This is a genomic window from Microcoleus sp. CAWBG27 (assembly GCF_020883145.1).
In the GTDB taxonomy this organism is placed as follows: Bacteria; Cyanobacteriota; Cyanobacteriia; order Cyanobacteriales; family Microcoleaceae; genus Microcoleus.
Window position 1 is genome coordinate 1 of sequence record NZ_JAHREU010000031.1, and the last position, 57,671, is coordinate 57,671.

The following is a 57,671-nucleotide window of genomic DNA, read 5'->3' on the forward strand; positions in this document are numbered from 1 at the left end:
TGATTTAAGATTGAAATATGACTGTAAAACAACCAATACAAAAAAAATATTGAAGGCGGTTGAAACCGCTACCGACTTCCTCCTCATGTCTAAAAGCCAGAGGCTTCCGTCTCGTTTCTCGGTGAAGGTACAACTTTCACGATTTTACTCCCGATCGCAGTTTAAAAAATAAGTATTAATACTTAAAAACGAGCGCCGTCAAACACACTTTCATTCCCCGACCGCTATTATATAATCAGAATTTGTGCGATCGAGGTGTGATAAATATGACTGTAGTGTTGTCGGGCTATAAAATCGGGCCGGCTATTTACACAGGGACGAGAACCCTAGTCTATCGAGGAGTCCGAGCATCTGACAACCAGCCCGTGGCGATCAAATTCCTGGCTAACCCCTACCCGACTTTCAGCGAATTGTTACAATTTCGGAATCAGTACGCGATCGCCAAAAATCTGAATCTGAGCGGCATTATTCGCCCCTACAGCTTAGAATCCTCAGGCAACACTTATGCCTTGATAATGGAAGACTGTGGCAGCGTTTCGCTGCGAGACTATACTCGCGATCGTCGGCTGGCGATCGTACAAGTATTAGAAATCGCAGTGCAAGTAGCCCAAATCCTCCACGAATTACACCAAAATCGGGTTATTCATAAAGACATCAAACCTGCCAACATTCTCATCCATCCAAAGACACAACAAGTTAAATTAATCGACTTTTCTATTGCTTCGCTCTTATCAAAAGAAACCCAAGAAATTAAAAATCCCAACGTCCTTGAAGGTACTTTAGCGTATTTAGCTCCAGAACAAACCGGACGGATGAACAGGGGAATTGACTACCGCAGCGATTTCTATGCTTTGGGAGTGACGCTATTTGAATTATTAACCGGCAAATTGCCCTTCGAGCCATCTGATGCCATGGAATTGGTACATTGCCACATCGCGAAAATGCCGCCTGCATTAGGTAACAGCGAAGAAATGCCTTCAGTTGTAGCAGATATCGTGATGAAACTGATGGCGAAGAATGCCGAAGACCGCTATCAGAGTGCATTGGGTTTAAAATATGACTTAGAGATTTGCCTGAACCAATTCCAAGAAACGGGCAAAATAGAAACATTTGAAATCGGACAAAGAGATTTGTGCGATCGCTTCATGATTCCCGAAAAACTTTACGGCAGAGAAGCCGAAGTTCAAATATTACTAGATGCCTTCGTTCGCGTAGCGTCTCCGAAGGAGAATCGCGCCGCCACTCCCCCCCGAACTTCGGGAGGGCTAGGGGGGGTCGAAATGATGCTAGTAGCGGGATTGTCTGGCATCGGTAAAACAGCAGTTGTCAGCGAAGTCTACAAGCCGATTACCAGGCAAAACGGCTATTTCATCAAAGGCAAATTCGACCAATTCAATCGCAATATTCCCTTCTCGGCATTTGTCCAAGCCTTTCGGGATTTCATGGGACAATTACTCGGCGAAAGCGATACTCAATTGGCGAGTTGGAAGGCAAAAATTCTCCAAGCATTAGGAGAGAATGCCCGAGTCCTTATCGAAGTCATTCCCGAACTCGAACGGATTATCGGGCAGCAGCCTCCCGTTCCAGAACTGTCTGGGAGTGCCGCCCAAAATCGCTTCAATTTACTCTTTCAGAAATTCATCCAAATTTTCACCACGAAAGATCATCCGTTAGTGATATTTCTCGACGATTTACAATGGGCAGATTTGGCATCGCTAAACTTGTTGAAATTGTTGATGAGTGAAGCCAATGCCGGATATTTACTCCTGCTCGGTGCTTATAGAGATCGCGAAGTGTTTCCAGCACATCCATTGATGTTGATGCTGGATGAAATTCAGAAGAGCAACTCAATTATTAATACGATTACGCTGGGATCTCTTTCAGAAGCAACCGTCAATAATTTAGTGGCAGATACCCTTAGTTGTCCCCCACAATTAGCGAAACATCTGACGCAATTGGTATATCAGAAAACCCAAGGAAATCCCTTTTTTACCGCCCAGTTTCTCAAAGCACTGTATGAGGACGGTTGGATTGAGTTTGAGCCAAATTTGGGTCACTGGCAATGCGACCTGACTTCAGTCCGACAATTATCATTAACGGATGATGTCGTGGAGTTCATGGCATTGCAGTTGCAGAAACTGCCAGTTCAGACGCAGGAAGTATTGAAATTAGCGGCTTGTATTGGCAACTCTTTTGATTTGAATACGTTGGCGATCGTTTCGGAAAAATCTCAAAGCCATACAGCGACTGATTTATGGAAAGCATTGCAAGAAGGGTCGATCGTTCCGATTAACGACACTTACAAGTTTTTTCAGTCGAATGATTCTGATGAGATCGATCGCTGTGATGAGATTGTCGTTGCTTATAAATTCTTGCACGATCGCGTTCAGCAGGCAGCTTATTCTCTAATCCCTGAAGATCGCAAGCAATTAAAGCACTGGCGAATCGGTCATTTGTTAAAGCAGAAATTATCTCAACGAGAACAGGCAGATCGTATCTTCAATATTGTCAATCAATTGAATTTAGGTAGAGCTACGATCTCTAAGTTAGAAGAAAGGCAACAATTAGCGCAATTAAACCTACAGGCTGGACAAAAAGCAAAACTATCAGCCGCCTATCAAGCTGCTCAAAACTATTGTGAAATTGGTATTGAAATATTACCAACCGAAGCTTGGCAAAGCGACTATGTATCGATCTATGGTTTGTACCGAGAAGGCTCAGAAGCAGCGTATCTCTGCGGTAATTTCGAGCGAGCAGAAGCCCTCTACGCGATCGCTCTCGCCCAAGCTCAAACCCCAGTGGACAAAGCCGTAATTTATCGAGTCCAGATGACTCAATATCAGCTTCAGGGACGCAATGCTGAAGCAATAGAGATTCAACGCCAAAGCCTGCAACTGTTGGACTGGATAGTGCCAAACAATCAAGAGAGCATCCAGACTAGCCTCGATGCACAAATTGCGATCGTGACTCGATTTCTGGAATACAAAACAATAGAATCGATTCTTGAATTGAGTACAATGACGGATGAAAAAATCGCAGAAATGTTGCGTATCTTGCAAATTCTTTTTTATGCAGCATGGCTAGATGGTCAACCCACATTAGCATTACTGGCACTCGCCAAAATGACTACCTTGTCCTTGGAATATGGCAATAGCGATATGTCTCCCTTCGGCTATGTCGGTTATGGCTTAATTGCTAATACTTTACTCAAAAATGCAGCACAGGCTTACCAATTTGGTGCTATGGCTGTACAACTTTGCCAACAATTTGACAATGCTGATGTTCGAGGAATGACCAATTTCCTGTTTGCTGCTGATGTCCATAGCTGGAGTCGTCCCCTGCGAGAAGCCGATCCTTACTATGACAATGCCTTTAAATATGGCATGGATGCTGGGAATTGGCTGACTGTTAGTTTTATGATGATGCAAAGCGGCTCCGATCGCCTCACCTATGGTAAAAACTTAAACGATCTCTATGCAATTGTCCAGATCCATGTTGATTTTCTCGGTCAAATTAAAAGCTTAGAAAATCTGGATGCTTTAATTGTGGGAGTCCGACAACCCATTCGCCAGCTTTTGGGTCTTACCAACACGCCGTTTACCTTTGATGACGATAGTTTTAGTGAATCGGAATATTTACAGAAGTACAGAAATGTTGCTTATCATCTAGCTTGGTTCTATTCTGTTAAAATTCGCCATGCTTACTTATTCGATCGACAATCTGAATATGCAGATCTAATTCCTAAACTAAGCATTATTGAAGAGACAATTCCCAGTCACGCCAAACTTCCATCTAGCGTGTTTTATGTTGCCTTAATGCTTTTAAGTCTGTTTGAAAATGCGAGTAAAAAAACTGAAGCAAAGGATTATTGGCAAGCCTTTGTTATTTTAGAAGAGAAGTTGAAACATTGGGGTGAGTATTGTCCACAAAATATTCTTCACAAAAATCTACTGCTCCAAGCAGAAACAGCCAGAATTAAAGGGGAAATCTCTGAAGCGATCGATTTTTACGAACAATCTATTGCTAGCTCTCAAGCTCAAGACTATGGCTACGAACAAGCCCTCGCCAACGAACTGGCTGCTAAATTCTACCTCAATTGGGGTAAGGAAAAAGTCGCCGCAGCTTATATGCAAGAGGCTTACTACTGCTACGCTAAATGGGGTGCTCAAGCCAAAACCAACGATCTCGAACAACGCTATCCCCAACTCCTTCAACCTATCCTGCAACAAGCCACCAAACCTCTGACGGTTTTAGAAAGCCTAGCCAGCATTTCCACTTCCACTTACTCCATTCACTCCTCTCACAGCAAAAGTTCTTCCAGTACCAGTCTCAATAACACTCTAGATTTTGCTGCACTCCTGAAAGTTTCTCAATCCCTATCTAGCACGATTCAACTCGACGATTTAATCCAAACTCTAACTCAAACCATGCTGGAAAATTCTGGTGCAGATAAATGTGCATTGATGCTGTGTCAGAATCAGCAATGGTTTGTGCGGGCAATTTCCGATTTACAACAAACGACACTGCAAACTGTACCTCTAGAAGACAATCGGGCGCTTCCCATTCAACTGATTTACTACGTCAAAAATACATTAGAACCGATCGCTCTAGACAACCTCAAAACCGATCTTCCGATCGCGATCGATCCTTATCTAGAACAATATCAGCCTAAAAGCGTCCTGTGTTTGCCGATTATAGATCGGGGGAATTTGACCGGGATTTTATATTTAGAAAATAGATATACGAGGGGTGTCTTTACGAGCGATCGCCTCATCCTCCTCAATTTCTTAGCAAGTCAAGCCGCAATTGCTTTAGAAAATGCTCGTCTCTATCGCCAAGTTCAGCAAACTTTAGAAGAACTTCAACAAGCTCAACTCCAAATGGTTCAAAGCGAAAAAATGTCAGCGTTGGGGAACTTAGTAGCTGGAGTCGCTCACGAAATTAATAATCCAATTGGTTGTATTGTCGGCAATGTCGGTGCAGCCCAAGATTACATCAATGACTTGTTAGGTGTCATCGATCTCTATGGCGAAAAATTCCCTCAACCCGGTGCGGACATTGAAGACGAATTGGAAGCGATCGATCTAGACTATGTTCGAGAAGATTTGCCGAAGTTAATTCGGGCGATGAAAGATGGAGGCGATCGCATTACATCCATCAGCAAAAGTCTCCGTACTTTCTCCCGTGCCGATAGCGATACTAAGCAAAAATTCAACCTGCACGACGGCATCGATAGCACCGTGCTGATTCTGCGCCACCGTCTCAAAGCTAACCACAATCGTCCCGCTATTGAAGTCGTTACAGATTACGGTAATATTCCAGAAATCACCTGTTTTCCCGGACAGTTAAATCAGGTGTTTATGAATATTTTGGCAAATGCGATCGATGCGCTTGATGAATCTAATTTAGGACGGAGTTTTGCCGAAATTCAAGCTAATCCGAATCAAATTACCATTCAGACAAGGGTAGAAAACGAGGGAGTAAAAATTGCGATCGCCGATAACGGCCCTGGTATGCCTGAAGAAGTAAAAACTCGGATTTTCGACCATTTATTTACTACAAAAGGTGTCGGAAAAGGAACGGGATTGGGATTGGCGATCGCCCGTCAGATTATTGTCGAAAAACATGGAGGGGCGATCGAGGTAAATTCTCAACTGGGAACAGGAACAGAGTTTGTATTGACTTTGCCGATCGACGATCGAAAATAACCTATTCATAAAATCGGCTTTTTTAGTGTTAAATTTTATCAATAAAAATTGATTTTAACCAAAAACAAACGCAGATAGATTTAAAAAATATCTGCGTTCCCAAGCGTTTATCTGCCCAATCTGCGGTTAAAAATCAACCACCAGCAACGGCTGGGACAATACTCACTTCATCACCATCTTTAAGAGCAGTTTCCGTACCTTCCAAAAACCGGATGTCTTCGCTGTTGACGTAGAAATTCAAAAATCTGCGAGGTGCTCCTTGTTCGTCGCACAGGCTTTTTTTGATGCCGGGACAATTTGTTTCTAGCGCTTCAATCAGTTCGGAAATGTTTGCACCACCGCATTCTATTGTGGCTTGATTGTTGGTGAATTTTTGCAGGGGAGTGGGAATTAAAACTTTGACAGTCATGATTAGTTGTTAGTTGTTAGTTGTTAGTTATTTGTTGTTAGTTGTTAGTTGTTAGTTATTTGTTGTTAGTTATTTGTTGGCGATAATAACCAATAACCAATAACCAATAACCAATAACCAATAACCAACAACCAATAACTATTAAACAGAAGCTTGCTGCCATTCTAAGCGTTCGAGTGTCCGGGCGCGTTCGAGGGCGCGCTCGAAGGCTTCGAGTTTTGGTTCGAGGGTGATGGGTTCGCCGATGTAACCTTGAACTGCTTCTTGGGTTTTCAAGCCGTTGCCGGTGATGTAGGCGACAGTGGTTTCGTCGGGGTCGATCTTACCTGCTTCTACGAGTTTTTTCAAGACTGCGATCGTCGTGCCACCTGCGGTTTCGGTGAAGATGCCTTCGGTTTCTGCTAGCAGTTTCATGCCTTCGATGATTTCGGTGTCGCTGACGGATTCGATGTTGCCGCCTGTTTTGCGGGCGATGTCGAGGGCGTACATTCCGTCTGCTGGATTGCCGATCGCGATCGATTTAGCAATTGTATTCGGTTTGACTGGTGTTACGAAATCGCGACCTTCGCGGTATGCTTGGGCGATCGGGGAACAGCCGTCAGCTTGAGCGCCGCTGAACCGGACTTTCTTGCCTTCAACCAAGCCGACTTCGGTGAATTCGTTGAAGCCTTTATAAATTTTGGTGAACAAAGAACCGGAAGCGAGGGGAGCAACTACGTGATCGGGCAATTTCCAGCCTAGTTGTTCGGCGACTTCGTAGCCGAGAGTTTTCGAGCCTTCGGAATAATAGGGACGCAAGTTGATGTTGACAAATCCCCAGCCGTGTGTATTGGCTACTTCGCAACAGAGACGGTTTACTTGGTCGTAGTTGCCGTGAACTGACATGACAGTTGGATTGTAAATCAGGGTGCCCAGGACTTTGCCTGCTTCCAAGTCGGAGGGGATGAAGACTACGCAATCTAGTCCGGCGTGGGCGGCGATCGCAGCGGTGGAGTTAGCTAAGTTACCGGTGCTGGCACAGGATACTGTGGTGAAACCCAATTCTCTCGCTCGGCTGAGGGCAACTGACACCACTCTGTCTTTAAAGCTCAGAGTGGGCATATTCACCGCATCGTTTTTGATGTAAAGATTTTTGAGACCGAGGCGGCGCGCTAAGCGGTGGGACTTGACCAGAGGAGTCATGCCGGTACCGACATCAATGACGTTTTCTGTAGCGACTGGTAAAAATTCGCGGTAGCGCCAGATTGAGTTGGGGCCTGCTTGGATGGTTTGGCGGGTGACGCGGCGGCGGATAGCTTCGTAGTCGTACTTGACTTCTAGCGGGCCAAAACAGCAATCGCAGACGTGCTTGGCTTGGAGTTCGTACTCTTCGCCGCATTCTTTACATTTGAGGGCTGTGAAGGTTGCTGCTGTGGATTGGGTTCTGGTCGCCTGGGTCATAGCTCAACTCTCTAGTTTTGCGATGTTTTCTTAAGTCTTAGGAAAGATTAGCACGCTCGATCTACCCCGTCAACCATACCCGATGTTTTTAGTCGGGATTGATTTTTGGCAGTTTTTTTTCCCAAATTGGAGGTTGATTGATAGTCCTCAATCTCATTCTCACAAAGGGTTTCAAGCTCTGCTGGGGAATGCTGGCCCAGAGGAAAATTATCTCAATTAACCGAACTCAAGAACGACTGGGCTGCAAAACTAATTTCAAAACTTTACAAAGTTTTTTTTGCTGGGTAAGTCATGGACGCAACTCTCATAATTTAAAGAAAAGGTACGTAGTTGCGCTTTAGCGCTCTTTCTTTATATCTATGAAAGAGCGCCCAAGCGCAACAACGTACCTTGAGGAAATCCAAAATCTTATTACCCACCGCTGACGGGGGGGATGAGTACAACTTCGTCGCCGTCTTGGAGGATGGTGTCGGGGGAGACGAATTCTAGGTTGACGCCGAAGCGGGTACGCGAGCGCCACTGTTCTAATTGAGGGTATTGGGCGATCGAGCTTTCGAGCACTTCAGATACCGGGGTTTCGGGAGGAAGTTCTAGTGTAAGTTCCGAAACGCCGTAGGCTTCACTGAAGGCGGCGAATAGTTTAACGGTGATGGTAATTGAAGAGTTAGACACGGCTGTTTTGTGCGATCGACAGTTTGGCAATAATCAACTACACCATACAATTAATTGAGAATTACGCGCACCCAGGCTTAGAATTGAAAGCGGCAATCTTTAGTTAAGTTTTATCCTATTTGGTAAAAATGAGAGTTGATTGCAGCATAAAATCCGAACAGCCTTGTATGCCGAGCGGTCTCACCAACCAGGCGTTAGAAGCAGTTGGCATTCACTTAAATGTAGCTAGCGAAGATGGAGTTGGCTGGTGTTGAGCTGACGACAAGACTAATTTTTAAGGATGCGATATCCATACTTCCCCGTAATTGTGGGAGAGTAGCAAAATATCGAACTAACTTTAGCGAGTAACAAAGCAGACTATGCTCTCCTAACTAGCTGATTCCCGACGAAAAATCTGGTTGTCCAGTCCAGCTTATAATTTCCAAAGCTTTGCTCTGCTTAGGAAGCGTGCCCTTCGATCTCAGAATAATAGTCAAGTTAACGCGATCGAGATATTTATGCCAAATAACGATTTTAAAGTGCTTCAAATTATTGAAGCTAAAGGCTGGTATGCCTTTGGAAGTACGAAGCAAAGCCAGCACGTTGAGAGGTGGGTAAGGCCTGTGGTGTGTTGGGTTTTAATAGAAGATAAAAAAAAGCGGCGGATTGTGACTGCTACCGCTAGCTATCAGATCCAGATTGATGACAAAGAAGTCGAGTTTTTTGCCCATGAAAGCGAAATTCAAGATATCGAGAGCCTCCCCAAGTCTGTCTCGGTATCGGAATTTCTCAAAACAGAAGATTGAGATAGGGTGCACAAGGAGATTGTTTAACAAGTTATTAATCATTCCTTAGTAATTCCTTAAACTTGCTGCCGGATGCTTTTTCAATTGGAGGCAAAATCACTCTAATTGAGGAGAGGGGGAGAATTTATACTTTTGCCTTGCCTTCGGTATCTCTAGCCAAAGGTCTTCGGTACCCCAAAAAATAAAGAGGCCGAAAGATTGCTGGCATTGCCAACACGCTTCCGACCTTTGCTGAATAACAGGGTATGCATATGTTTCTAAAGTATGGCAGGCAAGCCTTATAAATATCAAGAGGACTATTGCAATCACCCACAATAATTCCTTAAACTTGCTGCCGGATGCTTTTTCAATTGGAGGCAAAACCACTCTAATTGAGGAAATGGGAGATGAGAAGATAACGAGAATTTATACTTTTGACTTGCCTTCGGTATCTCTAGCCGAAGGTTTTGGGTACCACAAAAAATAAAGAGGCCGGAAGATTGCTGGCATTGCCAACACGCTTCCGACCTTTGCTGAATAACAGGGTATGCATATGTTTTTAAAGTATGGCAGGCAAGTCTTATAAATATCAAGAGGACTATTGCAATCACCCACTTTTACTTTTTGGGTATGTTTGCAAGGCTTCTACTATTTTAGACGGGAATTTTGAAATTTGAGGGCGGGTGATGGTTACAGGTTAAGGATTCTAGCTATTTTTGTGTAGCCTGTGCTACCAAAAATGGGCGGGTCGATCGCCCGATCGGCCTAAATTGTTTGCATTCAAAGAGCAAAAGTGCGATGGCTGCGCCCCGGCTTGGGTGCTGCGAGTTCAAACCCCAGTAGCAACAGGTTCAGGCATCTGCTGCCACATCCGCCGCCCCAGCAAGGCCATCCGCACACCGCCCGCCGGCCCTAAAGTCACCCCTCGGCGTTTGGCTTGTACGGGCTTTTTCTCGGCCAAGGTTAAGTCGAAATCGCGCAAAATGGTTGCGATCGCCAGTTTCATTTCCAACTGCGCCAGCGCTAAGCCGATACAACGGCGACTACCGCCCCCAAAGGGCAAATATTCGTAAGGCGAGAATTGCCTCTGGAAAAACCGTTCAGGCTTGAATTGCAGCGGTTCTGGATACAAATCTTCCCGGCGGTGGGTTAAATAAATTGAGCCGAAAACCACCGTACCCGGTTCGAGTTGATGGCCCATTAGTTCCATGGGTTCCCGCACTACTCGCGGAAATGTCAGCATTCCCACTGGGTAAATTCGCAGTGTCTCTTGACAAACTGCACTCAGGTAAGGCAAGCGGGAAATCTCCATTGGGTCGGGGTTTTCGCCCAAACTGTCCAATTCTTGCAGCAGTTTCTGGCGTACCGAGGGCAAACTGTGAATCCAGTAAAAGGCCCAAGCTAGGGCTGTTGCTGTGGTTTCGTGGCCAGCAAACAACAGCGTCATTAATTCGTCGCGCAATTCGACCTTCGTCATTGGTTCGCCGTTTTCGTCGCGGGCGGCCATCATTAAGCTGAGAATGTCGGTGCGATCGGCATTTGGTTGCTGTTTGCGCTCTTCTATTTCGCCGTCCATCAGTTCGTGAATTTTTTGGCGCTGCTGTTTCATGCGTCCCCAAGGACTCCAAGGGCCCCAATCTTGCTGCAACCAGGGCAGAAATAGGATACTCGATCGCACCGGAGAGCCGGTCATATCGATAATTGAAGCCAGCAGCGGGGAAAGTTGCTGCAACCGCGGCCCTTCATTCAGTCCGAAGACTACTTGCAAAATTACCCGCATGGTGATTTCCTGCATGGCTGTGCGGGCGACAAAAGGTCGATCGACCTTCCACTTGCTAGCAACATCTTGGGTAATATCGCAAATTTGCTGGCCGTAGTTTCGCATCCGTTCCCCGTGAAAGGGTGGCATCAATAATTGACGTTGCCGTTTGTGCTTTTCTCCGGAGATTACAATCATCGATTGTTCCCCCAGGACTGGTTTGAGAATACCGTTGATATCGCCTGGAGCATCAAGCGCCTTGCTGTTGAGCATTTCCTGGATCGCTTGCGGGTTGTGGATCATCACGAAGGGTTCAAGGTTGCCCCATCGAGTCGTGAAAATCTCCCCGTACTTTTTGGCGTTGCCGTCCATGTATGTCAGCGGATCGCCAATCCATTGAATTAGCTGCAAGAAGCGGGGGGTTTTGGGGCCGTCAGGTAGGGTCATAAAAATTACGTTGGTGTTACAAGACGTGGGCAACATCCATAGGAATTACCTAGAAACTGGTTCTACGCTCTCCATAATTTTAAGACTATTATTCTCGGACGGTACTCACAATGTCCTGTCCGAGCTCTGTAAAGCGGACTGTTTTAATTTGCCAAGGAGCATAACTGGTTAAGGTTTGGCGCACGCCTCCGAACAAACCTAACATCTGACAGCTTGACAGATTTTGCAATTTCTGGCGCGAATTCCCCGAGGCCCGTAAATCTACGGTAGCGATGCCGAGGTCGCGATCGATTTTAAGCCGATAACCAACTAAACCCAGACTAGCGAAAATCTCTTGCTTTAGTACTTCATTAACGGCCGATGACATTAACTGGTTCTCTGGGCCTGTAACTGTTGCTGGCTTCAGACTTTGACAAAGATTGTCTACCTCATAAACCGTAACTGTAGCTGTGGTTTCTGGTACTTTGGTACTCGGTAAAACCGAGCTAACAGAGTTAGAGGGCTCCGGTGCAGTCGATCGACTATCAAGTTTATTGCCCGTTAGCTGTAGGTGTGGGAACTGATGGCTGCTTGCTGAGGGTTGGCTCTGGTTTTCGGCTGATTTAGCTGCTGCATCGTAGCTAGAACAACTGCTACCCCCGATCAAAATTAATCCAGTCGCTAAATACCCGAAGTGTTTGCAGATAAGGTTCATAACTTTTTAATACTCAACTAAACGTCTGTGTAGGTCGGGCAGAATTTTGGTGGTAGCAAGCACTTAATCCCTGATTACACTCACTTAGAAGTATTTCCGCAGTACGAAGATAAAAACAAGTTCAGAGTTCTTGTTTAATAGTCCGGACAGTTTTTAGAGCACAGTCTGAAATCCTTGATTTACCCGAAAGCATATCGTGTGCCTCGTTAGCGTAGCCCTCGCAGAGGATCGCCATGAAACCCTTATTCTACGGTCGGCAATCAAAAATGTCCGAAATATTGCTTGCTAATACCTTTATTTTAGTGTTAGATTACACAAGAGGGGTGTCTACCCTCATTGGTGCAACCCTGCCGTCTCCGTATCTCCGCAGATCGACCTCGCGATTTAAATCACAAGTTAGATCAAATACCTTGTCAGTGGTGTGATGTACCCCATGCAAATTTAGCTATTCCAAGGTCTGAGGTAACAGCCTCTTTCTGGTTGGCGAAAGCTTGAGTTTGCTAGTAGTAATGACGACAGAATTTAGACTCTTGCCACGTATTGTGGCATGGTTCAACAACCGTGCCGAAAGCACCGCGATAAGGACTGTGCAAGTAGCGAACAACATACAGAAGATTTCAGCAAACTGAAGTACAAAAAAACTGGTTTCCCTAGAGCTGCACCTGTGAGAGTCGGCCATGATTCCGAGTTTCTGATGTGCAGTAGTTCGAGCTGAAATTTGGTGTGATCCGGATCTCTAATTAACTTGCGTATCAAGATTATTATCGCAGAATAAGGTGCTTTTTGTAACAAATCTACTAAAAATCGAGCGAAAACATGATCGAACAGCAATTAACAAAAGTTTTGGCGACAGCAGCGATCGCCCTGTGCGCTCTGACAGCGGCTTCTGCGCCAAGTTATGCCCGGCCGACAGTGGGGGAAAGCGGATTTTGGTGCAGCACCTCGACAGGTGCGCCGGTGACGCTGTACCAAAACCCTCAAGGTGCAGTAGAGCCTTGGATTGAGTGGACTTCTGATTATTTTTCCGGTTCGGGCTACGATCCGGCAACTCGGTGTCAATTGGTCAGCCAACGCCTCGAAAGCTATCGCCGCAACCGAATGCTGAGGTACATTACCGTTGGTCAGATGAACGGCCAAAATGTCATCTGCACGGCGAATCAAGTCAATGGTGTGTGCCAAAATTTGATTTATACCCTGCGGCCCGGCCAAGACCCGATCGGCTCTTTGTATAATTTGTTAGCTTGGCGTCAAGGACAGGTGGGGATGCCCTCTACGGAGGAAAGCAGCCAAATTCCTTACATTGATGTGAGAGAAAAGCTAGGGGAAAAACTAGGGGAAAATATGGGCGATAGGGCGCAACTGCCCCCTTTTTCTCGGCCCTCGGAACTGCGGTAAAGAGTGGAAAATTGCCAATCTCATTGCCAATTCCCGGGGGTGAAGTGGAAAATTTGGCGCGGCAGGCGACGATACGCATCAAGACCTCGAAATCCTCGGGTTCTGGGGCGATCGTCCAACGCCAGGGACAAACCTATACTGTGTTGACGAGCTGGCACGTTGTGGCTTTCGACAAGGGCGATCGTACAATTATCACGAGCGACGGCCAGATCCACCAACTGTTGGGAGTTCCGCAGCGACTGGGCGATACCGATCTGGCGATCGCTAAATTTCGCAGCGCGATCGAATATAAATTAGCGCCGATTGGGGCGCAGCCGCCAGCGGTGGGAGAGCCGCTGCTGGCGGCCGGATTTCCTGCGGAGACTGGGGCGTTGGCCGTAGCCCAGGGGTTCGTAGAACTGCTGCTGCCAAAATCTTTACCTGAAGGCTATAGCTTGGGCTATACAAATGAGGTTAAAATTGGCATGAGCGGTGGCCCGATTTTTAATGCCAAAGGTTTCTTGGTTGGGATTAACGGTCGAGGTAAGTATCGAGATCCCGGTTTTGGCGTCTATGCTTTTGAAGATGGAAGTGAACCGACGCCGGAATTATTGGAAAAGATGGTTAAATCTAGTTGGGGAATTCCTATCAGTACATATTTGCAGTTCGTCTCGTCTCATGTGGAGAGTTAGCGATGAATTCGTGGGGTTTGCGGTTTGATGCCCTAACGGTCATGTTGACCGGTGCAGTAGCGGCGGCAGCAATTGTCGGCCCACAATATGCTGCTTGTGCTAAAACAGCCCAAGAAGTTGCGGAGCTAGCGATGTTCACAACTGTAGAAGTGAACAACACGCTGGGTTTTGCGGCTGGTGGCTCTGGAGTAATTATTGCTAAACAGGGGAATATTTACACTGTTCTGACGGCGAATCACGTAGTGGCAAGTCTCGCCCAAGAATACAGCATTCGCACTCATTCGGAAAAAAGCTATACAGCAATCAGAATACAGCGACTGCCGAAAAACGATCGCGATATAGACTTAGCTTTGATCCAGTTTCAGAGTCGCGATCGGTATCCAGTAGCGCCCATCGGCGAATCGGAACGTGCTGTTGTCGGTTCAACTATTTACGTTGCTGGCTATCCGCTCCCCATCGCCTCTGGATCTGAAAGAAAACTCGAATTTACTGCTGGTATTATCTCTTCTCGCGTCGGTCGCGCATCGTCGGGGTACGGACTGCGCTATCAAGCTGTCACAAGACGTGGCATGAGCGGGGGGCCTGTATTTGATGCTGATGGCAGAGTTGTAGGAATTCACGGCCAGGGAGATACTGTCGGTACGGTGAAGAGCCAGTGGAACGGTCAGATTGAGGAGATTAAAACCGGGTTGAATGCCGCCATCCCGATCGATGCTTTTACGGCGTTGCGATCGCAAATCTTACCTAACGGGTTTGATATTCTCAGCAATATTGCGATCGACCGCAGCTCTCCCCAAACTCAACCGAATCTCCAGCGGGGGGGATTTGTGTGCGATACCTCAACGGGAGAACCAGTGACTGTATATCAAAATCCCCAAGGGTTTAGAGAGCCTTGGATTCGCTGGAATTCTAATTTCTTTTCTAGTGCTGGCTACGATCCTCTGACTCGCTGTCAACAAGTGACTCAACGCCTGGATAATTATAACCGCAACAAACAGCTTAATTATGTCACTGTCGGTATGGTAAACAATCAAAAAGCGATTTGCACGAGCAGCCGGATTAACGGGCCGTGCGAAGGTTTGATCTACACGTTGCGCCGAGATCAAGATCCGGCTCCTGCACTTAGCACTTTCTTTGTTTGGCTGGCGAATCAAAAGGCTAGACCGTCTCTTTTTGAAAGTGGCGCTCCGATTTATATTAATCTTGGGGAACGACTAGATGTAGATATTGACGAACCTTAAAGAAACAGTTTGTAGTGCGGACTTCAGTCCGCAGCAGAAAGCGGACTGAAGTCCGCACTACGAACCTTACAGTTTGTAGTGCGGACTTCAGTCCGCAGCAGAAAGCGGACTGAAGTCCGCACTACGAACCTTACTTATTGGGGTCAATCGATCGCAAATGATATAAAAGGTTACGCTCAGGGGAAAAAAGCAGAGGGCCTTTCGGCCTCGCTCAAGGTAAAAAGAAGGAAGAGCAAATAAAATTAATAATTTCAGGAATCAACAAAGTTATCACCGTTTTGGGGATTCGTATAAAAATTTGAGATATTTGACAGATTTATGATTCGACATAGCAGAAGTGATGATATTTTGCAACACAAAAGCTATAAAATTACTGTTACTTAATTCAAGTCAAATTTTTTAGGTATAAATAAGCATGACTGCAACTACGCCGAAGGCAACGTCAGCAATTCCCAGTTTTTGCGAAGGAATCCAGTATTTTTCGGAGAATGTGCCGGGTTTTGAGACTTACGGGAAAACACCTGCGATCGCCCAAGGAAGCAATTCGATCGCCGATCCAGCCGATCCCGTCGCCGTATTTCAAACGATGCTCGGAGCAGATGCCCTGCGCTACTTAACGCTGCAAATCACAGCCAGCAAGGCATCGGGACATCCGGGGGGTTTTGCCAGCCAAGCTGAGGCCTACGCTGCGTTGGTGATGCTGGGACACAAGAACATTGTCACCGAAGTCGGGCACCACGCGCCAGGATTTTACAGTGCCATGTTTCTCGATCGATCTTTAGAAGACATGGGAATTGTCAAAGTGCAGGAAGCGCGCGATAAATTCCGCGAAAAAGACGGTTTATTAGGACATCTTTCCGGCTTCATTCCCGGCCTTTTAGCACCAGCAGGCCCCCTCGGACAAGGACAGCATTTCGCAATGGCGGGCGCACTTTTGCACCCCGACAAACTGTTTCCTTTCACCATGGGCGACGGTGGGATGGGCGAACCCTATCCGATGAGCAGCATGGCGCATTTCCACACAGCTTATCCGAAAGCTACTAACTTTTTGCCAGTGTTAGTTTGGAACGGATATTCCCAAGAACATCACAGTATGGTTTCGACTAAAACCAATGCTGAAATGGTTGCTTATTGGCAAGGAAACGGTTTTAAAGAAGTCATCTTAGTTGACGCTAAGGAATTTGACGACAAAAATCAACCGGAAGCTTATGTTGACAGCACGGCTTTTTCCCTCGAACAGCGGATGGCATTTACCAAAGCTGTTTTACAAGGAGTTGACAAAGCAGCCAAATCTGCTCTCGGCGGCAAATTAACTGTGTTTATTATCAAACAGTTAAAAGGTGCAGGCGTACACGCATTGGGTGCAAAATCTCACAACCTTTATCCGAAAGATACGCTGGATGCTCCGCACATTGTCAGCGCCTTAAAACAGCGGGCTTTGACTGCTGAGGCGTGGCAGTTGGTGCGGACAAATTGCGAACGTGCTGGTGGCGGGCCTGCTGCGAAAACCGTTGTTACTGAGTTTACATTGCCGCTAGCAGATTTGGGAGAATTGCCTTTAGAAGAATTTGCGGTTGGTGGAGAAGCGAAGATTTCGACAACTGCAATGGGACGTTTGGTGGGAACTGTCGGCGAGCGCGATCGCACTTTTCTTGTCACCAACGCAGACGGCAACGAAGCATCAGCAATTGCCAACATCAACCAAGCTCTCAAAATCATTCACCCGACGACGGATGATTTGTACAATCAATCGCCCAACGGTCAAGTTTACGAGCCTTTGAGCGAAGATGCTTGCGCCGGTTTGGCAGTAGGTTTATCGCTATTCGGAGCGCGGAGTTTGTGGTGTTCCTACGAATCTTTTGCCATCAACGGTTTACCAATTTGGCAAACAGTAACGCAAGCAATGGCAGAATTGCGCCGTGCAACTCCGGCAACTGTCACCTTATTTACAGCGGGTGCTTTAGAGCAAGGCCGCAACGGTTGGACGCACCAACGCCCGGAAATTGAGGCTTATTTTGCGGCGATGATGCGTAACGGAAATGTGTTTCCTTTGTTTCCGCCGGATGCTAACAGCATTCAAGCTTGTTACGATTGGGCTTTGAGTGCCAGAAATAAGGGAGTTGTGATTACTGCGAGCAAGTCGCCGCTGCCAATTCGTACTACTTTTGCACAGACTCGCCAAGGTTTAGAAGATGGTGGAATTGTGTTGCACGAAACAACTGGAAATAAGCAAGTTGTGTTTGCTGTTGTTGGCGATATGACTTTAATGCCGGTGTTTGAAGCGGCGGCATCATTGGAAAAAGAAGGCTTGGGAGTGCGGATTGTTTCTGTTGTGAATCCCCGCCGTTTGTACCGTTCCAGCGATGTTGCTTGGAATACTTGTTCGGAAGCTGACGGTGGCTTTTTGAGCGATGAGAAATTTGCCGAAATGTTTGGTGGAGATGCCTTGATTGGCGTGACAGGCGGTGCTTCTGGGATGTTGGAGCCGGTGATGCTTCGCAGCAATTGCCCGCGCGATACTTTCGCTTGGAAGCGGGGGGAAACGACTGCTAGCGCTGGTGAGTTGATGGCGTTTAATGGGTTGACGGCTGATGCTTTGACGAAAAGGGCGATCGGGCTAGTTGGTTAGGTTATAATTTGCAAGTCTCCCGGTTTGTTACCGGGAGATTCTTAAGGATTGAAAAGGTATGTTGTTGCGATGCAAGCGCTCTTCGATTATTTAAGAAAGAGCGCTAAAGCCAAGAAAGGTACGTAGTTGCGATGCAAGCGCTCTTCGATTATTTAAGAAAGAGCGCTGAAGCCAAGAAAGGTACGTAGTTGCGATGCAAGCGCTCTTCGATTATTTAAGAAAAAGCGACCAAGCGCAACAACGTACCAAGAAATGTAGTTGCGATTGAGCGCTTTTTAATAAGATAAGAAAGAGCGCTAAAGCGCAACAACGTACCAAGAAAGTAGTTGCTATTTAGCGCTTTTTAATAAGACAATAAAGAGCGCTGAAGCGCAACAACGTACCAAGAAAGGTAGTTGCGATTGAGCGCTTTTTAATAAGATAAGAAAGAGCGCTGAAGCGCAACAACGTACCAAGAAAGTAGTTATGTTTGAGCGCTCTTCTATTATTTAAGCAAAGAGCGCTTGCATCGCAACTACGTACCAAGAAATATGATAATTAAATCCTGCGATTATTGTGGCAAAGACTGCCCGGACGACAATCGTTTAATGCCTTCCATCGCCGTAGTCTCTCCAGCTTTATCGCCGCCCTCGCGGGCAATTTTCAAAGCTCGCTCGTAGGAGTTGAGAGCTTTAGGATATTGACGGAGACTTTCATAAATCGCGCCCATATTGTTAAACAAGCGTCCCATACTTGTCTTGTCACCGATAGCTTCAAACATTGGTATTGCTTGCTGAAAATAGATCAACGCTTGAGTATCTTTGCCTTGTTTGCGACAGGTAAGTGCCATGTTGTTGAGGAGGCGGGCGACGCCAGCCCTGTCTCCGATTTCCCGGCGAATTGCTAAGGCTTGATGGTAAAATTCCATCGCTCTGTTAAAGTCGCCGATGTTGTAATAGACGCCGCCCATGTTATTGAGGGTACGGCCTAAATCGCGCCGATCGCCCTCTGTGGTGCGAATCGTCCGCGCTTGCTGGTAAAATTCGATCGCCTTTGCGTAATTTACCTGCTCTGCGTACACTGCCGCGATGTTGTGAAAAGATTCTGCTATTTGAATTTGGTCGTTGGCAGTTTTGGCAAGTTCCAAAGCTTCTTGGTGCAGTTTCATCGCTGCGTCAAAATTGTCCGCAAGTCGGTTGACGAAACCGATGAGATTGAGAGTGTGGGCAATGCGGGGCCCTTCGCCGATTTCTCGGTGAATGGCTAAAGCTTGTCGCAAAACTTCCAAAGCTTTGGACTGCGAACCCATTTCGGTGTAAACTTCCCCGATATTGTTGAGGGTTTCTCCGATTCCCGGTTTGTCGCCTAGTTGCTTGCGAATTGCCAAAACTTGCTCAAAAGTCTGGATTGCTTCTCGAAACAAACCCTCGCGGTGCTGTTTGACTCCTGTTTCAAAGAGTTTGTCTGCTTCCGTTTTGGGATCTGTTGCTTGGGCACGCGGGGCGAAGCTATCCCGTAGGGAATCGCCCGATCGAGCTGGCCTGGCATTTATAATAGGGGCAAATGCCCGAGCGTCTGAAATTTCCAGCAAGCTGAGTGCGGGCGATACCACAATACTTATAGCTGCGAGATAGCTGAAGCGGTAAGAGTGGCAATACACCGATCGAGTCCTCCAAAAGCCCATTTATAAATAAGATAGACCTCTTTGGGGTGTTTCTGCCAAGTTTTTTTCTCAGTCGCTAGCCTCTGATACCAGTTTCAACAAAGAATGCAGCTTTAAGCAAGTTGCAAACTCATGCACAAGCAGTCAATTCCTGTTCTTCAATCCAAAATCGAAAATGGCTTGGCTTGGCTTGGCTTATGTCTTACCATAAAGAATTGGTTGAAAGCCCGCCCGCATCAGCGGGAGAAATTAAAATCAGACTATTCATTACTCCAATACTCGGACTTAAGGGTAGAGGTCGCTCTCCCATGGTCAACTGTCAACTGTCAACTGTCAACTGTCAACTGTTGAACAGACTGCCACAATCAGCGGCATATTCCTGAGAGGGGAGATGACAGCAAAGTTTTTGCTCGGTGGAAGCGATATTTTTTCTGGGCCGTGCAAGATGATGTCGTGTTTGTCAACTGTAATCCAAGCAATTCCTGACAAGACTTGAACTTCTCGATGATTTTGAGGCAACCTATACACCTCGTTTTTCATGAGGATTATGCGATCTGGCGCTGCACATTGGGAATATCTTTGAAGCATAGCATCTCCTTTGGAATTAATTATCCAAAATCAACAATTTCCCCGAATTTTCTGGCGGGCTGGTTTATCAAAATCTTGGCTGCTCGCAAACAATCGATCGAAACTCCCCCACACAAGCAATAATCTACTATTGGCAATAACGCCGATCGATCCAAGCGCGTATTTCGTCATCCGTCGCCGCGCAGGTATAGCGACCAGTCGCGCGATCGCAACCGTGCCAGCAAGTGTTACCATTGCGATCGCACGTTTGCCAAATTCTGACCTCGTTTTCGCCAGCAGCGGCGGCGAGCAAACCTTGCCAAAGTTGATTGATAGCTGAAAAGATCGATCGCCTTTTTGGCTTTTTGGCATATTTAGCTCGCTCGTCAATCGAAATAACGCTTATTTTTTCGGGATACCGCCGTTTTTCGTAAGTAGACATAACAAACACCTTCAACTTTTTAATTAAACAAAAATTGCACAATCAAAAATCGCAGCTAAAAGGAAGCAATAACTTGCTAACTTTCTCGCAATTACAGCACTTTTGATAGCTCTGCAACTCCAGTAAAACTAAATTTTTTACCTGATAAATCCACCCTAGCTCTGGGCGAAACAACAATCAAATCATTACTTGCATAGGTTGTATGAATAAAATTGATAGCTAAATATACCAACCGCACCCGACAGTTAGAAAGTTGTTAATTACTGGAACACTTGCGATCGCTTTTTTTTCGTTTCTACTTTTTCGTTTCTACTTTTTCATTTTCCGTCTTCCGTTTTCCGTTTTCCGTTTGTCAACTCTCAACTGTCAACTATAGCCTTTGTCAAAAAGATGAGGTATGACTGACAGCTTATATAACAGAGGGCTAAAGCCCAACAACGTACCTCATATGAGAGCTCGATCCGCTATATAAACTGTCAACTGTCAACTGTCAACTGTCAACTGTCAACTCTTCCTTCAAGGAAACGCTATGAATGAAATCAAAACGCGGCGGATGAAACTCTCGCAGATTCAGGCTTTGATAGGAGTAGCCGACTGTGGAAACTTTAGTGAAGCGGCTTTACAAATGGAACTTTCACAATCCGCAGTCAGCCACGCCATCGCCTCTTTGGAAACAGAATTGGGTGTGCAATTGTTCCATCGGGGGCGACACGGTGCTCAACTGACACCGGTGGGGGAAAGAGTGGTGCTTCACGGGCGTCAAATTGTGCGATCGTTAGAAATGATGGTTAAAGAAGCCGATTTAGAAAAAGGTTTGCAGGGAGGCCAGGTGCGGATAGTGACGTTTCGCAGCGTCGCAACTCACATTCTACCGGGTATTATTGCTCAATTTCGCGATCGCTTTCCCAAGATTGCTGTCAGCATTGCCGAAGTGTATTATACCCAGGCTGTGGAGGAAGCTTTGCGATCGGGCAAAGCAGACATCGGCTTTGTCTCTCTTCCCATCTCAGATGAATTTGAAACAAGGGAAATTTTGCGGGATAAATACGTTGTGTTGTTGCCACCAACTGCTAAATTATCAAGTGGAAAGATTACCTGGGAAGAATTAGCAAATCATCCGCTGATTTTGCAGCCGCCGGAAACAGCTTGTTCTATACCGCTACGCAAATATTTAGCAACTTCGGGGTTTCCCTTAAATATTGCTTACGAACTCAGCGAAGATTCAACTATTGTCGGTATGGTGATGCGCGGTTTGGGTGCTGCAATTATGCCACGTTTGGCGGCGGAACCGATTCCTGCTGAGGTGAAAATTTGCGGTTTACCAGCGGCTTTTGAAAGGGTAATTGGGGTGGCTGTTTTGAGGGATGCGCTGTTGATTCCGGCGGTGTTTGCGTTTTTGGATTTAGTCAAAAGTGCGACAGAGATTGAACATGATACTGATTTTCCACTCAATCCTTCCTGAGTAGTTATGAACCCAAGGGTGTTCAACAGTTGATAGTTGATAGTAAAAATATTTGTAGGGTGCGTCGCTATCAACCATCCCTGAAAAAGATTCAAAATAGAAGAGCGACGCACCAAGCGATAATATTTGAGTTCGTTTTCGGTTGAATCGAAATAATTTAACCGCAGAGAGCGCAGAGGACACAGAGAAAGAGAATAGAGAGATTAATAATTCCAATACTATTGGATTTGATACGATCGAACCACCCTGACTAACATTTGTAGGGTGCGTCGCTATCAACCATCCCTAAAAAAAACGAAATAGAAGAGCGACGCACCAAGCGATAATATTTGATCGAACTACCCTCAGTAATAGATGTAATTTCGTACTGAGTGCGATCGCATATTAACTACTCCATGCGTTCAGCAACAAGACCAGAACTGTCACCTTGGTGAATTTTGATTCGACCTTCTATCGAGTCTTTGTCATTTAATTTCAGCCAACCACTACCAAATGTAGTATCAGATTCATCATTCCCTTCCCAAGTAAACTCTAATCGCTCATCGCCTCGATTTTTCACGACTTCGCCGTCAATTTGACCGAATACTAAACCAAATTGAAATTCTCCTGAACCTTTGGAATCAATCTCGATATACGCTTCAACTTCCATGTCCAGGTAGTCACTATCCCACTCGTCCATTTCGGTGATGCGCCATTTACCCTGATATTGCATTGTTTTCGTCCTCCACTATGAATTAGGTACGTTGTTGGGCTTTAGCCCTCTTAGTTTATGTGGTTGTAGAAGCTTTCAGTAATACCTCATCTTTTTGATAAGCGCTATATCGTTGATAAATTACTAGAAAGAATTGGTTGAAATCCTGAACTCTTTTAGGCACAGATTAAAAGAAGACTATTGATTGCTCCAATCCTCTTTTTCGATGTCAAGTGCTGTCCCAGGTCAATCGTCAATTATCAACTAAGAGGGCGGGCCCGCACCATCCACCGCCCCTACCTATTAACTGTCAACTGTCAACTATCAACTGTCAACTATTTCCCGTATCTCTGGCGCAAAATGAATTCAGCGACACTCAAATCAACGGGCGTTGTAACTTTTAAATTTGTCTCTTCACCCTCCACAATTTGCACTGGTAAACCGCATTTTTCAAACAAAGCTGCATCGTCTGTAACTTCCCAACCTTTCTCCCGCCCTTGTTGGTGACACTGCTTTAACAATTTCACTTCAAATCCTTGGGGAGTCTGGGCAGCCCACAAATGGCTTCTGTCCGGTGTGTCTCGCACGATTCTAGACTCGTCCACCACCTTAATCGTATCCTTGACCGGGACGGCGACAATCAAGCCCGGACAGCTTAAGAGAGCTGCTGAAGATCGATCGAACAATTCAGGAGTTGCTAAACACCGGGCACCGTCGTGAATCAACACGCGATCGGCATTTGGGGGCAAAGCCTGCAAACCGTTGTAAACTGACTCTTGCCTGGTAGCCCCTCCTTGAATCAGTTCCACGGGCTTCACCAAACCTAAATCGCCCAGAATTGCCTTGAAATCAGGAAAATCTTCAGGCTGGCCCATAATGCCGATCCAGCTAATCTGCTGCGAAGCTTCAGCGGCGGCCAAAGTCCAACTCAGCAAAGGTTTTTCCAGCAAAGTCAGCAGCAGTTTGTTCCGCTGACTGCCCATCCGTCGTCCCGAACCCGCCGCAGGAATTAATAAGTGCATTCACTAACCCTTCTTCACCCAACAAGGTATATATTAAGAGCGTCCTGTAATTTTCAGTCAGTTGTTTTGCTGTCAGCCAGTAGCTTTTAATGTCTTAAAATACTATAAGCTGATAGCTGAAAGCCGATCGCTGAGAGCTACCTCGATAGATAATAGCCCGAGCGTTTATGATGCGAATACTAGCACTTGTCCCAGGCGGGATTGGCGACCAAATTTTATTTTTCCCTACCCTTGATGACCTCAAACAGTCTTATCCAGAGGCTCAGATTGATGTGATCGTGGAACCGAGGGCGAAGGGCGCTTACCGAGTCTGCAAGTCTGTCAAAGAAGTCTTGACGTACAATTTCAAAGATCGCAATGCGATGGCTGATTTGGGAAATTTACTGGGCGTAATTCGCGATCGCGAATACGAAGCAGTTGTTTCCCTCGGCCAACGTTGGACTGTAGGACTTCTGCTGTGGCTGACAGGCATTCCCCAGAGAATTGGGTATTCTGGAACCAACGGCGCTCGATTTCTCACCGATTCGGTACCTCTGAAAACAGACCAGTACGCGGCTTCAATGTACCACGATTTGCTCCAAGGATTCAACATTAACAATCCTTGTGGGCCGATCGCAATTAGTGTACCAAAACAGGATATTCAGTGGGCGGAAGCCGAACAGCAGCGGTTGGGAATCAAAGAAAGCGGTTACATTCTAATTCACGGCGGTTCGAGTCAGCTAGCTTTGTCTAAAGGTATTGACAAAATTTACCCTATAGACAACTGGCAGCAAATCATCAAAGACTGCCAGCAGCGGCAGCCAAATTTACCCGTTGTGGTGGTGAAAGGCCCCGAAGATGGAGCCTTCGTGAAAAAGTTAGTCGAACTTTGTCCGAGTGTAAAAGTTATCTCGCCGGATGATGTCGGCAAGTTGGCGGCCACCATTGCTGCTGCTAATTTGATGATGTGTACTGACAGTGCGCCGATGCACTTAGCTGTGGCGGTTCAAACTTATACAATAGCTTTGTTCGGCCCGACTGAACCTGCAAAATTGCTTCCAAAGAGCGATCGCTTTTTGGGAATTAAATCTCCTACTGGCAAAATGGCTGACATTTCTCCGCAAGAGGTTTTGAAGAAAGTTTGGGGAGGCTAATTTAAGAGGGCGGGTTTTGTACGGGAATTATCTGTTGTCTGGAAGTTGGCTTGCTTAACCCGCCCCTTGTACAGTCTTTCTCAAAAACATGAGGCACAAGTTGAGATTTTAGATTGAGAGATTGAGGGATTGAGGGATTTTATAGCCTTTCTCAAAAAGATGAGGTACTCATGGGGATAGGGTATAGGGCATAGGGCATAGGGCATAGGGCATAGGGCATAGGGCATAGGGCATAGGGCATAGGGCATAGAGCTCTGTAGCATACCTCGCCACGTTTGAGAACCGCTATAGATTTGAGATTTGAGATTTGAGATTGAGGGATTGAGGGATTGATTGGTCAATACTTCATCTTTCGCTCGCTCAGCTATTATATATTGAAAAATTGCGATCGTTCTCCACTGCGAAGGATCTTGATTGATGGCTGAAGATACTTTTAAAAAGTCGAAATAGCCGAAAATCAAGAAATTACATCAATAAATTTTGGATTCGGAACAAGCAGAAATTGAGCAAATCAAAGACTGCTACCAAGCTTAGTACAAGCAAAAATTTAGCTCCACCAAGCAATATGTGACACAAAGCCACACAACAAGTGATAGTAATCACAGCCTGTCAATTGTCTAAGAAATGCTTGCTTCACCGAATAGCAGGGGCTTCAAACCCCTGCCTTCAGGCAGATTGTGATCGGAACGGAGTTTAAATCTCGGTTTTTATCACTTCGCTCTCAACTGTCAACTGTCAACTGTCAACTGTCAACTGTTTAAAAAAGCCAGAAATCTAGCCAATACAAGACTGGCAACAACCTTCCCATAACAGTAATTTAGTTGGAAGACAGATGTCAGCAGTTGTCTGAATTCACATCATTTGATTTTTACGTGAAAATACTGTAGACAATTTAAAAGCACTAGATCTAAAGTATAAGAGTCACTAAAAAGCCATATACAGGGTATTCATTCAATGATGTTGAACAGCTTGGAATCAAACACAACTTATAAATCAAACGCAGCCAAGGACGAACTCATGAGCATTTTAACAAAGGAAATTGAAGCGAAAAAAGTTGCACAACAAGCAAAAAATCTACATCGCAATTCCTTGGGATTAGGCAAAACTTATCTTCGTATTTTAGAAGCCGGAGGGCATTTTGGCTGCTGAGTCGAAATTTCATCCTAATTTCATTTGGCAGTGAAAGACTAGGTTGAGGAGATAAATTTTAGCTCTTGGTCATTGCTTAGCAGTCGTTTCTTGAAAAATGCTAATAAGTAGCTGCGGTTAATTCGCTTGACTTACTTCTTTTGGCAAAATACAAACCGCTAAGCTTTTGGCACTCAACCTCATTTCCTGGAAAATGCCAACGATGATATTTCACAAATATTCTCAATCTCAGGCAATTATTACCAGTTGTTCGGTAACTTTTATTAGCCTAATTTTACTGAGTTATCCCACTACCGTTTTTGCCCACGCGGGACACGGCAATGAATTTCACCAAAGCGGCGAAACAAATCAAACTCCTGCTGCTATTTCTGTCGATGCCAAAACAGCAAAACGGTTGGGAATTAAAGTCTCCCCGGCCACCAGCCAGCGATTAGATATCGGTATCAAAACCACAGGACAAATTGAAACTTTGCCCAACCAAAAGGTAGAAGTGACGGCTTCGGTGGCTGGCAAAGTGGTAGAGTTGTTAGTTAAGCCTGGAGACAAAGTATCAAAAGGTCAACCCGTTGCGGTTTTGTCGAGTTCAGAATTAGGACAGTTGCGCGTTGAATCTCTCTCGAAACGAGCGGAAGCTGAGGCAGATTTGCAGCAAGCACAAGGCGATTTGAAACTAGCACGAGAAAATTACGATCGCCAAATTCAAATCTCTGAAGCAGAAATAATACAAGCCCAAACTCAAGTAGCAGCAACAACTCAACAGTACCAACGAGAGCAAGAATTAGTCAATCAGCGCTCTGTTGTCAAAGTTGCTAAGGAAAATTATCAACGTCAGATGGAGATAGCGCAAGCAGAGATAGCGCGGGCGGAAACTGAATTGACTGTGGCTAAAGAACAGTTCGATCGCGATCGCGAGTTAGTTGCGTCAGGGGCGATCGCGCGGCGTACAATGTTAGAGTCGCAATCCCACTTCGCCGAAGCCAAAGCCAATGTTGCGAAGGCAAAAAGCCGTCCCGAAGTTATCAAAGCCGAAACCGAAATTAAACAAGCTGAAGTAGACCTCCCCGTGCGGGAATTGCGCGATTCTCAAGGCAAGGTGGCAGATGCAAAAGCTCAACTAACCAAGGCTCAGAGCCGCCGGGAAGTGTTGGAAGCCGAGAATCAGGTCAAACGTGCCAAAACTGCCGTGCAAGTCGCTCAGTCACGCATTCGCTTAGCCGATGCGGCTTATCAAGCACGGCTGCAACAATTAGGTACTGTTGCGAACGAGCAGGGACTTGTCACCGTAATTGCTCCGATTTCTGGTACGATTGCCGATCGCGCCATCACCCAAGGAGAGTCTGTAAGCGCTGAAAAACCGTTGATGAGTGTCTTAAATGACAGCCGGGTTTTTGCTACCGCCAACATTTACGAAAAAGACCTGAATCAGGTAAAACAGGGCCAGGAAGTCAGGGTGAAAGTTGCTAATTTGGGCGATCGTATTTTCAAGGGAAAAATCACCTTAATTGGCTCATCCGTGCAAGGAGAAACGCGGGTTGTACCAGTCAAAGCAGAATTAGATAATAGTAACGGCGAGTTAAAGCCGGGACTGTTTGCGGAGTTGGAAATTTTAACCAGCAAAAATGTTACTAATGTTTTAGCAATTCCGAGTACAGCAGTAGTAGATGTTAGCGGTAAAAAAACCGTTTACGTCCAGAATGGTGATGCTTATCAAGCTGTTGACATTGAAGTCGGTCAAACTGCCGGGGATTTAGTAGAAATTAAGAGCGGTTTATTCGATGGAGATTTGATTGTAACCCAGCGCGCGCCTCAACTTTACGCCCAATCTCTGCGAGGCGGTAGCAAGCCATCAACCAGCGAGGAAAAGAAAGAGGTAACTCTCAAGGAGAAAGAAGGTTTTAATAGCTTTCCCGTGCCTTTGTGGGCGGGAATTGGGGGAGGAATTGCGATCGCATCCGTGACTTTTGCAGCCGGGGTATTTTGGGGAAAACGGCGCGAAGTTCCAGCTTTACCAACGGATTCTAAAAACAATGGTTTTTCTACCTCGGCAGTGGCACTAAATGCCAGTAAAGTAGATGAATTGCCGCATGATGACAACCACCGTGTTAAAAGCCACGAGGCAGAAACCCAAAGTTTAAAGTAAAAATTTTGTTTACAAGTAATCACCTTGTCTGAGAGTTGATTCATTTATCTGCATCTAGAAAACTGTGCGATTCTTCTTCATCAAAAATATACGTTATAGGTTTTTTACGCCCTTTGAACTGAGCGCGCATGATTACTCGTTTTGAGCGCTTTGGCGGGACTGGATTGTAGTCTTTTTCGTCAAAGTTGTTTAGAGTTTCTGAGTATTCTTTGGGTGCTTTCATAATAGACCTCTTGCTCTAGTCAAATTTACCCCCCTTAGTCCCCCCTTATTAAGGGGGGAAACAAGAATAATCTTGATCCCTCCCCTTAATAAGGGGAGGGTTGGGGTGGGGTGCTTTTGATTTTTGCAAGAGTTCTAATAACTACGATCAACATTCGATTGGTTATTTAAAGGATTTGTAAGGTGCGTCGCTACGAGATTGTCGTTTTTTTTGAGGATTGTAGATGGCGACGCACCCTACAACTACTGACAGCTTACATAACCCTTAAACCAAGAGGGCTGAAGCCCAACAACGTACCTCATCTTTTTGATAACCGCTATAACTTATTAAATCAGACTTAAAAGAGAAACGATTTCATCCTAATTTCATTGTTGGGTGTCAATCTAGATTGAATGGCTATTTAACTGTCAACTGTCAACTGTCAACTGTCAACTGTCAACTGTTTAAATGTTCAGCACTATTCTGAGATGGGTAATTAATCGCCGTTGGCTAGTCGTTCTCGCCACCATTATTATTAGTCTTTGGACATTATATATCATCCCCAAAATGTCCCTTGATGTCTTCCCACCTTTTGCGCCGCCGCAAGTCGAAATTCAGACGGAAGCACCGGGCCTCGCACCGGAAGAAATCGAGTCTTTAGTAACACTCCCGATCGAAAGTGCGATTAACGGAACTCCGGGAGTAACAGCAGTGCGATCGTCTTCGGCTGTCGGTCTTTCTGCGATTAAGGTAATCTTTGATTGGAACACTGAAATCTATCAAGCCCGCCAATTAATAACCGAAAGGTTGCAGCAAGCTCAAAGCAAACTCCCGGCTGGAGTAGAAACACCACAAATTTCTCCGACTACTTCTCCGGTTGGTTTGGTAATTACCTATGCTTTTACATCAGAAACTACTCCTTTGATGGAAGTGCGCCGTTTGGTTGATTGGCAAGTTACAAATCGTCTTTTGGCAGTGACTGGTGTTGCTCAAGTCGTGGCTTACGGTGGGGAACAAAGGCAGTATCAAGTATTGGTAGAACCTGCTAAGTTAAAAGCTTTTAATGTGTCGTTGCAGCAAGTTGCAGAAGCGGCGAAGGCTGCCAATGTTAATGCGCCGGGAGGCTATTTAATTACACCCGACAAAGAAACGTTAATTCGAGGTGTGGGGCGGATTGAGTCTGTGGCAGATTTGCAGCAATCTGCGATCGCCTCTCGCCAAGGAACACCCGTCAGAATTGGTGATGTTGCGGATGTCAAGATTGGTGCTGCAATCAAGCGGGGAAACGGCAGTTTTAACGGCAAAAAAGCTGTGATTGTGATGGTAAACCGACAGCCAGTTGCTGATACTCCGACGGTAACGAAGGCGGTAGAGGCGGCAATGGCTGAGGTACAGCAAGCTTTACCTCAGGATATTAAGGTGACAGTGACTTTCCGCCAGGAAGAGTATATCAATTCTTCGGTGGAGAATGTGCGATCGGCTTTAGTGGAAGGCAGTATCATTGTCACCGTGATTCTGATCCCGTTTTTGATGAATTGGCGCACTCTGACGGTGGTTTTGCTCGATTTCTTCCTAACTTGGCTGTTCGGGCTGCTGGCGATGTATTGGCTGGGGCTGGGATTGAATACGATGACTTTAGGGGGGTTGTCGGTGGCGATCGGCACTGCGATCGACGATGCGATCGTTTATGCTGAAAATACCTACCGCAATTTACGAGAAAATAAGGCTTCTGGGCATCCGCGCCCGGTGATGGATGTGATTTTTGATGGCAGTCAGGAGGTGCGTGATTCGTTAATTGGAGCAACGGTAATTGGGATTGTGGTGTTTTCGCCTATTTTTACTTTACCCGGTGTAGAAGGTCGAATTTTTACGCCGATGGGAATTACTTATTTGGTAGTTGTGGTGATTTCTAGTCTGGAATCGCTGTTCGTTTCTCCGGCGCTTTGTGCTATTTTATTGCCAAATAAACGCATGACTTCCCAGGAACCTTGGTTGCCAAGATTTTGCAAAAAAATATATCACTTTTTCATCCAATTGTCAATGCGGTATTCGGCGATAATTTTAGTTTTTGCTGCTGCTAGTATGGTTGCAGCATTAATTATTTTGCCTTCCTTTGGACGAGTGTTTTTGCCGGAGTTTCAGGAGCAAACTTTGGTGAATACTATTCTGCTTTATCCGGGGGTGTCTTTGGAGGCGACGGATAGCGCGGCTTTTGCGATGGAAGATGCACTTAAGGACGATCGCAGATTTGAATACGTGCAAGTGCGATCGGGTAGAGCTCCGGGTGATGCTGATGCTGCGGGTGTGAATTTAGCTCACATTGATATTGGTTTGAGCGAGGAAGGGATGAAAAATAGGTCAAAAACTTTGGAATTTTTGCGGCAGGAATTTGCGAAATTGCCGGGAGTTGCACCAAATATCGGAGGCTTTATTTCTCACCGGATGGATGAGGTTTTGTCTGGTGTCAGAAGTCAGATTGCTGTAAAAATATTTGGCCCGGATCTGAATCAACTTCGCAGCCTCGGCGCTCAAGTTGAAGCGCAAATGAAAACAGTTAAGGGAATTGTGGATTTACAACTCGAACCCCAGGTGCCGGTGCAGCAAATTCAAATTAAGTTTAACCGTCAAGCTGCGGGTAGATATGGTTTGAAAATTGGCGAACTTTCGGAAATCATCGAAATAGCTTTAAATGGCAAAATTGTTTCTCAAGTTTTGGAAGCACAGCAAACTTTTGATTTGGTTGTGTGGTTGCAGCCGTCAGCCAGAAACAACCTCGAAACTATTCAAAATTTGTTGGTTGATACCCCCAGCGGTAATAAAATTCCCCTGGCGCAAGTGGCGACTGTTACATACGGTACGGGCCCAAATACGATTAACCGCGAGAATGTTTCTCGGTTGATTGTGGCGGCGGCTAATGCGAAAGGTAGGGATTTGCGATCGGTTGTGAATGAAATTCAGGCTAAAGTCAAACGAGAGGTGCAGTTGCCATTTGGCTATTTTATCCAGTACGGCGGTCAATTTGAGGCGGAACAAAGGGCTTCGCAGAATATTATGGTGTTTAGCGCGATCGCCTTTCTAGTCATCACAGTATTGATGTACCTCTCCGTCAAGTCGATCGCTTCAACTGCGATGATTATGATCAATTTGCCGATCGGCTTAGTTGGAGGAGTAATTGCTGTAGCTTTGACTGGCGGTATAATTTCCGTAGCTTCCCTGGTTGGCTTTGTCACATTATTCGGCGTAGCTACCCGCAACGGCTTGTTGTTAGTAGACAACTACAATACTAAATTTGCTGAAGGAATGGCTTTTCAAGAAGCTATTATTAAAGGGTCTATGGAACGGCTTAACGCTATTTTGATGACTGCTTCAACTTCAGCTTTAGGTTTAGCACCGTTAGTCTTGGAAGGCGGGCCAGGAAAGGAAATCCTACAACCGCTGTCAATAGTAGTTTTAGGAGGATTGTTTACTTCTACGGCGTTAACACTGTTAGTTTTGCCAGCCTTGTATGCTCAATTTGGGAAATTCTTACGCCCTCAAGAACCTCAGCCTGTTGCTGAAGATGAAAAAACTCGTTTAACTGCTTTTTAACAACGATCATGGCTGTTGCTGAATAATTTTTGATAATTTTCGTTGACGCCCTGTTTTAAAATGCCATAATTTACGAATAATTGTCCGCAAAGAGTCAAGCACATGAAAACGATCAAATCAAGTTTAATTATTCTCGGCAGTGTCGGATTGCTATTTTTGGGAGCTTGCGGTAAAGGCGACGAAGCAAGCGATACAAAAATCACTCCCACACCCCCTCCTGCTGCTTCACAACCTGCGTCTTCCGCTCCCGCCGCCGATCCTGCTGCTGCTGCAAAAGGAGCTAAAGGCGGTCAAGTTGTCAATGCTGGATCTTACCATTTAGAGTTTGTACCTGTCAAAGAAGCTACAGGAACTCACTTAGATTTGTACCTGCAAAAAGGCGATAAAAAGGAACCGGTTCCTGACGCAAAAGTGTCAGCACAAGTGCAGTTACCGAGTGGAAAGCAACAAACCCTAGCTCTCAAATACGATCCTGAAGGCAAACATTACGCTGTTGTGTTTCCTGGCAAAGATCCAGGCCAGTATCCTGTGAAGGTGAATGCGGATATTAAGGGAGAAAAAGTGAACTGTCGTTTTACTTTCACTCAGTAAAAAGCCGAGTAAAAATAGGCATTATACCACCAAATCCAGGTTTGGAAAGCCCTTTATTTTCTCAGTTTGCAAAGGACACTTTGTTTGAGCTGTTGGGGTAAAAATCGCAATGTGAGAGTACATTCGATTTTCACCCCAAAGCGATTTCAACGAATAGCTTCTACGCCTTTCAATAATTCTGTAGGGGCGGGTTCGCCAATGGTTAAAAACGTAGCAAACAGGTTAAATAAACCCGCCCCCACCCCACGAACAACTCCCAAATAACCCTCATATTGACATTGGTGCAAGATGTCATAACAAGAGTATCTAACCCGGATTTGGTATTACTGGATTTCTTCAGTATTCTCGCTGCCTGCATCTGCTGTTGCTTGTTTCTCCATCAGCGATTCTACAAGGATTAACGCAATACTGAAGGCACAGCCCAGGTAAGGATCGATGCAAATTTGACCGACTTGCAGGATAATTTTAGCAATTATGATTAAGAATTTGGCGCGCGGGGTAGTATTTAGCATTTCTTTGCCTTCTAATTTGTTTATATTTACTGTTTTAACAGGCATAAAAATAGCTGAAAATGGGATATTTTTATTGATTAAATACCTGCAAATAATCCAGATGACTCGGCGGTTGAAACCGCTACTACACGAACAAAGTCGGCCTGCGCCGACTGATTAATAGAGGGGTAAAAAACTCGAATTTGGTTATAAATCTAAATATTGATAATTAAACGGCAAATAACCTTAAATAGCGTTAAATAACAACTGCGGTTTATCCACGTCAATCTAAAAAACGAATGCTATGCTTTAAATAACAAAAAAATCTTGGCTGATAAACCGGGTTTCTTTCAGCAATCCGGTTTTTGTAAAAAATTATTGAACCCACTCGGAGGTATTTTATGAACGCGGAAAAGTCGTTTATAGTTTTTCTTGAAGATATCGCTGCGGATATTTTTACTGAAACTGCATCTGATGTGCAAAAATCATGCTTTCGGCTGCGGTTTCATCCCGACAATCACCAACTCGAAAATACCGATATCGCTGGCTTAATCAAAAAACAACTCAACGGCGGTTTCTCGGAAAATTCGATTAATCCAATTTTGGGCGATGTCATTAAGAAAATCAAGGATAAATTTGTACCACAAATGGCAGCAGATGGCGTTGATATTGCCAAGCTGGCACCGGGGAGAGGTAAACCGAAAGAATCTCCTTGGAAAATTGTTTATCGCTGGTTGCGGATGAGGTGGATTTGGCAAAGTTTGGTGGAGAAAGCGGACAAGCATTGTGAATGGATTGATTTTCTGCCTCCAGAAAACCATCTTGGAATTGTCATCCCGCCGCCGCGTCAGAAACGACAGCTTCAAGTTAAGGCTGCTTATTCTATGCGAATTGAATTGCAGCATTCTAGTCGGAATTTACTGCTGCTGAATCAAGGATGGAAAACCAAATATGTTTTGACGCCTTCGATTGCTTTTGCACCGAAGTGTCAGCTTGATGGTAAGCCGATGTGGATACCTCAAGATGGATCGAGTTTGCAAGAGAGTAACGGATGGATTAATTTTGATACTCCGGGTAAAGAGGAATTTGTCGGGATTGTGTTGGATGAAGATTTAGATTTTGATTGGTTGGATTTGCGGGAAGATAACCACGCACCGACTTGGGATGAGACGCGGCTTTATCAGTTGTGGATTTATTTGGAAAGTAAGGAGAATTGGCAGGTTTTTTATCAGGATTTTGAGGTGGTTGGTTAGATCTGAGATCTTGTATCATTTTCAATAAACCTGTAGGGGCGGGTTCGCCAAGGTTTACAAGCGTAGTAAACAGGTTAGATAAACCCGCCCCCACCCCACAAATAACCTTCATATTGACATTTTGTATGACGATAGATTGAGGGGTTATTCGTCTGGAGGGCGGGTTTATTTAATTTATTTGTTACCTGGAAAGTTCTTGGCGAACCCGCCCCTACAGGTGATCGATATCGAGAGGTTATTTGTGGGGTTTGGTGGGTTTATTTAATTTGTTTGTTACCTTGAAAGTCTTTGGCGAACCCGCCCGCATCCACGAAAAAAAACCTTATCGACATTGGTGCAAGGTATCAATCAACCCTTGTTTCATCAGGAATGTCTCGAAATTTTTTGTAGACTTTATAATTATCAAAGGAAACCCAAGATGGACGAACAACGCATACAAGCTTATATCCAGCTAATTTACTCTCTCCTTAATTGCCCTGATGGACAGGAAATGGAATTATTAGAGACAAATCCAGATTTAGTTGATAGCGGGTTGTTGGAATGTATGGCATTGGTGGCTGCTGATTTGGCAGAGAAGGGAAATCAAAATGCGGCGGATTTGTTGTTGAATTTTGCCAGTCAATTGGCAGAATCGTTGGGGATTTCCTCAAGTTCAGCGACGCTAGAAGAATATATCGCCTTCCTGGGAGAGTTGTTACAAGCAGAATTGGAAATAGATAAGAATCCCGCAGCAGTCGATCGGCTCTTGCAACGGCATCTCAATAAACTGGATACGCATTTTGCCCAAATCTTACAGGAAGTAGCGACAGACTGGATTTCGCAACAACCAGAAAATGCAGAATTGATTGTCGCCTTAATTGAAAATATCAGCATTCGTATTCGAGAATTCCCCCTGGGAAACATCGCTGACAATCAGGAAATTGCCATTGCTGGCTATGCAGTCCTCCTGCAAAACCGCGAGGAAAATACCGAAAAGTGGGCAACGACGCAAAATAATCTTGGGAATGCGTACAGTAACAGAATCAAAGGGGATAAAGCTGACAATATTGAGTTAGCGATCGCAGCTTACACCAAAGCTTTGCAAGTCAGAACCCCACAAGCTTTCCCCCAAGATTGGGCAATGACGCAAAATAATCTTGGGAATGCGTACTCTCACAGAATAAAAGGAGATAAAGCTGACAATCTTGAGTTCGCGATCGCAGCTTACACCCAAGCATTGCAAGTTTACACCCCTGAAGCCTTCCCCCAACAATGGGCTATGACGCAAAATAATCTTGGGGTTACATATAGTAACAGAATCAAAGGAGATAAAGCTGACAATTTTGAGTTCGCGATCGCAGCTTACACCCAAGCATTGCAAGTTTACACCCCTGAAGCCTTCCCCCAACAATGGGCAGGGACGCAAAATAATCTTGGGGCTACGTATAGTGACAGAATCAAAGGGGATCAAGCCGACAATATTGAGTTCGCGATCGCAGCTTACACCAAAGCTTTGCAAGTGATAACCCCACAAGCCTTCCCCCAAGATTGGGCAATGACGCAAAATAATCTTGGGGTTACATATAGTGACAGAATCAAAGGGGATCAAGCCGACAATATTGAGTTCGCGATCGCAGCTTACACCAAAGCTTTGCAAGTTAGAACCCCACAAGCCTTCCCCCAGCATTGGGCAGACACGCAAAATAATGTTGGGACTGCGTACTGGGATAGAATAAAAGGGGATAAAGCTGACAATATTGAGCTAGCGATCGCAGCTTACAAGCTCGCTTTACAAGTAAGAAACCCACAATCCTTTCCCCAAGATTGGGCGCAAACGCAAAATAATCTTGGGAATGCGTATTCTCACAGAATAAAAGGGGATAAAGCTGACAATATTGAGTTTGCGATCGCAGCTTACACCCAAGCATTGCGTGTCTACACTCCCGATGCTTTTCCTATCGAATGCCTTAGCGCAAGCCGCAGTTTAGGCAACCTAGCCTTTGAACTCAAAAATTGGCAACTCGCGATCGAAAGTTACGAAAAAGCCATTGCATCCGTTGAACAAAGCCGCAACTGGGCAACTACCGACAAACGCCGCCACGAAATCCTCAAAGATGCCATCAAAGTTTACGAAAAAATGGTGCAAGCCTGTATCAACAACGATCGACTAGATAAAGCCCTTGAATATTCCGAACGTTCTCGTTCCAAAACTCTGGGCGATATCATGGCGAGTAACCGCTATTTTGAGCAGGGAGAAATTGACCTCGAAGTCAAACAAGCTTGGCAGAAATACGACGATCTGCAACAGCAAATTAACCTGCTTACCCTTGCCTATCAAACCGCAGAAACACAACTAGCAGGCACGAGGCGCATCGCCACGCCAGAAAGTTTGCAAGCAGACGAGAAAGCCATCACACAATTAGAATCCGAAAAACAGCAAACCTGGCAAGAACTCCGCCGCCGCGATCCAGTTTTGGCGGGACAACTCCAAGTCGATCCGTTAAATTTATCCCAGATTCAGCGGTTAATTGATAATGATAAGACGGCGCTGTTGAGTTTTTATACGACTGAAAATGACACCCATATTTTTATCTTGTTGAAAGATCGATCGCCCCAACTCTTCACCTGCGAAGGACAAGGATTGGAAGTGTTGCAAAGTTGGTTGTGGAAAAACTGGTTGATTCCCTATGTGGAATTCAGAAATACAGGAAACTGGGAATGGAAAGACAAAATGGGGAGTGTTTTGGCAGAACTTTCTGGGCGGTTGCAAGTGAATGAATTGATTGCTAAGTATCTGAATGGGATTGAAGAATTGATTATCGTGCCGCATTTGATGTTGCATCAAATTCCGTTTGCGGCATTGCCTGTGGGCGATCCCCCCCAGCCCCCCTTAAAAAGGGGGGGGCAAGAGGCAAGCCATGCTTGCGAGTCCCTTTTGCCCAATGCAGAAGCAATCAAAATCCCTCCAGTCCCCCCCCTTACTAAGGGGGGGTTAGGGGGGGTTCTTTCCACGAATGCAGAAGCAATCAAAATCCCTCCAGTCCCCCCCCTTACTAAGGGGGGGTTAGGGGGGGATCTTTCCACAAATTCCGACTCCACACGCGGCATCTCAATTCCAAAACCTCAACCCAAAACCCAACCAACTTCGCCCCCAACCCAATATCTCGGCGACAAATTCCGCCTCCGCGTTGTCCCCAGTTGCCAAATTCTCAGCTATTGTCACGATCGCCCGCCACTGCACGCACAACTGATAATGGGTATCGTGGAAGATGCCACCGAAGACTTGCCGTTTACCCGTTATGAGTGCGAAACCCTGGCAAAAACCTACCAAATTCCCTCCACGCGGCGGCTGCAAGGCAAGGATGCCACGATCGACAGCGTAAAACACCTGTTGCGGCAAGTGCAAATCCTCCACACCAGCCACCACGCCGCCTCGAACCTCAACGAACCCCTAGAATCGGCATTACAACTGGCGGATGGTAACTTGAAACTGGGACAATTGCTATCTCCCGGTTGGCGAATGCCGGATTTGTCGGATGCCTTCACCTGCAACTGCGAAACTCATTTCTCTGTTACCGATGTTACCGATGAAATACTGACGCTTTCTGTGGGGTTTCTCTGTGCCGGTGCCAGGAGTGTAGTCAGTACGTTATGGTCAGTAGAAGATTTGGCAAGTGCGATGTTATCTTTGTTTTATTACGAGTTGCGCGAAGCTGGTTTGTCGCGCAGTTTGGCGTTGCAAAAAGCACAGCAAAACTTGCGTAATCTAACGGGGAAAGAGTTTGCGGTGCGATATCAAAGCGCGTTAGGAAAGCATCTGGGAGAATTGCACGCAGGGATAATGGAAAAACATTGGGGCGCGGTGAATGAAAATGAGTCTCAAAAGTTACTTGAAGCGGCGCGGAAAATAGAAGCGCAGCAACGGCGGTTAGAAGGATGCGCTAAGGAGGATTTGCCCTTTAACAGTCCTTATTATTGGGCGGGTTTTGTATCGCAAGGGTTGTCTTAGTTGGGTTTCTGTAAATCACCAATTACCAAATTATGATAGCGGTTGCACCATTAGCGTTAATCTGCCAATATCAGCGGTTGCAAAATTATGAGAATATTGCTAGTTGAAGATGAACCAGATTTAGGAAAGGCGATCGATCGCACTTTGAAGCAAGAAAAATACATAGTTGACTGGGCCCAGGATGGGAATGAAGCTTGGGAATATCTAGACAGTCAGTGGACGGAATACACCGTAGCCATCTTTGACTGGTTGCTTCCGGGATTGTCGGGAATAGAATTGCTGCGAAGATTGCGCGCCAAACATAGTTTTTTGCCAGTTTTGATGCTGACAGCCAAAGACAGGATGGAGGATAAAGTGGCGGGATTGGATGCGGGGGCTGACGATTATTTAGTCAAGCCCTTCGGGATGGCGGAACTGTTAGCAAGGTTGCGGGCGCTACAAAGGCGATCGCCCCAAATACAGCCCCAACAGCTACAAGTCGGCAATCTCGCCTTAGATTGCGGGAATCGCACAGCTTTTCATCTCCATCAAAACGGCAGAAACCAGACAATTTCTCTGACTAACAAAGAATTTCAACTGTTAGAATATTTCATGAAACATCCGAACCAAATTGTCACCACCGACCAAATTCGGAATCAGATATGGGAAGCTAGTGCAGATACTTTTAGCAATGTGGTAGCGGCTCAAGTGCGCTTGCTGCGGCGCAAACTCGAAGTAGTTGGCTGTGCGAACTTAATTGAAACTGTCCACGGCGTCGGATACCGAATGAGAAATTAAAGATAAGACGGCGGTTGAAACCGCGCCTACACAAACGATGTCCGCCTCCGCGGACTAAGAAAATAATATTTATTGTCCTCCCTTCTACTAATTCTCTCTTTTCTCCTTCTCTGCGTCCTCTGCGTCCTCTGCGGTAAATAAAAAATATCATCCCCAATCAATTACCAATTACCAATTACCAATTACCAGCAAATGATGAAACGTGAATCAAAATAAACTATTTAACCGCACTCGATCGCAATTAGCGATTTCCTACGCCGCAGTCATGGGTTTGATTTTAAGCTTGTTGGGATTTGGTGTATACAAGGCGATCGCCCACGCGCACTGGATCGCGATCGATCGCGAGCTAGAATCGGTAGCCGGGACACTCCACGATAGCCTCGAAATCAAGCTACAGCAGCCCGGACGCCTGGAACCAATCGTCAATGAACTTTTGCCAAACCTCCGCGTAATTGGAGTTAACGGCGTTAAAGAACAGTTAGCCGATCGCCATATTTTAAGCGCTATCAACCAAGGCTATTATTATATTCGTTTATTTGACTCTTCTGGGAAATTGATTGCTACAGCAGGCGCTTATCCCGAAACATTGCCGCCGAGATTTAACTCGCAACACTGGCAAACAATCGCTGACAGCAAAGGGAATATTTATCATCAAATTTCTGTATCCCTGCACACAAACACCCTGGAAGATTGGGGATACTTTCAAGTAGGACGGAGCTTGCAAGACTTCAACAGTTATCTCAGTACAGTTAAATTAATTTTAAAGTTAGGATTGCCGACAGCGTTAATTTTGGTGGCTTTTTCTAGTTGGTGGTTGGCAGGATTGGCAATGAAACCGATTTATGCTTCTTACCGACAAATCCAACAGTTTACGGCGGATGCTGCCCACGAATTGCGAACGCCTTTAGCGGCATCTCAAGCCACAGTAGAATCGGCGCTGTTGATGCCACAATTGGATGAGAAAGAAGCACGGGAAATTTTGCAGACTGTCGATCGCCAAAACCGACGATTGACTCAGTTAGTGACTGATTTGTTACTGTTGGCGCGGATGGACTCTCAGGTGAGCTCCGATCGCCCTCAGCTTTGTTGTTTAAACGACTTGGTGGGCGATTTGGTCGAGGAATTGGCAGCTTTGGCGAGATCCTCCCAGGTAGCGCTAACATCGGAAATCCGCGTACAGCAGCCATTGAATGTTGTCGGAGATGCCGATCGACTTTACCGTCTCGTTACTAACTTAATTGTCAACGCCCTTCAATACACTCCGGCTGGCGGAAAAGTCACAGTAATCTTAGATTGCAGCCACATCGAGGCGATAATTCAGGTGCAAGATACCGGGATTGGGATAGCGGCGGCAGATTTAGGGCGGATATTCGATCGCTTTTACCGAGTCAACAAATCTCGATCGCGCCATACAGGCGGTTCGGGACTCGGATTGGCGATAGCACAAACCATAGCCCGCGCGCACCGCGGTAGCCTCACCGCGCGCAGTGAATTGGGCGCAGGCGCTACATTCCTGCTGCGGTTGCCCCTGTGAGCTATGATGTGGGGGAAACCGAATATCTTTTTGTGGTAATCCCTTTGGCAAAAGGTAGCGCGATCGCCCAAAATCATTAAATAGTCAGTTGACAGTTGTAGGGGCGGTGCCCCCGTGCCCGCCCTCTTAGTTGACAGTTAATTTCTCACAATTATCACCCAAGAATTATGACAGTTTTAGAACAGGGAACAATCTCAATCCATACCGAGAATATTTTCCCGATTATCAAGAAATCGCTATACACCGACCATGAAGTCTTCTTGCGGGAACTAATTTCCAACGCCGTCGATGCCATAGCCAAACTCAAAATGGTTTCCCGTTCCGGCGAATACAGCGGCGACATTGGCGAACCACAAATCAATATTGCGATCGACAAAGAAAACAAAACACTCTCAATTACCGACAACGGCATCGGGATGACAGCCGACGAAGTAAAAAAATACATCAATCAAGTCGCCTTCTCCAGCGCCGAAGAATTTATTCAAAAATATCAAGGCAGTGGCGACGACGCAATTATCGGCCACTTTGGACTTGGTTTCTACTCTTCTTTCATGGTCGCTCAGAAAGTAGACATAGACACCCTTTCTTACCAAGAAGGCGCACAAGCAGTACATTGGTATTGCGATGGTTCACCCGCTTTTGAACTATCAGAATCCGCCCGCACCGAACGCGGCACTACGATTACTCTCACTCTGCAAGACGAAGAACTAGAATACGTAGAAGCCACTCGCATTAAGCAGCTAATCAAAACTTACTGCGATTTCATGCCAGTTCCGATCAAATTTGAGGGAGAGGAACTCAACAAGCATAAGGCAATTTGGCGGGAAGCAGCCAGCAATTTGCAGAAAGAAGATTACTTAGAACTGTACCGCTATCTTTATCCGTTTCAAGACGAGCCGCTACTTTGGGTACACCTGAATACAGATTATCCTTTCATTGTCAACGGCATTCTTTTCTTTCCCAAATTGCGACCGGATGTCGATGTTACCCAAGGTAATATCAAGCTATTTTGCAACCAAGTTTTTGTCAGCGATCACTGCGAAGAAATTATCCCAAAATTCTTGATGCCGCTGCGGGGAGTCATTGACAGTACCGATATTCCGCTGAACGTTTCTCGCAGTTCTTTGCAAAGCAATCGCACAGTCAGAAGAATCGCTGATTATATTGCGAAGAAAGTGGGCGATCGCCTAAAAGAACTTTACCGCGACGACCGCGATGAATACATCCGTTGCTGGCAAGATATCGGCACTTTTGTCAAGTTTGGATCTCTCAACGATGATAAGTTCAAAAAACAAGTCGAAGATATCTTAATCTACCGCAGCACCTACGAACCAACAGCAGAAAAACCAGAAATTGCAACGCCAGAAGTGCAGGTGCAAACTGAGGACGGAGATTTGTGGCAAGATGTCACTACCAAATCGGACAGTTCTAGTTCGACGCAACCTTACACGACTCTGAAAGAGTATTTGGAACGCAATCAAAAACGCCACGAAAACCGCGTATTTTACTGCACTGAACCTGCGTCGCAAGCAACTTATGTCGCCCTGCACAAAAGCCAAGGTTTAGAAGTGCTGTTTATGGATTCTTTCATTGACACGCACTTTATCAGTTTCTTGGAACGCGAATACTCAGATGTTAAATTCTCGCGGGTGGATTCCGACATCGACGACACGCTAATTGACAAAGAAAAAGAAGCCGAAATTGTCGATCCGGCGACTAATAAAACTCGCAGCGAACAAGTTAAAGAACTGTTCCAAAATGCTCTCAACAAGCCGAAAGTGAACATCCGCACTGAAGCTTTGAAGTCTGACTCTGCTGAGGCGGCGCCACCTGCGATCGTCCTGTTACCAGAAGCTTTGCGCCGGATGCGCGATATGACGGCGCTTTTGCAGCAGCAAGCAGCGCAATTCCCCGATGAACACGTTTTGCTGGTGAATACGTCTCACCCGCTGATTCAAAATCTGGCTAATTTGAGTCAGGGTGCGATTATTCAAGGCGGCGGCGAGTCTCCCTCGGCGCAGTTGGCCAGCATGATTTGTCACCACGTTTATGACTTGGCTTTGATGGCCCAGAAGGGTTTCGATGCTGAAGGGATGCAGGAGTTTGTCGAGCGATCGAATCATGTCTTGACAAAATTGACTGAACGTGCAATGTAATTAATCCCCCCAACCCCCCTTGCTAAGGGGGCGGTTTGATACTCGTCAAACAAACTAGGTACGTTGTTGGGATGCGAGCCCTCTTTGCTTATATGTGTAAAGAGGGCTCGCATCCCAACAACGTACCTTGGCAAAAGTTGATTTCCCTTGCTGAGAGAGCGATTCGAGGTTTTCTTGTCCCCCCCTTAACAAGGGGGGCTAGGGGGGTAGTCCGCAGTTGTTCTATAATGAAAGGCTGCATCAAAAACAAGTAGTCTGGAGGGCAATATGTCACGGAAATGTCAGCTAACGGGCAAGAAGGCGAACAACGGTTTTGCGGTATCTCACTCGCACCACCGCACTCACAAGTTGCAAGGCGCTAATTTGCAGTGGAAGCGGATTTGGTGGCCGCAGGAGAAGCGTTGGGTCAAGTTACACCTTTCTACGAAGGCGATTAAAACCTTGGAGCACAAGGGTTTGGAAATTATGGCTAAGGAAGCTGGAATTAATCTTTACAAGCTTTAAATAATCTTGTTAGTTAAGCAAAGGGCGATCGCGTATATTAAAAGTGCGATCGCCTTTACTTTTACAAACAAACGTTCGTAGTGAGGAATGCGAGTCCTTCTTCCTAAGTCAGAAAAGAAAGGACTGAAGTCCGAACGATCAAACCCGTTCGTAGTGAGGAATGCGAGTCCTTCTTCCTGAATTGCAAAATAAAGCACTGAACTCCTCACTACAAATGTGAAAATAAAGGACTGAAGTCCGAACGATCAAACCTGACTGAACTCCTCACTACAAACTTGAAAAGAAAGGACTGAAGTCCGAACGATCAAACCTTGATTAAACCAATTTTCTGCATTGCAGTAAATAAGTAGTCATCATCCCTTTACCTTTAACTTCGATCTCACCGCGATTTTCAAAAAAATACTTTTCTCGCAATTTATGATAAGTTGTAGATGTAACCTGAATGCACCCAGGGGAACCGTGAGATTCCATGCGGGAAGCGGTGTTAACGGTGTCTCCCCACAAATCGTAAATAAATTTTTTAATACCGATGACTCCAGCGACAACCGGGCCGGTATTGATCCCGATTCTGATACTAAAATCTTGATTGTGGGTATTGCTGAATTCAATAATTGCCTGCTGCATATCCAGGGCCATTTCTGCGATCGCCTCTGCGTGATCGGGGCGAGTAATTGGCAGCCCTCCCACTACCATGTAAGCATCGCCAATCGTCTTAATTTTTTCCAAACCGTGCCTTTCTGCTAAGTTGTCAAAAGTCGAAAAAATATCATTCAGCAACGCAACTAATTCTGTTGGAGAAACTCGCGCACTCAATTGAGTAAAACCTACGATGTCGGCAAATAATACAGTAACATCAGCAAAAGTATCTGCGATCGTGCTATCTCCCCGCTTCAACCGATTTGCTATTTCTTCCGGCAAAATATTCAACAACAACCGTTCTGACTGTGCCTGTTGAACTCGCAGTGCATTTAAAGTTTCATTGAGAGCATTAGTTCGTTCTTCAACTCTAGATTCTAACTCTTCATTCAGCTTGCAAAGCGCAATTTCAGCCCGCCTGCGGTCTGTGATATCCGTACCGATTGCCAGCAGCCCCGCGAACTTTCCGGCCGCATCAAACAGCGGTTTATTTGCCCAGGATACGCAAACGCGAGATCCACTGCGCCGCATACTTTCATTTTCATTTGTTGTATACTGTTCCGGGTTATTTAAAATATTGCTCAATAACACCGCCAGGTCGTTTCCCGCTGTATCTGTCTGGGGTATAATTGTGCCAACTGCGTGTTTTCCCAGTATTTCTTCTTCTCTGTAACCAAAAAAATTCTGTGCAAACTCGTTAAAAAAAGTAATATTACCTTCTGTATCTAGTTTTAAAATAATGCTGTTAGCATTTTCGACCAATTCCCGATACTTAACTTCGCTTTCCCGCAGCAAATCCTCTGCTGATGCGCGTTCTGCTACTGTGGCAGCTAACAGCAGCGAAGTAATTACAATTACGCTCATGAAAGCCTGCAAAAATAAGATTGCTTGATTAATATTTATGGCTTTGGCAATAAACGGGCCACCTCCCTGAGAACCTCCCCAAATGGCAATACTGGATACAATAAAATATGCTAAAACAGCCCCGCGCTGACCGAATTGAATGGTTGCCCAAATCACCAACGGAAATGGCAAGTATTCTAGGGGATAGCCGGATAGATTGCTATTAGTTTTTGATGTATATACTAGCCAACTTACTATTATCAATAGTAGCCAACATATGGCGCACAAAATTATATTTACAAGTGTTTTAATCTTAATTATTTGTTGATTGCGTGTCGCTATTTTTTGGTAAAAAATTAGCAGCATCGGAGTAAAAATCAAAACTCCTAATGTGTCTCCAAGATACCAATTCCACCGAATTTCCCAATATTCTCTCCAGTCAATAAGACCAGTCAAACACAGCCGCAGCGTGCCGAGAGTGCAGTTGATTTGAGTGGCAACTACAGCACCGCAAAAGATTAAATTGACTACATCAATTAGTCGAGCCAGTGAGGGGCGAAACTTGAACTGTTGCAGCAAAGTAAATGCACATAAAGCTTGCAAACAACCGCAAAAAGCACTAATTGTTGCATTTATTAAGGATATTTTGAGGTTGAGAGTCTCGTAAAAAAATACGCCTAAAGCTATTCCCGGCCAAAGGCGCCGACCAAATAATAAAACTGATGCTTGGGCAATTCCTGCGGGCGGCCAGACGCAGGTAGCTAATTTATTCACGCCGGGGATTGAAGATGCTATTTTAGCTCCTAAAGCGTAAGCAAAGGCAATGACAGCTATTTTTCCTAAATATTGCCAATTTATAGATTGAATAAATCGCATAAATTGATTTTTGTTTTGGTTCATAGTGACTTTTATATTTTCAACTAACTATACCAACCGTCAAAACTATTAGAAGATTTTTAATTATTTAAATAGAATTGTTGGCTTTGTTTGTACGAGCTAAGCACAGGTGCGTTGCTACTCAAAAAGTTGATTCAAATTGAGTTTTTTTTTCACTAGCGACACACCCTACAACTACTATTGATTCTTCCTTTTTGCCTGTTTCATCTTCCTTATTTTATAACTTGATTCCTGTGATAAAATAAGTGTTCATCTCGCCTTTGCCTTTGACTTCAATGGTGCCGCGACTTTCTAATAAATACTTGTCCTGCAATCGCTCGTAAGTTGCAGATGTAACTTGAATTTGACCGGGTAAGCCGTGAGATTCCATACGGGAAGCGGTGTTAACTGTGTCTCCCCACAAATCGTAGATAAATTTTTTGATGCCGATGACTCCGGCGACAACCGGGCCGCTGTTGATGCCGATTCTGATGCTGAAATCTTGATTGTTGGTATTGCTGAAGTCAATAATCGCCTGCTGCATATCCAGGGCCATTTGGGCGATCGCCTCTGCGTGATCGCTGCGGGGCATCGGCAGCCCTCCTACTACCATATAAGCGTCACCAATGGTTTTAATTTTTTCCAATCCGTGCTTTTGGGCTAGGCGATCGAATGTCGAAAAAATGTCGTTAAGCAAGGAAACTAATTCCGGCGGAGAAATTTGAGCACTAATTTGAGTAAAACCGACTATATCTGCAAACAATACTGTGACTTCGGCAAAAGTATCGGCGATGATGCTTTGGTCTTGTTTGAGTCTTTCGGCGATCGGTTTTGGCAAAACGTTCAGCAGGAGACGGTCAGATTTTTCTTGTTCTAATCGCAAAGCTGCCTCAGCTTCTTTGCGAGTTGTGATATCTTGAACAGTACCTTCATAATAAAGTAAATTGCCATGTCTATCAGAGACAGTATAAGCATTTTCGGCAATCCAAATTATACTGCCGCCTTGACGGTAAACCTGAGATTCAAAATCCGATACTTTGCCGTTTTTTCGCATTAATTCGATGATTTCGGCGCGGCGTTCTGGGTCTACATATAGCTGGCGGTTGATATCAGTTAACTTTTCCAGCATTTCCTCACAGGAACTGTAACCATAAATGCGAATTAAAGCTGGGTTGACGCTAAGATATTCTCCATCTGGAGTAGTTTGAAAGATGCCAACGATCGCATTTTCAAATATGCTGCGGTATTTTGCCTCAGCTTGCCGCAGTGCTGCTTCAGCGCGCTGGCGTTCTCGCGCTTCCATTGCAAAAGTTACAGAATCTGTTAGAGAAACAGCGAAACTTTGTTCTTCGATAGTCCAATAACGGGGCATTCCTACGTGTTCCAAACAGAGAACTCCTGCTGTTTCTGGGCCTATTTGAATCGGCGTATCTAGCATGGAAGTGATGCCGAACGGAATTAGGTAAGATTCTACAAATTCTCGAGTTCTAAAATCTTTTTGCGCGTCAAAGGCAGCAATTGCGCGCTCTTCTCGGAGTGCTTGAAAATAGACAGGATAGTCTGCTGCTGATAATTCTAAACCGTCTGAGTGCTGGTTGAGAGCGCGATCGAACAAATCCAGGCACTCCATCTTGGATTTAGGGCGATCGTACAACCAGATACTCGATCGCGCAACTTCCAGAGTACGGCTAGCAGTTTCAGTGATTTCTTGAAGCGCTTTGGTTAAGTCGCCTTGATTCAGCGCTTTATTTTTGGCTAAATCAATTAATGCCGATTTCTGTTTCTGTAGCTGAAGTTCGCTTTGTTTCAGGGCATTTGTCCGTTCTGCAACTCGGATTTCCAGCTTTTCGTTCAGTTTTTGGAGCTCTATTTCAGCTTTTCGGCGATCGGTGATATCTGTCCCGATGCAGAGAATGCCCAAAAGTTCTCCTGCTGCATCAACCAGCGGCTTATTTGCCCAAGACACCCAAACGCGAGATCCGTTACGCCGGATATTTTCATTTTCATAGCTAGTAAAGCGATCGGGATTTTGTAAAATCTGATTGTAAACCAACTCTAAGTTATTCCCTTCGATGTCGCTCATGGGAATGATTGTTCCCACAGCACTTTTCCCCAGGATTTCTTCCTGATTGTAGCCAAAGAATATTTCTGCAAACTCATTAAAAAAAGTAATCGTGCCGTCGGGAGCTAGTTTGACAATAATACTGTTAGCATTTTCCACCAATTCTCGATATTTAATTTCGCTTACTCGCAGAGATTTTTCTGCCTCCGCGCGTTCGGCTACCGTCGCGGCTAATAACAACGAAGTAATCGTAACTACCGCCATAAAAGCTTGTAAAAATAAGATAGCCTGACTGATATTTTCGGCTTTAGCTATAAATGGCCCAGATCCGTGAGAACTGCCAAAAATTGCGATACTTGACACAATAAACGATCCTAAGACAGCGGCCCGCTGACCGAATTGGAGCGACGCCCAAATTATCAAAGGAAACGGCAAATATTCCAGGGGATAGCGAGAAATAGAAGCTTCATTTTTTGACTCAAAGACAAGCCAGCTTACCCCAATTAATAATATTAACCATACTCCCCGCCAAATTAAATAATTTTTAGGGAGTTCGGTTTGTCTTTTTAAGCGATCGGCGGTTGCCTTAGGACGCAAAAATATTAAAATCAAAGGAGTTAAAATTAAAACTCCCATTGCATCTCCCAGCCACCAATTCCACCGGAGCGACCAGTATTCTGCCCAATCTACTTGACCAGCTAAATATATGGAAAACGCGCCAATAGTGCAACTAATCTGAGTAGAAACTAAACCGCCCAATAAAATTAAATTAACTACATCTTTCAAACGTTCTAGAGACGGACGAAACCCCAGCCAGCGCAGCACAGTGGCTGCAAAAACAGCTTGCAAAACTGCTCCTACGTTGCCTCCCACCCAAATTGCAAATATCTGTTCGCTTGGGTTAACTAAATTGAGGAAAAATATACCCAAAACAATCGCAGGCCAGGCTTTTGGGCCAAACAATAAAAGTCCGGCTTGTGCAATTCCTGCGGGCGGCCACACCGAGGAAGCAAAGGGATTGACACCTTGAATTGCAAATGCTAGCCTCGCCCCCACGGCGTAAGCGATCGCCACGAGAGTTACTTGGGTTAAGTAGCGCCCTATTCGGGATTGAGGGAATCGAAGAAACTGATTTAGGTTCAGATTCATGTCGAGTTTTAAGTTTTATATAAGTTTATGTAGGGTGCGCCACAAGCACCTTGCTAGCCTCAATGTAGGTGCAGCAAGCACCTTATACCAATTTTTTGTGAGGCTACTCCCGAATCCGATCCCCCCCTAACCCCCCTTAATTAAGGGGGGGACAAGATTCCGGTCAAAGTCCCCCCTCCCACCAGGGGAATTTAGGGGATCGAGATATATGCAACTTCACATTAAATTGGTATTACCGTTACAAAAACTTATTTGATGGCAGCATCAATCCACTGTTTTAAAGTAGAACTGACTTCCTCAATCAGAATTTCCTGGGCTTTGTGAGTTGCTCTTTCCACAACTTCAACTTTCCCTAATTTCACCGAACGACCCGGAACAATGCGATAGGGAATGCCGATTAAATCTGCATCTTTGAATTTAACTCCTGCTCGTTCGTCGCGGTCATCTAGTAAGGTTTCAATTCCGGATTGGTTGAGTTCATTGTAGAGTTTTTCGGCGACTTCTACTTGTTGGGCGTCGGAAATATTGGGGATGCTAATGATGGCGTGATACGGCGCGATCGCCACTGGCCAGATTATTCCGTCTTTGTCGTAGGATTGTTCTACCGCAGATTGAGCCAGCCGCGACACGCCGACGCCGTAGCAGCCCATGATAAACGGCATTTCTTCGCCTTGTTCGCTGGTGTAGGTGGCCCCCATGGCTTGCGAGTATTTGGTGCCTAATTGGAAGATGTGGCCGACTTCGATGCCTCTGGCGGTTTGCAAAGTTTGTTCGGGATTGTGCACCGCCCGATCGCCCTTTTTGGCACTTCTAACGCCCACAACCATTGCTGGTAGCGTAAATTCTTTACCCCAATTGGCGCCGACCACGTGGTATCCTGACTCGTTAGAACCAGTGACAAAGTTTGTTAAATCGACAGCAGTGCGATCGACCAAACGCAAAAACTTAGGAGATACCCCCCCTTGCCCCCCCTTACCAAGGGGGGGATTTGAGTCTTGTTGCCCCCCCTTACCAAGGGGGGGTTGGGGGGGGTTCCCAGCAATATAATCATCAGCAATATCCGGAGCGATATAACCCAGAGGCAAAGATTTAGCCGCCCATTTTCTTTGAGCTTCCGCATCAGGAACCGTCAAAAATAGGATTGTTTTAGCTTGATAATTTCCCGCCAACTTTGTCAATTCATTCAGCAACTTTACCTGATTCACATCTTGGTCGCCGCGAATGCTTACCAACACCAAGACAGTCATACCATTATCATAAACAGCCTGATAAAGCACATTTTTGACAACTTGCGTCGGAGAACACTTCAAAAACTTGCAAAGTTTAGCAATTGTTTCAGTTCCCGGCGTTTCCCGCTTTTCGTAACTTGCAAAAGGCGAAGCTTGGGCATCAGCAGGCATCGACACAGCCTTCTCCACATTAGCAGCATACTGACCATCTTCAGTATAGAGAACTTCATCCTCTCCCGCTTCTGCCAGCACCATAAACTCTTGAGAACCAGAGCCACCAATCGCACCAGAATCAGCATCTACCGCTCGAAATTCCAAGCCAGATCGGCGCAGCATATTGCTATAAGCTTGAGCCATATCCTGATAAGTTTTCTTCAAACTTTCTTCGCTCGTGTGAAAAGAATAGCCATCTTTCATAATAAATTCGCGACCGCGCATCAACCCAAAACGCGGGCGAATTTCATCACGAAACTTAGTTTGAATTTGATAGAGATGTACGGGTAATTGCCGATAAGAACGAATCATATCCTTAGCAATTGTAGTAATTACCTCTTCGTGAGTTGGGCCAAGTCCAACTTCTCGCTGCTGCCTGTCAGTCAGAGCAAACATGATACCTTCAGCTTGAGTGTAGGTATCCCAGCGGCCGGATTCCCGCCACAAATCGGCAGGTTGCAGTTGCGGGAGGAGACATTCTTGAGCGCCGGTAGCGTCCATTTCTTCGCGCACAATTTGGGATACTTTTTTGAGAACTCGCCACATCAAAGGGAGATAAGCGTAAATACCGCTACCGATGCGTCGGATGTATCCAGCACGGAGTAATAGTTTGTGGCTGGGGATTTCTGCTTCTGCGGGGTCTTCCCGCAGGGTGACGAAAAGCATTTGAGAGAGTCGCATTGGCTGATTTCCTTAAAATACCGGATAATTGTCATCTCAGATTAACTTCTGATATTATCAGAACTCAGCCTGATTTGATGAAATCTATGAATAAACTTTGGAAAAGTTATCAAAAAGGTATGACAGCATTTGATAATTGTCACCATCCTACTCTGCAATCTCAGTGGATTGCATTACAAGATGAAATTGGAGAATTTGTGCGAGAACCTAACTTAAGCGAAACTTGGGATATTCTTCATGCTGCTGGTCGATTGGTTTACAAACTAATCGGAATTCCTTTACATCTGGTAGCCTATCCTACTGTTCGCAAACACAGCGAACGTTTTGAGGAGTACGGCTGTATTCGCAGCCGGCGCAACTGTGAGGGTAAATGCTGCAAACAGTTGACAGTTGATAGTTGACAGTTGACAGTTGACAGTTGACAGTTGACAGTTGACAGTTGACAGTTGACAGTTGACAGTTGATAGTTGACAGTTGATAGTTGACAGTTGATAGTTGCCCGTGAGGTTTTTAAACAGTTTCTAGCTGATAATTCTCATGACCAGATTCATTCACGACCAATTTGCCAAACAATATCTCAAAGAATTATTAACCCCTCTCGGTAATGTCGAAACCAGCCGTGACATTGCTGGAGAAGTGAGGCAGATTGACGTTTTATTTGCCCCGAAAGCGGAACCAGATGTAGAACCAACAGCCCTCGGCATTCTGGGTCAAATTGCAGCAAAACCCGCTGTAATTGAACCATTCCGCAGTCCTGTGCAAACCGGAGAAATTCGCAGTTGTCTGGGTAAACTCTTTGATGTCCATGCTGAATATGAACGAGTCGCCACTAGAGATAATACCCGGATTGCAGAGGCTGATTTGCCCCAACTCTGGATACTGTCGCCGACTGTTTCCGATGCGATGTTAGCTGGATTTGGGGCGACTTCTGAACCTGAAAATTGGGTAAGTGGAGTTTATTTTTTGAATGTGTCTCTGAAAGCAGCAATCGTTGCTATTCACCAACTCCCCCGCACTCCCGAAACGCTGTGGCTGAGGGTTTTGGGGAAGGGAAACGTCCAAAAGCAAGCTATTGCCGAATTGAGAGAATTACCCTCTGATAATTTGTTTCGGTTGAACGCGTTAGAATTGTTGTACAACTTGCGAACGATTTTAGAAGTTCGCCAAGACACGGATCGAGAAGATCGGGAGTTAATTATGGAACTGTCACCCCTCTACTTGCAACGACTTGAAGATGCAACTCAGCGCGGTATGCAGCAAGGTATGCAGCGCGGTATCCAGCAAGGTATTCAGCAAGGTATCCAGCGCAGTCAACGCCTGATAGTTGAGAGTATGCTACAAGTTAAATTTGGCGAAATTGATGAAGCATTAGCCCAAATAATCGAGCCTTTGATTCAGCTAGAACCCCTCGATCGCACGCGACTAATTAGGCAGCTCGATCGCTCTGAATTGCTAGCTCATTTTGAAGAAAAAAATCAACCGGAATCCTGACTCAGCAGCGCATTTTACAATCTGTAGGGTGCGCTAAATATCACTTTATTATTTATTGTCTAGAAAATCCGGAGTTAATTATGGAACTGTCACCGCTGTATTTACAACGGCTTGAAGAAGCAACTCAGCGAGGTATCGAGCAAGGTATTCAGCAAGGTATCGAGCAAGGTATTCAGCAAGTTATTCAGCAAAGTATCGAGCAAGGTATTCAGCAAGGTATTCAGCAAAGTAAACGCGAGATTCTTGAGAGTATATTACAAGTAAGATTTGGCGAAATTGATGAAGAATTAGCCCAAATAATTGAGCCTTTGATTCAACTAGAACCCATCGAGAGCGCGCGACTGAGTATGCAGCTCGATCGCCCGAAATTACTAGCTCGTTTTCTCCCGGAAAATCAAACGGAATCCTAACTCAATAGCGCACTCTACTATATGTAGCCTGCACTCTATCGTACTTGACTGCTATTGATAATTTGTAGCCATCGCCCCCACTTCAAACTTGCCTTTTTTGGGCGAACTCTGCTGGTATTACTCACAAAAAAACCCATTTCTGACTTTAGAGGGATTTATTCTTCAGCTTCAAAGGCCATAATCAGCAGTAAGGATGACATAGCTAGATAACTGATTTACTACTCATCCAGATTGCACGAATCAAGGCTTCTGTAAGATAAAGCCTGACAAAACAAACCACCATCTAAAAAGTCCCAAATCCCCTAGTTAAAAGTTAGGGGCAGATTTCAATATGCCTAATTCGGCATCAAACTTTAGGAGGTAATTTATGTTTGAAAGCGAGTTATTAATGTCGCTGTACAGTCCCAAATTCAATATTGCTCAAATGCCAGTAGAAATAGATTTCCCGTTTGAGCACCCCGATCTCGGAGGGCTGATGTTTCTGAGTCCTCAGTTTTTTGTGGCATTAATCGCCGGAGTCATCATGGCTTTTGGCTTCCAATTCCTGTTAACAAATTTCTCGATCGCTGCTAAAATCTCCAACTGGGACGAGGCTTTACCCGACGATGACGATGATGAGTCCGAAACTTTGGGTACTAAAGTTCGCAAGATCGAAGGCTTGGTCGGCGGTTGGATTTTAGTTACAGTTAACCTAGCTTTATTTTTAGCTTGTTTTCTGGCGGTCAAACTAACTTCAATTGCCTCGGTAGACGGAGCGGCAATTATTGGTGTGGTCATTTGGTCGGCGTACTTTTTAACGCTGGTATGGCTCGGTTCTAGCGCCGTCGGTTCGATGATTGGTTCCTTGATTAAAACTGCTTTTTCCGGCATTCAAGGTGTCATGGGTACTGCTGGTTCCGCGATCGGCGGCAAGATGGCTAGCGACCAAATGGTCAACACTGTAGAGGCGTCTGTGGCTGCTGTCCGCCGCGAGTTGGGCTCGGCTGTAGACCCTGATAGCATTCGCGAAACCATCCAAGATTATGTCGGTTCTTTGCAGTTACCGAAGCTGGATGTTAAGGAAATTCGCGGTCAATTTGAAAAGTTGCTGGGCGATACTGATATCAAATCTCTGGCGGGAAGCGATGTTCTGAAGAATATTAACCGCCAGACTTTTGTGGATTTAATTAGCAGCCGCAGCGATTTTTCTAAGGATGAAGTCAATCAAGTGGCCGACCAACTCGAAGGTGTTTGGAAGCAAACTTTCGGCAAGCAGCAATATAAGAAAGACCCGAATTTAGAATTGATTGATTTTCTGAAATTTGCGGCTCCAGATTTGCTGAAGTCTGATGAACTGAATGCCAAGCTATCTCAAATTCTGGAAACTCGGGAAAACAAATCGGAATCCAGCAGCGGCATGAAGCGCGCGATGCAGATGGGTGTAGAAGCTCTTGTCGGCACTGTTTTGTCGCGGACGGATTTGTCGGATTTGGATGTGGAAAAAATCTCTGGTCAGTTACAGCAATTGACTGAAAAAGGCAAGGAACAAGCTAAATTTTTGGCTTCTAAGGTGGGCGACAAAGTGCCTGCGCTGCCTTTCAATACGGCTAAGGCTGATGTGGAAAATTACTTGCTGAATGCTCAACCTTGGCATCTCAACCGAGAAACTATCAAGCAGGAATTTAGGGATGTTATTTACGATGCCGAAGCTTCTCCGGGAGCTGTTTTGCGCCAGTTAGAGATGTTAAATCCTGAGTATTTTGCAGGCATTCTGGGCCGCCGCGAGGGCTTCAGTCAGGAACAGGCTGCGGAAATTTCTGAACAGCTTGAAAGCGTGCGCCAAGAAGTTCTGGAAATTGTGCAAGGTGCTGCTGGTGAGGAACAGTCTCAGGATTTGCACAGCCGGATTGAGAATTATTTGCGATCGACTGGTAAGGAAGAATTGAATCCTGAAGGTATCGAGAAGGACTTCCAAGCGCTGTTGGAAGATCGCGATGCTGGTTTTGAGGCTTTGCGCGATCGCCTGTCACACTTCGATCGCGATACCTTGGTGCAGTTACTCGGCCAGCGGGAAGATTTCAGCCCTGAGGAAGCGGATCAGTTAATCGGGCGTCTGGAAAGTTCGCGCGATCGCGTAATTTCCAAAGCTCAAGAATTGCAAGAGCAAGCGAAATCGAAAGCGCAAGAAGTGCGCCAAAAGGTAGAAGAGTATCTCCGCAATACTAATAAGGAAGAACTCAATCCTGAAGCGATCGAGCGCGAGTTTCAAACGCTGTTAAGCGACCCGCAAGCTGGCTTGAAAGCGCTGAGAGAACGCTTGTCTCAATTCGATCGCGATACTCTGGTGCAATTGCTGTCGCAGCGCCAAGATCTCAGCGAGGAACAGGTAAATGGGGCGATCGACAAAATCGAATCCGTGCGCGACAACATTATCCACGCACCGCAAATTGTTGCAGACAAAGCTAAGCAGCAGTACGAGGAAGTTACGGCCAAAATTGGCGAGTACCTGCGGAATACGAACCTGGAAGAACTCGATCCTGAAGGCATCAATCGGGATTTGACCAAATTGTTTGAAAATCCGAAAGAAGGTGCCTTGGCGCTGCGGGAAAGACTTTCTCAGGTCGATCGCGAAACCTTGGTCAAGTTGCTTTCGCAGCGAGAAGATTTGAGCGAAGAACAGATAAATCGGACGATCGATCGCGTGCAAGATTCAATTCGCAGCATCGTGAAATCGCCCCGCCGCTTGGCATCTCGCGCTCAAAAAACTGTCAAGGATTTCCAAGGAAGTTTGGAAAATTACCTGCGGAATACGGACAAGGAAGAACTCAATCCTGATGGTATCAAGCGCGATTTGCAGTTGCTGTTTAACGAACCGGGAGCGGGGATGCAAAGTTTGGGCGATCGGCTGAAGCACTTCGATCGCGGTACGCTGGTAGCATTCCTGTCCCAGCGGGAAGACATTTCGGAAGAGGAAGCTAACCAAATTGCCGATCGTATTGAATCTGTACGCAACGAGTTTGTCGAACAAATGCAAATGGTACAAGACAAGTTCCAGTCAACAATTGACGGTATTTTCTCAAAAATCCGGGATTACCTAAATTCGCTCGATCGGCCAGAGCTCAATTACGAAGGAATCAAGCGGGACTTCCGCAAAGTATTTGACGATCCGCAGGCCGGATTTGACGCGATTAAACAGCGTTTGGGTGAATTCGATCGCGGTACTTTAGTAGCGCTGCTGAGTTCTCGTTCTGATATTTCCGAGACAGACGCTCACCGAATTGTTGACCAAATGGAAGGAGCCCGGGACAGCGTTATATTGCGCGCCGAACGCCTGCAAGGTGAAGCCAAAAAACGGATTAAAGAGATCAAAAACAAGACCAAGCAGCAAGCAGAAGATGCGCGGGAAGCCGCCGCAACTGCTGCTTGGTGGTTGTTCGGTACGGCTCTAACTTCTGTGGTGGTTTCGGCTTTGGCTGGAGCAATAGCAGTCGGCGGTATTTCGGGTTTGTTTAGCTAGAATTTCCACAAGTTTCAATTAAGCTTCTCCTGATTCTAGGCTGGCTGTTTGTCAGCCTATTTTCTTGGGAATCCTATTATCTCGGTTCCAACGGTAAAAAAAGGTTCGTAGTGAGGACTTTAGTTCGCAAAAATTAAGAAGGACTGAAGTCCTCACTACGAACCTTACTGTAGAAAGTTGGTAGTGAGTACTTTAGTCCACAAAAATCAAGAAAGACTGAAGTCCTCACTACGAACCTTACTGTAGAAGGTGGGAATGGATGAAGAAACTATTATTCCCGTCCCTCCTGACTATCAACTTCCCGAAGCTGGAAAAGCTTTATTAGGAAAGATTCAAGGCATGGACTTTCAAAAGCAAATTGATTTTCTGCGCGGTACAGTTTTAGAAATGGGTGCCGAAGCGGCTCCGGGCGCTGGCATTTAATTTGAGTGCATCTCAGTTTTGTATTAGGTACGTTGTTGCGCTTTAGCGCTCTTTGAGATAGACAAGAGCGGGAGCATCTCAGTTTGGCATTTATAGTGCGAGCTGTCCCAAGATCGCGACAGCACTGTAATAAAAAAATGTTTTTTGGAAAACAGAGATGCTCCCTTTAATTTGAGTAAAGTAACGTGGCATTAGACCTTGGAAAAAAATAGCTAGGAATGGGCTTTCCTGCCAGTTCCAAGATTTGATTAAAGGACTTTTTTAAAGATATAGCCCAATACGGTTTACTTAACGCTTTTGATGAATTTCATCTGACGATTTTTGGATTATAAAGAGGTGAAGTAGATATTAAGAATATTTTACCGCAGAGAACACAGAGAACACAGAGAGGGGAGGGATAAAAGGTTTTTTTCCAAAACCCTCGCAATACTCTTCCCTCTGCGCCAAAAGCGCCCCAATACGGTTCAAAACTCTTCTCTTGATGGAGTGGATTGTATTTCAATACGGTTTACTTAATGCTTTTGATGAATTTCATCTGACGATTTTCTGGCAATATAGCCATTTTGGGCAAGTCAGATTTTTCTTAAGTAAACTGTATTGAGATATAGCCTTTCTAAAAAAGATGAGTTATTACTGAAAGCTTCTACAGCCACATAAACCCAGAGGGCCCAAGCCCAACAACGTCCGCGAATCTTTCTGATAGCCGCTATATATTTATATTGCCCACCTACCGATTCCAGCTAATAACTGAATTCAGCAGCTATGTTTCCCACAACTTCGGGCGCACTTGCAATTAAACGCATCTCTTCGCAGCCAACTGCGAGCAATGGCTGACCTAACTTCAAACTGGCAAAATGACTATTTTCAGGTATTTCTATTTCGCCTTTAATCAAGCCGGTGCGAGACTGAAAATCTCCTTTAAACATTAGCAAATTTGTGCGATCGGCGCTAAAAACATTTCCGCTAAAAGGTAGGGTAAATACAAAACTTTGTTGGCTGTA

General features: G+C 45.4%; 40 protein-coding genes (1 of these 40 running past the window's edge). 23 read left to right on the forward strand and 17 right to left on the reverse strand.

The annotated features are described in order from the left end of the window. Positions 1-266 precede the first annotated feature (266 nt). Positions 267-5,708, forward strand: a complete 5,442-nt coding sequence (locus QZ938_RS17845) for an ATP-binding sensor histidine kinase (RefSeq protein WP_293352510.1) — start codon at positions 267-269, stop codon at positions 5,706-5,708. A 133-nt stretch (positions 5,709-5,841) separates the two neighbouring features. Here QZ938_RS17845 and QZ938_RS17850 read toward each other — a convergent pair whose 3' ends face one another. The 3 genes from QZ938_RS17850 to QZ938_RS17860 all read right to left on the reverse strand — a co-directional run bounded on the left by QZ938_RS17850 (position 5,842) and on the right by QZ938_RS17860 (position 8,229). Beyond that, positions 5,842-6,117 (reverse strand): MoaD/ThiS family protein, encoded by a 276-nt coding sequence (locus tag QZ938_RS17850; protein WP_293151030.1) that lies wholly within the window; start codon positions 6,115-6,117, stop codon positions 5,842-5,844. Between the two features lie 141 nt (positions 6,118-6,258). Next, positions 6,259-7,557 carry a threonine synthase gene (gene thrC / locus QZ938_RS17855; RefSeq protein ID WP_293352512.1) on the reverse strand — a complete coding sequence of 433 codons (1,299 nt, stop codon included), beginning with the start codon at positions 7,555-7,557 and terminating at the stop codon, positions 6,259-6,261. A 411-nt stretch (positions 7,558-7,968) separates the two neighbouring features. Further along, complete coding sequence (locus QZ938_RS17860; protein WP_293352514.1) at positions 7,969-8,229, reverse strand: MoaD/ThiS family protein; 261 nt, start codon at positions 8,227-8,229, stop codon at positions 7,969-7,971. 497 nt (positions 8,230-8,726) lie between these two features. Here QZ938_RS17860 and QZ938_RS17865 point away from each other — a divergent pair, with 497 nt between their 5' ends. Continuing rightward, positions 8,727-9,014 carry a hypothetical protein gene (locus QZ938_RS17865; RefSeq protein ID WP_293151021.1) on the forward strand — a complete coding sequence of 96 codons (288 nt, stop codon included), beginning with the start codon at positions 8,727-8,729 and terminating at the stop codon, positions 9,012-9,014. 808 nt (positions 9,015-9,822) lie between these two features. Here the strand turns inward: QZ938_RS17865 and QZ938_RS17870 are convergent. Both QZ938_RS17870 and QZ938_RS17875 read right to left on the reverse strand, forming a co-directional pair. Further along, positions 9,823-11,199, reverse strand: coding sequence for a cytochrome P450 (locus tag QZ938_RS17870; protein ID WP_293352516.1), 1,377 nt, complete (start codon positions 11,197-11,199; stop codon positions 9,823-9,825). 88 nt (positions 11,200-11,287) lie between these two features. After that, positions 11,288-11,893 carry a hypothetical protein gene (locus QZ938_RS17875; RefSeq protein WP_293151015.1) on the reverse strand — a complete coding sequence of 202 codons (606 nt, stop codon included), beginning with the start codon at positions 11,891-11,893 and terminating at the stop codon, positions 11,288-11,290. An 816-nt stretch (positions 11,894-12,709) separates the two neighbouring features. On the opposite strand from QZ938_RS17875, the gene QZ938_RS17880 reads away from it, so the two are divergent. The 4 genes from QZ938_RS17880 to QZ938_RS17895 all read left to right on the forward strand — a co-directional run bounded on the left by QZ938_RS17880 (position 12,710) and on the right by QZ938_RS17895 (position 17,829). Further along, positions 12,710-13,288, forward strand: coding sequence for a COP23 domain-containing protein (locus tag QZ938_RS17880; protein ID WP_293151012.1), 579 nt, complete (start codon positions 12,710-12,712; stop codon positions 13,286-13,288). An 11-nt stretch (positions 13,289-13,299) separates the two neighbouring features. Beyond that, positions 13,300-13,959 carry a serine protease gene (locus QZ938_RS17885; RefSeq protein ID WP_293352518.1) on the forward strand — a complete coding sequence of 220 codons (660 nt, stop codon included), beginning with the start codon at positions 13,300-13,302 and terminating at the stop codon, positions 13,957-13,959. Positions 13,960-13,961: 2 nt separating this feature from the next. Further along, positions 13,962-15,200 (forward strand): COP23 domain-containing protein, encoded by a 1,239-nt coding sequence (locus QZ938_RS17890; protein WP_293352520.1) that lies wholly within the window; start codon positions 13,962-13,964, stop codon positions 15,198-15,200. Between the two features lie 415 nt (positions 15,201-15,615). Next, a complete protein-coding gene (locus QZ938_RS17895) occupies positions 15,616-17,829 on the forward strand; it encodes a phosphoketolase (protein WP_293352522.1) in 2,214 nt (737 codons plus the stop codon). A 550-nt stretch (positions 17,830-18,379) separates the two neighbouring features. Here the strand turns inward: QZ938_RS17895 and QZ938_RS17900 are convergent. The 3 genes from QZ938_RS17900 to QZ938_RS17910 all read right to left on the reverse strand — a co-directional run bounded on the left by QZ938_RS17900 (position 18,380) and on the right by QZ938_RS17910 (position 20,480). Further along, complete coding sequence (locus QZ938_RS17900) at positions 18,380-19,468, reverse strand: tetratricopeptide repeat protein (RefSeq protein ID WP_293151000.1); 1,089 nt, start codon at positions 19,466-19,468, stop codon at positions 18,380-18,382. A 336-nt stretch (positions 19,469-19,804) separates the two neighbouring features. Next, the gene (locus tag QZ938_RS17905) at positions 19,805-20,011 is read right to left on the reverse strand and encodes a hypothetical protein (RefSeq protein ID WP_293352524.1); all 207 of its coding nucleotides are present in this window, start codon (positions 20,009-20,011) and stop codon (positions 19,805-19,807) included. 175 nt (positions 20,012-20,186) lie between these two features. Further along, entirely contained in the window at positions 20,187-20,480 is a 294-nt protein-coding gene (locus QZ938_RS17910) for a hypothetical protein (RefSeq protein WP_293352526.1), read from the reverse strand. 529 nt (positions 20,481-21,009) lie between these two features. Here QZ938_RS17910 and QZ938_RS17915 point away from each other — a divergent pair. After that, positions 21,010-21,942, forward strand: coding sequence for a LysR family transcriptional regulator (locus QZ938_RS17915; protein ID WP_293352528.1), 933 nt, complete (start codon positions 21,010-21,012; stop codon positions 21,940-21,942). Positions 21,943-22,330: 388 nt separating this feature from the next. Here the strand turns inward: QZ938_RS17915 and QZ938_RS17920 are convergent, their stop codons facing one another. After that, positions 22,331-22,654: a hypothetical protein gene (locus QZ938_RS17920; RefSeq protein WP_293352530.1), complete on the reverse strand. Its 324-nt coding sequence runs from the start codon at positions 22,652-22,654 to the stop codon at positions 22,331-22,333. Between the two features lie 314 nt (positions 22,655-22,968). Beyond that, on the reverse strand, positions 22,969-23,655 hold the full coding sequence (gene ispD, locus QZ938_RS17925) for a 2-C-methyl-D-erythritol 4-phosphate cytidylyltransferase (protein WP_293352532.1): 687 nt from the start codon (positions 23,653-23,655) through the stop codon (positions 22,969-22,971). Positions 23,656-23,825: 170 nt separating this feature from the next. On the opposite strand from ispD, the gene QZ938_RS17930 reads away from it, so the two are divergent. The 3 genes from QZ938_RS17930 (at position 23,826) to QZ938_RS17940 (ending at position 28,077) form a co-directional block, all read left to right on the forward strand. Beyond that, a complete protein-coding gene (locus tag QZ938_RS17930) occupies positions 23,826-24,788 on the forward strand; it encodes a glycosyltransferase family 9 protein (protein WP_293352585.1) in 963 nt (320 codons plus the stop codon). Between the two features lie 1,017 nt (positions 24,789-25,805). Then, entirely contained in the window at positions 25,806-25,937 is a 132-nt protein-coding gene (locus tag QZ938_RS17935; RefSeq protein ID WP_293150979.1) for a hypothetical protein, read from the forward strand. 202 nt (positions 25,938-26,139) lie between these two features. Continuing rightward, on the forward strand, positions 26,140-28,077 hold the full coding sequence (locus QZ938_RS17940; RefSeq protein WP_293352534.1) for an efflux RND transporter periplasmic adaptor subunit: 1,938 nt from the start codon (positions 26,140-26,142) through the stop codon (positions 28,075-28,077). Between the two features lie 40 nt (positions 28,078-28,117). Here the strand turns inward: QZ938_RS17940 and QZ938_RS17945 are convergent, their stop codons facing one another. Beyond that, on the reverse strand, positions 28,118-28,300 hold the full coding sequence (locus QZ938_RS17945; RefSeq protein ID WP_293352536.1) for a hypothetical protein: 183 nt from the start codon (positions 28,298-28,300) through the stop codon (positions 28,118-28,120). 447 nt (positions 28,301-28,747) lie between these two features. On the opposite strand from QZ938_RS17945, the gene QZ938_RS17950 reads away from it, so the two are divergent. Both QZ938_RS17950 and QZ938_RS17955 read left to right on the forward strand, forming a co-directional pair. Then, entirely contained in the window at positions 28,748-31,867 is a 3,120-nt protein-coding gene (locus QZ938_RS17950; protein WP_293352538.1) for an efflux RND transporter permease subunit, read from the forward strand. A 102-nt stretch (positions 31,868-31,969) separates the two neighbouring features. Continuing rightward, entirely contained in the window at positions 31,970-32,458 is a 489-nt protein-coding gene (locus QZ938_RS17955; protein ID WP_293352540.1) for a hypothetical protein, read from the forward strand. A 323-nt stretch (positions 32,459-32,781) separates the two neighbouring features. On the opposite strand, the gene QZ938_RS17960 is transcribed toward QZ938_RS17955, so the two are convergent. Next, positions 32,782-33,015, reverse strand: coding sequence for a hypothetical protein (locus QZ938_RS17960; protein ID WP_293150970.1), 234 nt, complete (start codon positions 33,013-33,015; stop codon positions 32,782-32,784). A gap of 335 nt (positions 33,016-33,350) precedes the next feature. Between QZ938_RS17960 and QZ938_RS17965 the strand changes: the two genes are divergently transcribed. From QZ938_RS17965 to rpmB, 6 genes are all read left to right on the forward strand, one after another. Further along, positions 33,351-34,202: a DUF4384 domain-containing protein gene (locus tag QZ938_RS17965; RefSeq protein ID WP_293352542.1), complete on the forward strand. Its 852-nt coding sequence runs from the start codon at positions 33,351-33,353 to the stop codon at positions 34,200-34,202. 418 nt (positions 34,203-34,620) lie between these two features. Continuing rightward, positions 34,621-38,190 carry a CHAT domain-containing tetratricopeptide repeat protein gene (locus tag QZ938_RS17970; RefSeq protein ID WP_293352544.1) on the forward strand — a complete coding sequence of 1,190 codons (3,570 nt, stop codon included), beginning with the start codon at positions 34,621-34,623 and terminating at the stop codon, positions 38,188-38,190. A gap of 87 nt (positions 38,191-38,277) precedes the next feature. Beyond that, complete coding sequence (rppA, locus tag QZ938_RS17975) at positions 38,278-38,967, forward strand: two-component system response regulator RppA (RefSeq protein WP_293352545.1); 690 nt, start codon at positions 38,278-38,280, stop codon at positions 38,965-38,967. Positions 38,968-39,169: 202 nt separating this feature from the next. Beyond that, positions 39,170-40,501: a two-component system sensor histidine kinase RppB gene (gene rppB, locus QZ938_RS17980; RefSeq protein WP_293352546.1), complete on the forward strand. Its 1,332-nt coding sequence runs from the start codon at positions 39,170-39,172 to the stop codon at positions 40,499-40,501. A gap of 167 nt (positions 40,502-40,668) precedes the next feature. Further along, the gene (htpG, locus tag QZ938_RS17985) at positions 40,669-42,657 is read left to right on the forward strand and encodes a molecular chaperone HtpG (RefSeq protein ID WP_293352547.1); all 1,989 of its coding nucleotides are present in this window, start codon (positions 40,669-40,671) and stop codon (positions 42,655-42,657) included. Between the two features lie 267 nt (positions 42,658-42,924). Continuing rightward, entirely contained in the window at positions 42,925-43,161 is a 237-nt protein-coding gene (gene rpmB / locus QZ938_RS17990; protein WP_293150949.1) for a 50S ribosomal protein L28, read from the forward strand. On the opposite strand, the gene QZ938_RS17995 is transcribed toward rpmB, so the two are convergent. The 4 genes from QZ938_RS17995 to proS all read right to left on the reverse strand — a co-directional run bounded on the left by QZ938_RS17995 (position 43,158) and on the right by proS (position 50,850). Continuing rightward, positions 43,158-43,358 carry a hypothetical protein gene (locus tag QZ938_RS17995; RefSeq protein ID WP_293352549.1) on the reverse strand — a complete coding sequence of 67 codons (201 nt, stop codon included), beginning with the start codon at positions 43,356-43,358 and terminating at the stop codon, positions 43,158-43,160. The genes rpmB and QZ938_RS17995 overlap by 4 nt on opposite strands. 118 nt (positions 43,359-43,476) lie before the next feature. Beyond that, a complete protein-coding gene (locus QZ938_RS18000) occupies positions 43,477-45,540 on the reverse strand; it encodes an adenylate/guanylate cyclase domain-containing protein (protein ID WP_293352551.1) in 2,064 nt (687 codons plus the stop codon). A gap of 214 nt (positions 45,541-45,754) precedes the next feature. After that, positions 45,755-48,727, reverse strand: a complete 2,973-nt coding sequence (locus QZ938_RS18005) for an adenylate/guanylate cyclase domain-containing protein (protein ID WP_293352553.1) — start codon at positions 48,725-48,727, stop codon at positions 45,755-45,757. A 248-nt stretch (positions 48,728-48,975) separates the two neighbouring features. Beyond that, positions 48,976-50,850: a proline--tRNA ligase gene (gene proS, locus QZ938_RS18010; RefSeq protein ID WP_293352555.1), complete on the reverse strand. Its 1,875-nt coding sequence runs from the start codon at positions 50,848-50,850 to the stop codon at positions 48,976-48,978. 86 nt (positions 50,851-50,936) lie between these two features. On the opposite strand from proS, the gene QZ938_RS18015 reads away from it, so the two are divergent. The 5 genes from QZ938_RS18015 to QZ938_RS18035 all read left to right on the forward strand — a co-directional run bounded on the left by QZ938_RS18015 (position 50,937) and on the right by QZ938_RS18035 (position 56,670). Next, positions 50,937-51,251, forward strand: coding sequence for a hypothetical protein (locus tag QZ938_RS18015; protein ID WP_293338827.1), 315 nt, complete (start codon positions 50,937-50,939; stop codon positions 51,249-51,251). Between the two features lie 136 nt (positions 51,252-51,387). After that, positions 51,388-52,341: a hypothetical protein gene (locus tag QZ938_RS18020; RefSeq protein ID WP_293352557.1), complete on the forward strand. Its 954-nt coding sequence runs from the start codon at positions 51,388-51,390 to the stop codon at positions 52,339-52,341. A gap of 80 nt (positions 52,342-52,421) precedes the next feature. After that, on the forward strand, positions 52,422-52,751 hold the full coding sequence (locus QZ938_RS18025; RefSeq protein WP_363318857.1) for a hypothetical protein: 330 nt from the start codon (positions 52,422-52,424) through the stop codon (positions 52,749-52,751). Between the two features lie 367 nt (positions 52,752-53,118). Then, positions 53,119-56,247, forward strand: a complete 3,129-nt coding sequence (locus tag QZ938_RS18030; protein ID WP_293352559.1) for an MFS transporter — start codon at positions 53,119-53,121, stop codon at positions 56,245-56,247. 255 nt (positions 56,248-56,502) lie between these two features. Continuing rightward, entirely contained in the window at positions 56,503-56,670 is a 168-nt protein-coding gene (locus tag QZ938_RS18035) for an orange carotenoid protein N-terminal domain-containing protein (RefSeq protein WP_293150924.1), read from the forward strand. 740 nt (positions 56,671-57,410) lie between these two features. Here QZ938_RS18035 and QZ938_RS18040 read toward each other — a convergent pair. Beyond that, positions 57,411-57,671: the 3' portion of an acetoacetate decarboxylase family protein gene (locus QZ938_RS18040; protein WP_293150921.1), read on the reverse strand. The gene runs 414 nt beyond the window's last position; 261 of the gene's 675 nt are visible here — the last part of the coding sequence; its start codon lies off the right edge, out of view; its stop codon occupies positions 57,411-57,413.

Bases quoted from the DNA above. Each gene is read 5' to 3' on its own strand.
- ispD (WP_293352532.1), bottom strand. From the start codon at position 23,655: ATGCACTTATTAATTCCTGCGGCGGGTTCGGGACGACGGATGGGCAGT.
- QZ938_RS17930 (WP_293352585.1), top strand. From the start codon at position 23,826: ATGCGAATACTAGCACTTGTCCCAGGCGGGATTGGCGACCAAATTTTA.
- rppA (WP_293352545.1), top strand. From the start codon at position 38,278: ATGAGAATATTGCTAGTTGAAGATGAACCAGATTTAGGAAAGGCGATC.
- QZ938_RS17935 (WP_293150979.1), top strand. From the start codon at position 25,806: ATGAGCATTTTAACAAAGGAAATTGAAGCGAAAAAAGTTGCACAACAA.
- proS (WP_293352555.1), bottom strand. From the start codon at position 50,850: ATGCGACTCTCTCAAATGCTTTTCGTCACCCTGCGGGAAGACCCCGCA.
- QZ938_RS18035 (WP_293150924.1), top strand. From the start codon at position 56,503: ATGGATGAAGAAACTATTATTCCCGTCCCTCCTGACTATCAACTTCCC.
- QZ938_RS17920 (WP_293352530.1), bottom strand. From the start codon at position 22,654: ATGCAATATCAGGGTAAATGGCGCATCACCGAAATGGACGAGTGGGAT.
- QZ938_RS17850 (WP_293151030.1), bottom strand. From the start codon at position 6,117: ATGACTGTCAAAGTTTTAATTCCCACTCCCCTGCAAAAATTCACCAAC.
- rpmB (WP_293150949.1), top strand. From the start codon at position 42,925: ATGTCACGGAAATGTCAGCTAACGGGCAAGAAGGCGAACAACGGTTTT.
- QZ938_RS17965 (WP_293352542.1), top strand. From the start codon at position 33,351: ATGAACGCGGAAAAGTCGTTTATAGTTTTTCTTGAAGATATCGCTGCG.
- QZ938_RS17870 (WP_293352516.1), bottom strand. From the start codon at position 11,199: ATGACCCTACCTGACGGCCCCAAAACCCCCCGCTTCTTGCAGCTAATT.
- QZ938_RS18025 (WP_363318857.1), top strand. From the start codon at position 52,422: ATGGAACTGTCACCGCTGTATTTACAACGGCTTGAAGAAGCAACTCAG.
- QZ938_RS17950 (WP_293352538.1), top strand. From the start codon at position 28,748: ATGTTCAGCACTATTCTGAGATGGGTAATTAATCGCCGTTGGCTAGTC.
- QZ938_RS17970 (WP_293352544.1), top strand. From the start codon at position 34,621: ATGGACGAACAACGCATACAAGCTTATATCCAGCTAATTTACTCTCTC.
- QZ938_RS18005 (WP_293352553.1), bottom strand. From the start codon at position 48,727: ATGAATCTGAACCTAAATCAGTTTCTTCGATTCCCTCAATCCCGAATA.
- QZ938_RS17960 (WP_293150970.1), bottom strand. From the start codon at position 33,015: ATGCCTGTTAAAACAGTAAATATAAACAAATTAGAAGGCAAAGAAATG.
- QZ938_RS17880 (WP_293151012.1), top strand. From the start codon at position 12,710: ATGATCGAACAGCAATTAACAAAAGTTTTGGCGACAGCAGCGATCGCC.
- htpG (WP_293352547.1), top strand. From the start codon at position 40,669: ATGACAGTTTTAGAACAGGGAACAATCTCAATCCATACCGAGAATATT.
- QZ938_RS18030 (WP_293352559.1), top strand. From the start codon at position 53,119: ATGTTTGAAAGCGAGTTATTAATGTCGCTGTACAGTCCCAAATTCAAT.
- QZ938_RS17940 (WP_293352534.1), top strand. From the start codon at position 26,140: ATGATATTTCACAAATATTCTCAATCTCAGGCAATTATTACCAGTTGT.
- QZ938_RS17895 (WP_293352522.1), top strand. From the start codon at position 15,616: ATGACTGCAACTACGCCGAAGGCAACGTCAGCAATTCCCAGTTTTTGC.
- QZ938_RS17945 (WP_293352536.1), bottom strand. From the start codon at position 28,300: ATGAAAGCACCCAAAGAATACTCAGAAACTCTAAACAACTTTGACGAA.
- QZ938_RS18015 (WP_293338827.1), top strand. From the start codon at position 50,937: ATGAATAAACTTTGGAAAAGTTATCAAAAAGGTATGACAGCATTTGAT.
- QZ938_RS17875 (WP_293151015.1), bottom strand. From the start codon at position 11,893: ATGAACCTTATCTGCAAACACTTCGGGTATTTAGCGACTGGATTAATT.
- QZ938_RS18020 (WP_293352557.1), top strand. From the start codon at position 51,388: ATGACCAGATTCATTCACGACCAATTTGCCAAACAATATCTCAAAGAA.
- QZ938_RS17915 (WP_293352528.1), top strand. From the start codon at position 21,010: ATGAATGAAATCAAAACGCGGCGGATGAAACTCTCGCAGATTCAGGCT.
- QZ938_RS18000 (WP_293352551.1), bottom strand. From the start codon at position 45,540: ATGAACCAAAACAAAAATCAATTTATGCGATTTATTCAATCTATAAAT.
- QZ938_RS17890 (WP_293352520.1), top strand. From the start codon at position 13,962: ATGAATTCGTGGGGTTTGCGGTTTGATGCCCTAACGGTCATGTTGACC.
- QZ938_RS17910 (WP_293352526.1), bottom strand. From the start codon at position 20,480: ATGTCTACTTACGAAAAACGGCGGTATCCCGAAAAAATAAGCGTTATT.
- QZ938_RS17955 (WP_293352540.1), top strand. From the start codon at position 31,970: ATGAAAACGATCAAATCAAGTTTAATTATTCTCGGCAGTGTCGGATTG.
- QZ938_RS17845 (WP_293352510.1), top strand. From the start codon at position 267: ATGACTGTAGTGTTGTCGGGCTATAAAATCGGGCCGGCTATTTACACA.
- QZ938_RS17865 (WP_293151021.1), top strand. From the start codon at position 8,727: ATGCCAAATAACGATTTTAAAGTGCTTCAAATTATTGAAGCTAAAGGC.
- QZ938_RS17905 (WP_293352524.1), bottom strand. From the start codon at position 20,011: ATGAAAAACGAGGTGTATAGGTTGCCTCAAAATCATCGAGAAGTTCAA.
- thrC (WP_293352512.1), bottom strand. From the start codon at position 7,557: ATGACCCAGGCGACCAGAACCCAATCCACAGCAGCAACCTTCACAGCC.